The organism is Bombiscardovia coagulans (assembly GCF_002259585.1).
Lineage (GTDB): Bacteria > Actinomycetota > Actinomycetes > Actinomycetales > Bifidobacteriaceae > Bombiscardovia > Bombiscardovia coagulans.
On sequence record NZ_MWWS01000004.1, the window covers coordinates 57672 to 114204 of the forward strand.

The following is a 56533-nucleotide window of genomic DNA, read 5'->3' on the forward strand; positions in this document are numbered from 1 at the left end:
CTCACTGGGGGAGTAACCCCAGCTGATGCAAGACGCGCACAGCCCAGACTCAAATCTATGATGGGTGCTGATATCGCGTTATGGCAATGGCTTGATGCCAGTCACGTTATTCTATGGGCAGGCAACCAATGTCCCACACAAACTAACCAATGGCGCTATCCACAGTGCGCAAAACAAGCAGTGAAACTATTACTTGATGATGCTTGGGCTCAAGCCGGTGCTACTACTAAAGATGGGCGCAGCATCACCACCATCTCATATGCTCCAGCTAAAGGAACACTCAAAAAAGCTGTGTTCACGATACCAGCGGGATTACCTCCCGATAAAGTTGAATCATGTGTAGACGGTTTCTGCTCAAACGCAGGATTCTCTTATTCTAAAACCCTTCCATCCGCGCAAGCAGGACAATCCATCATGCTTGTTAGCGAGCGCATGCCGTTACCGGAGTATGTTGAAGCCAATTGGAATACTATTACTGGTGAAAGCTTACAATTACCGTTTGGAGTGTTAGATGACGGTAGTACAGCTGTTTGGAATCCTCATGATACTCCTCATCTGCTTGCTTCCGGTACTACTGGTTCTGGTAAAAGTTCTGTGTCTCTCACCTTGGTTCAAGCGGCTTTACGGCAAGGTATACAAGTAGCAGTAACAGACCCAAATAAAGGAGCTAACGATTTTAGGCCTATCCGCGATAAACTGATAGCGTTTGAAGATACATTAGAAGGTTGTTGTGCGCTCACCTCATGGGCTGTTTCACAGATGCGTTATCGCGTACAATTAATAACAGAACATGGTGGGGGAGACTATGATTCTCTGCCAGAAGCTATTAAGCCACCTAGATTGTTAATTCAAATAGACGAGTTTAATTCGCTGCTAGTTAAAGATAAGTCTAAAACCGCCAACCCTTTGGGAGATCCGGAAATTGATAATCAAAATACGTTGACAGACTGGTCTAATGGGATTCGTACCAAAATTGGTTTCAACGTATCAACTTTACTAACCCAAGCTCGTTCAGCAGGAATCATGCTCTTATTAGGCGCTCAACAATTAAATGCTGGAGATTTAGATCTGCTACCACAAGCATCTACAGCGAAAAGTATGTTAGGACGCATTTTCTTAGGTAATGGGAATACGGCTGGTAACGTGAGTCAAAACAATGTTAGAGAAGCAAACCGTCTTTTACGTCAAAGCGCAAGAAATGGTGGTATGCCTAAGGGACGCGGCCTATATGAACGTATGGGCAGATCAGTAGATATGGTGCAATGCTGGTATTCTGGGCAAGGAGAAGCGTTAGCTCACTCATGCAGCCAGCTGCCGGACGCGAAACCGGTTGATCTGAGCTCATATATGCCCGCTAAACCAGAATTAGTAGGAGTTGTTACACCTGCCGATAATGATCGCGTGCAAGTCAGTTTAACTTCCACTACTGATGATTGGATTCTAGATGATTAACACTCTTACCTAGCATCCAATAAACAATCAGATTAGCGTTGCGAAAACAAGCGAGTCAAACGATTACCCCACACTCGCATAATCCACCAAGGACCAATAAACAGGGCACCAGTAAAGAACAAGCTTGACCATAAACGAGATGAACTGCCAATAGCTAAAACAATCAACCCACTGGCAACCACCCCTAAGAGAAGAGTAAACCAACGCGAACAACCTTGTTGTTTTTCATTAATTTTGTGCATACTTTATATATGCGTCCAATTTGCATGCCCAACTATCGAAAGGTGAAACACTATCACTTTCACGCATAGTTTCCAGCATGACAGCTATAGAAACAGCAGGCACATTTGCTAGACATCAAGGACAAGGATTCGTACGTACCATCGACGGGTCCGCATGGCTCTATTGGACACTACCTTCACAACCCAGCGTCAGAGACGCAGGATCATGGTCCGATAAACTCAAAGCTGCCCGCCCAATCCAAGTAATCCTCCCTGCACTAGCAGCATTAGCACCACGAGTTCCACTCATGGGACGTAAAGTCGCCAAAAGTTTCTACCGGCACATCCACATCCTAGCTATAGCCACACCACAACCATACAAACCCAGCGACAATCTAGACACCGAAAGCCGAATACGACTACAACGAATATACGCAAACACCCCAGAACACGACCGCTTCACACTCGTCGGCGTTCGACTAAACAGCGGCGGTGAAAAACACCAAGGATTTTGGAGCAAAGTAGCATCCTGGATCAACCAAGCCGAAACAGACGAAGACGGAACAGGCATACCAGACGAAGCCTTCAACACCGACCGAACACGTATCCAACACATATTCCAAGACGCAGGATGCAGACCACCAACTGAACACGAAATGCGCCGCGCACTAGCCTGGTGGCAAACCAACCGAATGCCAGAAACCGTACCAATCATGGTAGAACACGAACACATGCACACCTTCCCCAACATCCAATCATGCCGACTAGGAGAAGACCTAAGAAATACCCGCATCGACTGCACCACCTGGAGCAAACGAATACAAGGCTCATACCCAATGACCATCGTATCCTTAGGATCCCTACCATTCCAAGGCCAAGATGAACGCAACGAACCAGACGCAGACTGGGCAGCCACACTACTCGCAAGCGCTCGCGGTTCTGGGCAGGGTGCTTTAGCATTATCTATTAGGGGTTTAGTTGAACCCGGTGAAGCTAGTAGAGAGCAAATTGATAAAGATAAGCAGAATGTGCTTGATAAAACATTGAAGCAGCTAGAAGATAATCATAAAACTAATGTTAGTGTTGCTAATGATTTATCTGAAGTTGATGACATTTACCAAGTGAATGGTCGCCCGTGGCCAACATTGATTGATGCTCATGTGCATGTAGCTATTCCTGATGTGATAGATCAGCCTAATAAAGTCATGTATCCGGGAGAGGTTCGTTTAAATCCAGATCGGCAGGAAGCTGCGTTTCAAGATATGATGATAGGAAGTAGCATTTCATATAATCCTTCTCCTGTTTATTGGCCAACCCCGATTTTAGCGTTTGCTGGCCTGTCTGGAAGGTCTGTTGCAGGCGAGGATATGGGACGGGTGCGTAAAAAGGTTAAAGGTCGTTCGATACCTCTTCCAGGTGCTCTTCCTGGCGCTCTGCTAGGTTTTTCCGAGTCTGATCGCCTTCCTGTGTACTGTTCGCCGTTCGCATCTAGGTTTTTGCATTGTCCACCAGGGTTACTTGTGTTATCACGAACCGGTGGTGGTAAAACACGTGTTATGCTTCATTTAGCTTCTCAATGGTCACTATTACGCAATCCTGATAATCCATCACAAGGTATTCCTGGAGTGTTTTTTGATCCGAAACCGAATTCTGATGATTTTGAACCATTCGTACATAGTCAAAACGGTAATATTTACAGGCTTGACGATCCTAAATCTGAAGCGTTACTCGACCCGCTACGTTGCATGCCTGCCACCATGGGAGAAGAACGGGTACAAACAGCAGTGGAACTGTTGGGACAAATTCTAGGTGGCGAATACGGTGACAGACAGCTTGAACTCGCGTTAACCTCTATTATTGGGTATGGAATACGACATGGGGCAGACTGCACAGGTATAGCCGTACAACTAGCCTATGAAGCGTACGAAAATAAAGCGACAGATTACGAAACAATTAGTCCGAAAGTCGCTACCATTTATCCTGAGCTCAAACGTTTTGCTTTAAACCAGCCGATGTTTCGACTCATATACGGCACAAAACCCGGTGGAATGCAGTTAAGTATTTCTAATGGTTTGACACTCATTTCTGCTGGCACTATGAACATTATTGGAGAGGGAACACAATCAGTTCCAAACGCAGTACAACGATGGGTAGTGCGTATGGCAGCTTTAGGTGGTGCCGCATCCATTATCGGACGGAATGGATATATTGCCATGGATGAAGCTTGGTCACTACTCGGGGACCCGTATGGAGTTTCTGTAGCCAACCGCATGGGACGACTTGCCCGCGCTCAACATTACATGTTCATGATGGCATCCCAAAAGGTTGACGAATTCGCAGATGCAGGATTAGAAGATTTCGTCGGACGTTTCATTGTTCTCGGTATGGGGTCAAAAAATGAGTTAGCAGGGCGTAAATCTCAAGCTGAATCAGTGCTGATGCTTACCAACCAACAACATAATGATCGCATGAGAGAACGTATCACTCATGATCAAGTTACAGATACAGATTCTAATACTCCTGATTGGGATAGCTTGTTTGCCTTGTTTGACCCAGACACTGGTCAACTCTTACGAGGCTCTATCGGATACTATATAGGCGTTGACCGGTCAGCTATTCCTGTAGAAATTAACGTGTCTAACACTCTGGTATGACGCATATATAATGGTATGGCAAATATTACGACATTAACAACAGCACAAGCTGTCAGTTTAGAGCACATCATCCAAATTATGCGTTCATATGGTTTTGACCATGAAGGACAGGGAATACGTTCTTCGAACGTTCATATCGAAAATCATGAGTCATATATTGTTTTTTGGCTGGAAAGTGAACAATCAATAGCCAATGGAACATTAAATAGGAACGGCAAAGGCTTGTGGTGGCTTCGAGAAGAAGCACAACAAACTATTCACGTCCAGTAATAATATGGTACAAGCCTATAATGATACCGAGGATGTAACCAATAACATTGATTATAAAATTGAATGCCCACTTGAAAACAACCAAAAAAATCAATCCAATAATGGCACCGATAATGAACGCTATAGTGAAAACCATAATGAACACCTTCCTTTCACTATTTATTATGCGTCCGAATTTTGCATCATCCATTCATTATGCCACTGTTCAACCATTTTCGGATTCAAATGAAGGCTTTTTGCAACTTTCTTCCTATCAAGATCCTTCGCGAATACTTCATTAAACAAAGCCTGTAAATCCAGTTTTGCTTCAGCACTAGGTTCAACACCGATAGACGGTATATCCTCTTGTACCTCTACTTTTTGTTCAACACCAGCAGATAAGAGATCATTAACTCTCTCTCCACGAAGAACTTGCTGCCCCCTTTTAAACATGACTTCAAAATCTTTACGACCGTTATATACTCTTCCATCAGGAAGCCGTTTTACACTGTCAGGACGCTTTGTATGAGGATTAGCGTTACGCCCATCTGATAGTCTCATACCTCCACCAAAAGAAACTCCTCGAACAATTTTATCGTTGATAAATTCCATCATATTCTCATCCCATAGTTGATCACGTATATGCGATGGAGGCAAACCTCGTGTATGATGATCAATTTGCCATTGTTGAACACGTTGTTGGTATCGTAAACCAACTCTCATTTTATGCTCAGTCAGATTCCATGGTGGTAGTCGTAACACTCGTTGTATTTTCACTGGTGCTTTAACTGCGCTTGCAACGAGCTGAGGACTATAACAACGAGTCGGATCTATCGCTATCGCCTGACGTAACCCAGCTAATCTTTCAAATAAATATCGTTCAGCTTCGCGTTGAGCATCAGAAACATTCAGCAAAAACTTGTTTAATTCACGAACCAATGGGCCAGGTTGATCATTACTCCCTAATGCTTGTTCAACTAGCGCCATTTCTTGCTCTGGAGTACAAACCGGCTGATCGCGATAATCTGCGCTCAACCCAGGTTGAGTAGCCCGCAAATTAGATGCTAGCCACCGCCATTGTTTGTCATGACTGTCTAACTCGTTATACAAGCTGATTCTATTGCGTTTTGACTTCGGATTGTTTAAAACAGGCAAATCGCTTATATCATGCGACTTATAGTCATACTGTCCACCAGTGCCACCAGGGCTATGTTTTGGTTTTCGTGATGTGTTGCTCATGACAAGCAACTATGCGCTCATTCATCTTGAATGATGATCGCTCGTATAGTCGCTACTAGTTGATTCGCCTGATCCCGATACTTTTGATAACCTTTCGATCCTACTTGTGCTCCTCGAGGGCGAGTTTTCAGGTTCAACCGTTGGCATTCCTGATCCCAGACACTTTGCGATTCCACTCCGGGATATTGAAAAAGCTTTTGCTCGTATGCAAGTCCTGTACGAGCGTTTCTGAGAGTCATTCCTTCGCGGTTGAGAATGGCGTCAGCACGTAGATTCGGATGTTTTGCTACCAGATAGTCAGCAACCTGATGATCTAGAACTACAAGTTCTATGCTTTGTCTTAGATTTGGTTTAGGCCGTACTGATGCAAACAATGTTTTCAACTCTTGAGGATCGACCCCTGGTTGTATGATCTCTCCGTCAATTATACGTTTCAACATAGCTTGAGCTTGTTTGTATGTTACATCATGCTCATATAGCCATTGCATATTTGGTTTAAATTCTGTTAAACATGCTACTTCCGGGTTAGCGTTTTTATATGAACCTGTATATCTATCCATAATTTCTCTCTCTTTTCTATTTAAATATTTTAATGATTTACCAGAAAGCGCAGCCTTGGTTTCTTTCCACGCTTTTAGACCTCCGCAAGTACTATGTATGCCACTTTCATAGATTCCATTATGAAGGGGGAGGTATCGTGTTGTTTTTCTTTTTCCTTCTTTATAATCTATCCGTTGCTTATTATTAATTGTTTTTACTGCTTCGTCCCAAATCTCTGCTTCCGTATCATCTGTGACCACGTGTCCGAGACTTCTTATTTCAGCTTTATGCCGCTCAAAAGCATAGCCAGCACGTAAAAGGGTAATCGGCACATGGAATTCACGCTGGAAAATATGTTCCAATTTAATATTTCGAGCTATGTGAACAGTATATTTTAAAGTGAGTGTACGTTCAGGATGAAGTCTCATCACGTCGCATATTGCATTAATGATAGCTTCATGAACAAGGTCTTCACTACGAGAGGGATTACAGATAAACGTGTTGAGCTTATATGCTGCACTATACTCATAGGAAGGATCTGAGTACTTTTGTATTACTCTTTCGAATTCGGCAGAAGTAATTGTTTTCATACTTCTTATATGCGTCCAAAATCGTTAAAAGGAGGTCAAGCACCAATTGATACAACGGACGCGCTCTGTTAGCACTTGGTAAACAACAGTGGATTGTCTCTATGGCATAGGTTCAGGTATGGCACTACATGCAAATAGGAACGATCGTCGTCCATGTATTGAACTGTCCGCAACTATGGTCACACTTATGCTGGTTCTGCTAGCCATCCAGCTTGGATGGCAGTATGTTGGCACTGGCCTTGATCAGGACACTGTTTCTCAGCAGCTAGAGACGAGAAGTAAACAGCCAGTAAGTAGTCAGGTAGCAGACCGTATTGCTCCTATTCGTCATGATCCTCCGCCTTTGGAATCAGCTCCCATCCCCGGTGAGCTTTTTGCATATTTACGTATACCAGTTTTTAGCACACAGTGGAGGCTACCTGTTCAAGAGGGAGTGTCTACGCAAGTTTTAGACAACCTAGGCGCAGGACATTATACAAACACAGCATTACCTGGGCAAAAAGGAAATTCAGCTTACGCTGGTCATGCTACCGTAACTGACTTAGGTACCATCAATCGACTACCAAGTCATGCGGAAATTATCGTAGAAACTAGCACTGCCTGGTATATCTATCAAGTGGTACAAGGTCAAGTGGTCCAGGACACCAATACTAGTGTTATTTCTCCTGAAGCCATTAAAACAGAACGTGGATTAACTCTTACGACCTGCTGGCCTATGCTATCTCTCACTCCTACTCATCAACGATACGTATTACACGCAGCTTATGAAGGATGGATAGCAAAAACAGATGGTATGCCAGAAAGTTTAGCAAACACTCATCTAACATCAACCGACCAAGTTGTTCGTACCGTTCATCAAATTTCTCGACAGATACAAGTGCCGTTTACTGGCATATTAGCGATTTGTTTCTTTATTATGTGGATGATTGCAGACACTATTGCTTGGATGCTGTGGCACCACCATAAATCTTTGCCCAAACAACACTACAATTTATTCTCCTGGATATGGTGGTTGCAAGCCGGCCCTCCTGCTTGCAATGGTTGGAAACTCGTATTCAGCAGAATTATCAGAATCGGCTTGTACATACTGTTATTTACGGCAATCACATTTGCTTGTTGGCATTGGTGGTGTCCTTATGTGGCGAGCAATATAAATATGTTTTCTAGCCCTCACCCTCTCATCAAATAATTAGGCTACAAATATACGTCCCGAATATTAAAAAATCTGTAACAATCAAACATCAATCAGGTTATCTTGTTGTCCTTTACCTGTTTATCTCTAATTGTTCAACAGATATAAGCAGTCAACAGCTAAGCATGCTCTATATAAAGAGCAGTGAATTCTATAAAACAATACTAGAAAACGGTACGTATTTTAATCCGATAAGCACATTTTAGGACGCGCTCCTCAAATTGGACGCATATATATAAGTGAAGCCATTAACCAACGCTTATAGAGGAGGTCAGCATAATGGCTAGTAAAACAATGAAAGATATCAGCGATGAACTCGCTGATGGGGAAATTACCCTGTATGAGGCTGCTGAGCAGATTACCTTAGTGACGTCTATGCAAAAGCTGTTAAAACAGCGGCTTGATGCATTAAAAGAATTTGTTACGGCATCGCTCGACCCGAAAGAGCATTTGACTACACATACGGGAGTGGTCACATATAAGCGTGGTGCTGAGCCGAAATGGAGAGTGAAAGACCCGCAGGCTTTCGCCATATGGCTTGAAGAGCATGGTGAAAGTGAAAGCGTGGAGCAAGTGCTGGTACCTGCCGAGCATGTAACACAGCCAGCTGCGATCGAGCATCTTGTACATCAATATAAGGGTGAACAGCCTGACGGAGTGGAGTTCGCTGGCGGAACAAGCGACACCATAGCTATAAGCAAAGTAAAAGCTTGGTCTGACATTTTTGAGGATCAGCAAATGGTAGATGCCGCAGCACAAATGCTTGGTATTGAATCAAGTGCAGCAAACAAGGAGGAAGACGAATGGGACAAGATTTAACATCTACTACTGAATCGATTTTACATGCTCAAATGCAGTGGGCGAAGCTTGCGCAAAGCAGCAATATTATCCCGGATGCTTACAAGGGGAAACCTGACAATATCCTGGTGGCACTCGGATTCGGGCAGTCTATGGGGTTAAGTCCAGCGGAGAGCTTGTATCGGATTAATGTTATTAAAGGTAAGCCGACGATGAGTGCCGAGCTGATAGCAGCTCAAGTACGTAAAGCAGGTCATAAGCTGCGCATCACCAAAGATGAGAAGAATGTGAGTGTGACAGCAACCATCATCCGCTGTGATGACACGGACTATCCAATTAGTGTGACACGAGATAAAAACTGGGTAGCAAGTATGGGGCTGACAGACAATCTCAATTACAAGAAGCAGCCGATGACTATGCTGACATGGCGTGCAATTAGTGCTGTAGCACGGGAAGCCTGCTCTGAAGCTTTATATGGTGTGGCGTACACGCCTGATGAAATGCAAGATTTCGAATTCGATAGTGACATTGATATGAAATTGGAAACTACTAATCCTGAATCTTCCACACCTACCGCTGATGATACAGAAGCCCCTGTGTCAGCTGAAGTGATGGCTTCTAATGAGCAGAGGACTAAGGTCACGCAGCTTATGAAAGAGGGTGGTGTCACTAATGGCGAGCAAGCCCAGACTGCTTTTCAAGCGCTTACAGGTAAGCCACTAACCTCAAGTAAACAGCTAAGCGCTGAAGACGCTGAAACCTTACTAAGTGCCCCTGATCTTGTGGTGTCTCGCACCAAGGAAGCACTATGTATGAAGTTTCGCAGTTTACATAACATCGTGTCCTGATCTTGTGGTGTCTCGCACGAAGGAAGCACTAGCAAGGAAGGTGACAGTATGAGTATACAGAGTGATATCTGTCGTATTACATATGAGGAGCATACCGATTGGGCATACTGGAATGTGAAATGCGATGCGGTGGGATGCAATACAACTGTCGCAGTATCAAAGTACCCACTACCAGATAATGCGTATGACCACGACTTAATTGATGTGGATAAGGCTTGTTCTGCCGAGGAGGCTAAAGACTACGCAATCAGGGAAGCCGGTTGGCAGTTAGGGACCAGAGGCATTCAGTGGGGACACGTCTATTGTCCCAAGCACCGCAGTCCTACAGAAAATGAGTGATTATAATGATGGAATTAGGCTTTATGCAGGATTATTACACGAAATCTGACATAAGTAAAGCATATTTTTACTGCGATACATGTCATATGGTCCGGTATCGATCTGACTTGTGCAAGGATACGAGTAGACCGTGTCCCCTGTGCGAGGATACATCAAATCTGTATGAGCGGTATATGACCGCATTAGATACTGTAGATGCTCGCTGTAAGTCGCGGAACGATCATTATACGGGCGATAGCCAAGGTTTTCCCAGCCTAGGACCGATATTCGCTGGTAATCCTCTCGGAACAACCACGCACATACGTTTTTCCCTACAGGATGATCCCACTACCTATCCATTACTTGCTACTCGCAAGACAATCTCAACTATGTGGAAGGCCGACTATCAGGATTTGCTCTACTCCATACTCACAGGACAGGATTTAGCGCCGGTTCGCACTCGAGCTGAGCGGCTCGTCGATTTGGTGGTCAGAGACATGGCAAGTAGGAGCGAATCATGATCAACGGCGGTAAGCGAATGCTTGTGACAAAATCGCAGGCTCGACAGCTAGTTAAATGGGCGAAATCAGATACGAATCCTGCGCGGCAGAGAATTACCAAGTACGGAAGATACGCATACTATACCAACTCTTTTCTTGCGATCCGGTGGGATTTGGAAGATTTGAATGTGCCTGATGGGTCATGGATCGGGCTAGCGGTAAATTGCGATGTGCTCGATGATGAAAACACGAAGTTTGACTTAGACACTGATCACAATATGGCTGACTGGTGCAAATTAGCACCGCGTCGTGCTCACTGGGATTTGATGGATACAGACCGGTGGAATCAGCAGGACAGATCGAGTAGGTATGCTGCACGTTTAGAGGAGCTGTTTGTGTACCCGGATGTGACATACAAAGTCAAGTCGGTATCTTTCGACCCACAGTTTCTTACAGAATTTTTATCCTTTTTCGCAGCTTCTTCCGGTCCTCTCCCGGTAGAAATGAGGCCTTCTTCGAGCGAAAAGCCGGAGACAGAGGCTTGGATTTTCCGAGCGTCAATCGAGGACAGGGTGACAGGACTGCTCATGCCAATGAAAAAACACTATGTCGACGATATTAAAAATTAGACATATCGATAAACGGAGGACTAAATCAAATGAATCATGCTCGTATCGCGGGATGTAAATGCAAGTCGTGCACGAAGGGTGACGGCTGGTGTCCTGACTGTCGGAAAACCGCTATTTATTGTCCTAAAGCTGACAGGCATTGGATAGCATGCAATGACCCGGTTGTACGCGACCGAAAATACGCAAAACGAAGAGGTCACTGGTGGAACATTTGAACCGCCAGAAAATCAAGAGGTCAGTATGAGTCTTACGACGGACATCCCAATGTTGGCAATAAAGTATAAGACTTTTCGAAGAAAGAAATACACAATGACTAACGAAAATCTCATTAGAGAATGGTACGAAGAACTCGATATTAATGATTTTCGATATCTACATATTCGTGTAGTCATGGAAAACGGGGACATTTTTTGTAACAAATTGTCCCCAATGTCCGACGATGACTATGCTGTAGGTGTCAGCGTAGATAATGAAAAGCTCCCTCTTGAAATTCCGATTCTCATGCGATCTTGCGCTGAAAAGTTTGTACGATATTCCTTTACCGGAATCCCCAAACCTGTACAACGTTTAACTAACTGGGAGCCTTGCCTGGGTGTTCAAGAGGTATCTCTTGTCTATGATGAGCGCGAATGGACTGTAATAAACCTTGAAGATGCATGTCCAGGTGATGCGGTCGTCATCAATAACTGTCGATACAGCGTGCAAAGTGCACCAGATCAAGGTCATATAACAATACGCACATATCCTCAATGTGTGGTGGAAGTTTCGTGTGATGCTGTGACTGTTGCTTTACGACCTATATCAACACCACTAATACCAGCCAATCCTGGATTTTATATGAATAAAGACCAATCCATCTGGATGTACACACGATATCGTAAATGGTGGTGTCTTGCAGGCGAAAATGATTCGACTGAACAGGTGGCACCCGATGACATCACACCTATATGTTTTAAGCAAACAGCTACTCCACCATTTGAAACCACTGATGCAATACCAGATAGCGCACAAGTGGAATTTTATAAGTGTAAAAAAGGCAAAATTTGGATGCGCACACAATATAAAAATTGGTACGTACTCAATGCTTGGAATCGTCCTGTCAAAGTAAAGCCAGATAAGCCCACAAACTATATGCCGCTTAGGCGTGTGACTCCTGTGCAGGTCGAAAAACAGAGAGAGCAGAAAATTGGACGCATATAGATAAGTGAAGCCATCGTTTAAACCGGTGTCTTCTAAAAAGCATAGTTAATAGTTGTTTTATGCGAAAGAACAGGAAAATGATGAAATTAATTAAAAAAGTAAACTATATAGACGATAAATATTGCAGCGTATATGAGTGTGATAAATGTCATGCGTATCTCTTTGATAAGATTCTGCTTTCACGCGGTGACTTGAATGAAGAGGTATGCGAGCCAGAGTGCGCGTTTTGTAACGCTAATGCTTTGCTGTCCCAACAATATTGGATGGCTCTCTGTACGGTAGCTTGGACTTGTCAGCCGAACGAAAAATTTGTTGAAACTGCTCCAGCTTTCCCGTCTTTTGATAATGTGCTCGCCTATGACGGCAATATCGTAGGTGTATTGCTGAAATTAGACTTCCGAGGACGCACTGTCTTCGCAGAAGCATCATCAGTGCGGACTCTCACTATAAACACCACGGAATTTAAATCGATATTAGATGACAATGGCACTGATTATAATCAGCGGACTTTGGCTCAAGCGGTGGTTGACTTGTGCCGTCATGATTTACGGGAAAGAAATAATCGCAATGATGCTGAGTAAATGGATGGAATGCTTAGACGGGAAAGAAATAGAACAATGAGGCTAATTAAAAAAGTATATTATAAAGACGATGATTATTGTGGCGTATATAAGTGCGATAAATGTCATGCTTATATCTTTGATAAGATTCTGATTTCATACGATATCAATGATCCAGAGGTATGCGAGCCGAAGTGCGCATTTTGTGACCCTGACGCTTTGCTGTCGCAACAATATTGGATGGCTTTGTGCACAGTAGTTTGGACCTGTCAGCCGGACGGAGATTGCGTTGACGCTGCTCCAGCTTTCCCATCTTTTAAGTATGTAACCGCCGATCAAGGATCTGTCACAGATTCATCTCTGTGTTTTACCTTCCGAGGAATCTACATTGATGCACACGTGAATTCTGTGCGTCCTTGCACTCACAGCAAGCAGTTTAGATCGATATTAGACGACAATTGCAATGATTTTGATCCGCGCTTTTTGGCTCAGGCCGTAGTTGATTTGTGTCGTCATGATTTACGAGCCAGAAATAATCGCAAGGAGGCTGAGTAATGGCTGGAGAAACACTAATCACCATGGTGGGTAACCTCACCGCAGATCCTGAAGTACGTACCACCGGTAATGGCGGTACTGTAGCTAATTTCACGATAGCTTCCACCCCGAGACTGTTCAACCGCAATACAGGGCAGTGGGAAGACGGCGATGCTCTCTTCATACGATGCTCTGCTTGGGATTCGCAATACAATCCAACCGCATCAAACATTCAAGCCAGCTTAGCGAAAGGCATGCGAGTTATCGCTCAAGGTACGCTCTCTCAGCGCTCCTACCAAGACAAGCAGGGTGCAAAACATACGGTGATGGAAATGCATGTGCTTGAGATTGGTCCTGCTCTTACTCGCAATAACGCTCAAGTGGTACGCAACCCGTCGCAAGGACAAGGTGGCTTCCAAGGCGGACAGGCTCAGCCTCAATCTACCCAGTGGTCGCAATCTGCACCAGCTGGATCTACGCAGAATAGTGATCCGTGGGGGACACCTGACGATGGTGGGTTTGGAGGTAATAGTGATGAGCCAGCATTCTAACCCTTTCTTCGAGGCTGAGCAGCCACCAGAGTACGAGTACTGCGAGTACTGCGGTAGTCCCCTTAATGTCAGCCACCAGTGTATGAGCCACTGCCACGGATACGAGGAGAGCTTCCTATGACACGGAATCGTAAGAGCGCGAAGCAAGCTGGAGCACGCTTTGAGAAAGCCGTGGCTGACTACTTGGCATGGGCTTTAAACGACCAGCGGATCGAACGCAGACACTTATCAGGCAGCGAAGACCGGGGTGATATTACCGGTGTCATGCACGACCAGCAGCGCGTCGTCATCGAATGCAAAAACACGACCCGCATGGACGTAGCTCAACACTTAGCAGAAGCTAAGCAGGAAGCCGGGAATGACGACGCACCCTACTGGGCTTTGATACAGAAAAGGCGTGGTATCGGCATGAGCGATATAGAAAGCACCGGACAGCAGCTAGTACTCATGACCTTAGAACAATACGCGCTGCTCTTGAACCACGGACAACAACTCGGACCAGAAGCAGAACAGGAATTCAAGAGGTATTAGACATGACTCAAGAAACGATAAAAATTAAGCGATTTGCTGATAGACCTGTAATTGACTCCGGCATCAAAGAAGGCGTGGAATGGTGTATTTACGAGTCTCCACTAGGGTGGTGGACATGGTATGGATACGCGAGATTATCCGATGATCACCCATGGCGCAATCAAGATTTAGTCTCGGTCATGCCCGATGAGGATCTACCACATCCTGAAGTACATGGTGATATCAGTTACGGGCCAGATGATGAGGGATGGATCGGCTTTGACACGATACATGCAGGAGACTACATGCGATTTGATTATGGAGCCGGGGTCGAAGAGATCGAGGGACATCGCTGGACCATAGACGAAGTGAGAGAAGAAATCTTCCGCTTGATTAAGCAAATAATACAGGTTAGGGGGTGAGATGGTGACTGACTATCGGATTATTGTCACGGGCGGTAGACATAGGCATCGTAAGGAAGACGGGCGGAAACTACTAGCCGTACTTGAGACCATTAAAGCTCAAAGGTCTGATCCTTGTCGGCTGGTGATTGTGCAAGGAGGATGCCCCACTGGTGTAGATGCCATGGCTCGAAGCATTGCAAGAGAGTATAAGCTACCAGTCGAAACCTACACAGCTGACTGGGATAAGCATGGGCGTGCTGCTGGTCCTATCCGCAATCAGATAATGGCAGACGCTGGCGCTAATTTGTGTCTCGCTTTCCCGGATACAGACAAATCACCGGGCACGTGGGATATGATCCGGCGTGCTTGCGCTACAGGAATCGAAACCCGCATTTATCCAAAGGTAATGTCATGACGAGCATGTGTCCTACAGTGTTAGACCCTGCATCTGGTGGCAGGATGATGTATTTCGACAAGCACGATCCACGTGTACTCTTCGGCGATATTCGAGACGAGTCTTGGGAGCTGTGTGATGGTAGGCGCTTTGATGTGCACCCTGACCAACTTATGGATTATCGCAAATTACCGTTTAAAGATAACTCCTACCGGTTAGTTGTTTTTGACCCACCTCATCTAGAGCATGCCGGAAGTAATAGCTACATGGTGAAAAAGTATGGGAAATTACCGGCAGACTGGAAGCAAAATCTGACAGACGGTTTCACGGAATGTTTCCGAGTTTTAGCTGGGGGGGGGTACTCATTTTTAAGTGGAATGAGACTCAGATTGCTTTACGTGAAGTGCTTGCTTGCACGCCGCAGCGGCCACTTTTCGGGAATCGCCAGCCCAAGCAGACAGGCACGCATTGGATTGTATGGATCAAGGAGGCGGACTCTTGAAATCATGGCTTGACGAGTACACGCTTAGCATCGCTCGAGAGCTACGCAAACCCGCAACACGAAAACAGTACTTACAAAGGTTACGCAATCTTGACCCAGAATACAAGGAACAAAAAGATAATGCCGAAAAAACTATCACTCGCATATTTTCCTGACGCTAAAAGGAAAATTGAAGACTTACGAGGATAACAATATGGACTCCTAACCGTCATAAACTATGCCGGTATGAATAGTGGGCGTCAACCGCTATGGCTGTGCAAGTGTGAATGCGGAAAACAGACGAATGTAACAGAGCCCATCTCAAAAAAGGGAACACAAAATCCTGCGGGTGCCTTAAATCGAACCGTAAGAAACTACGAACACACAAAATACATGATTTATAGGAAGTGATGACGTTGGCTAGACGTGGTTATGCAAAATTCAAAAACGATTTTTACATCAACGGTAAAGCTCGTGAGCTGCGAGCTGTCTGCCCATCAGCGTTAGGAGCTTTCGTATTTATAGTCACGTATTGTTCCGATAATCTCACAGATGGCAGAATCAGTGACAGAGATTTGCGTTACACGTTAGGTGTTACGAGTGAGGAAATAAAAGCCTTATGTTCGGTAGAAATGCTTGAACCTGATAGCGCTGAAGGTTATATGGTTCATGATTACACTGACCATAATTCAACACGTAGTCAAGTAGAAAAAAAGAGTATTGAAAATACTCAATATTATCAAAAAAAGAAAAAACACTCCTATTCAAGTTCTAGTGAGGGTCACTTCAGTAACGATTCAGATACCATTCAGCAATCTGAAAGTGATCTTAATCGGACTAAACACAAGAACACAAGAACACAAGAACATTCATCTAAAGATGAATCCCCCTATAGTCCCCCACAAGGGACAGATTGTAACGGTGTTTCCAGATGGGAACCATCTGAGGAACCGAACTTGCAGTTCAAACAATTCTGGTCATTGTATCCCAATCATGATTATCCAGACGCTGCTGTACGCGAGTTTCGACGGGTGCGCCGTAAAGGAGTAAAACTCGAGGCTCTTATGCAAGGAGCACAGATTCTTGCTAACGAGCATCGTGACCCTAAGTATATTCCTACGGCCAGCAGGTGGCTTCATGATGGAGGATGGAACAACAAGCCTAAACCTCCAGGACAAGCTCAACAAACGGCACCAAATCGTAGTCAGCAAAACCAGGATGCAAATGCAGCCTTGATAGTCCGGTATGCGCAAGAGGAAGCTGAACAAGCAGGAAGGGAGATTACTGATGAGCCTTAATCTTGCTGAAAGCACGCTCGTACTAGCGAAGATACGAGCTCACCACGGTAATGCTCCCATAACTGATTTAGAGGCTCGTACCTTCCAGGAAGAGCTTCGTGCTGATGCTACCTTGTCGGATGCTTTGGAAGCGGTGAAAAACTTTTACGCGGCTAATACAACAGGCCGCTGGATGCTTAGCGGTGACGTGAATGCTGGTATACGAGCCATCCGAAAGAAACGACTACCTGAGGAAGCACAGATCGATAAACTCATGGCTCAAGCAAGCATTGACTCGGATCATGCTCTCACCTATCGTCGCCAGCTCATTAAAGCAATGAGTATGGGACAGGATATTACACAGGCGCACGCTCTCGCGGTCGAAGCATCACACAGACTGGCTATCGAAGCACCTAAGCCGGACCACAAGCCCAAACCGGAGAAGCAGCTCACCGGGACGGTTAGAGCCGCAGACATGAACCTTGAAAACATGATTGGAGGAACACTATGAGCAGAATGTATCGACCGAACATGAATCGGATTTTATGGAACATTAGTGAACTAATAATGGATTCTTTATTGGCTGATTTTTTATTTTGGAAGCACGAGTGGGCATGGATGGCGTTGGAATTGTTTTTCTGTGCGTTAAGTATTTACTTGATTGTTTTTGAGCTCAGAAATTCATACGTACTTGTCGAATCAGGACATATTGAAGTTGGATACAACATGGAAATCATTAATTCCCACAAGGAGCGGTATAAGCATAAAGCAAAGGAGATAGCATGAGTACCAAAAAACCAGACAGATTACTGTGGATTGATATTGAGACAGGCGGACTAGACCCGAACGAATCCCCATTATTGGAGGTAGAGCTGAGAGTCACTGATCGCATGGCTGCCACAGAATTTGAGCGCATCCACCGTCTAGTGTCAATTACTGAGGACAGTCATATCACACTGGACCAGGAAGCTGAAAAAATGCACCGCGAAAACGGGTTAATATGTGACCTGAAAGAACAAGGCATTGATTATACACGCCTATACTCCGACCTGTCAGCATTCACTATCCAAGCCAGTAAGCATGCTCACCTCATACCAGCCGGTTCCAGTCCTCATTTTGATCTCGAGTGGATGGATAAGCAGTATCCCGGTGCTTTATTCGGTATAAGCCACCAGCATGTGGACGTGAGCAGTATCCATATTTTCCTCGACACCATCAACCCCAAACTGATGAACAGTATTCGCAAACATGTCCCGTCTACGAATCATCGCACCTCACAATGTTTGGACCGTGATATAGCACAGTACAAGCTGATGCTTGGAACCCTAACCAACATGATAAGTGACACTACTGCGAGCGCACATACTTGCGTGAGCATCTACTCAATGACAGGTGAAGCATTTTCTGATAATCAGCGTACGCTGCTCTCAATGCCCATGAAACCGTGGGAGGTAAAAAGTAATGCGTGACATGTTTTGGATAAGCTGTATTAGTTTCTTCATCCTGTTAGACATGGTTTGCGCGGGAATGGAATACCAACAAGCTGCTTGGGGACATATATTGGTCACAATGTCTTGTGCTTTAGTGTTCGCTTGCACGCTTTATTTGAAGCACTCCTCAAGGAAGCTGCTTACCAGGATTGTTTCTGAAGACAGGATTAGCTCGATAACAGAGGAACCATTATGAGCCAACCGAGTGCAAAGACATGTCGTCTAGTAGATCGGAGAGATAACTGCCGATGTATCCGATGCGGCAAAAACTTGGAAATGGTAGCTGGTAGTCGTCATCACAGAAGACTGCGCTCGCATCCTTGGCCGGGCCTACATTTGCCGTCGAATCTCGTACTGCTGTGTGGGTCTGGGGATACGGGCTGCCATGGTTGGGTGCACGCTCACCCGTCAGAAGCCCGTTTAGAAGGTTATATGGTGCATGCTTGGGAATATCCGCAATCGAAGCCTATTTATACCATGCGCCACGGGTGGGTGCTTTTAGATGATGAGGGTGAATATCACCCAGTAAACATGAATAACTAACAGAGAGGAGTAAATAATGGATAATGAGGGAAAGAATCTTGGGAAAGTTTTCGCTATTTATAATAGCGAGTATCCGGTTTTCGGAATTGAGTTTATTCGTGTAGAGGATGAAGATCAGATTTATGAGGTTGCTCAGCAATCAAGTGAGCTTTTTAATGATGAGGAAATTGATGTAATTCGTGAAAGACTTATAGCGATTCGGGTCGAGTATTTAGATGATTATGAGGATTTAGACTCTCCTGATGCGATTAAAGCTTATTCGCAATACGGATGGCAAACGTCTGAATCTGAGCTTGTGCCCGATGGGAGTTTATCGGATGGCGACTCGATTAGCAACTCTGATTTATCTACGTATCAAGAAGACCAATACGACCGGTGCGAGACAACGTACCCGGATAAATATAACCCCGGGGCGGTGGAAGCATGACACAACAAATGAATATCAGCGACAAAGTGTTTGTGGTTATGGCAGGAGATGACCCTGAGGATACGCAGCTTGTTCGGGCTGAGAGTGCTAATAAGGCAAGGTCTATGTGTGACGGCATGTCGATGGTGGAGTACAGGTATTTGCGTGCTAAGAGGGTGCCGTGGCTTGATGATTTTGTTGATTTGGGTAGTCCTGACGTGATTATGGCTTGTTTGCGGCATGAGTGGTTTGTGGATAATCATGGTTTTATCCCAGAGTATAGCGATAACGAGCTTATAGATGCAGACGTTATAGCTGCTGAAGGTGAATCAGGCTATCGACGGTACGCACAGCTTATTGGAGCTACTTACCCGGACCGGTATAAGCCCGAGGAGGCGGCATGAGTGAGACAGAGTATGAGGTTGATCGTGCGACTGGCGAAACATGGCATTCTCACGGTGAGGGGGCTGCGATCTCGCACGAAATCTGGGCTGATGATCCTGCTTTACCGTCCCTTAACGTGACCAAAACAGGCGGGATGCTGTGCGTAGAGCTATACACGGAGCACGGGAGCATGAATACCAGCATCAGCGTCACGAATACAAGAAGACTGGCTCAATGGATACTCGAGCACACGAGTGAGGAGGAAGCATGACACGACAGATAGATCATATGGATACAGAGAATATGGTATGCCCTTATTGCGGGTATGAGGAGGACGAAACGTTGGAGTATCCCGACTATGGTGTTGAGGAGTGCCCAGAATGCGGGCGTGAGTTCGTTTTTTCATCGGATACGATACGATACTTCTCTTCATCCAGGTACTCGGGAAGGACTAGTGAAGGGTACGCTTTCGGGCCAAAGATGGGGGCCTCGCACCTAGTCAAGAAGTGTGGATTGTGCGGCAAGGTGCTCGATAGTGATCACGACTATCCAGCATTGTATCAACGGTGTCCCGTTTGTCAGAAGATCGTATGCCATGAGTGTGAGGCGGACCGCAGACCGTGCTGCGAAGAATACAAGCGCTGGAGCGAGGAGGAAGCATGAAGATCACAGGCGATACGCCACTTAAAGAGTATTTCGTCGATCAGAACGGTGAAGTATGGCAATATTGCAGATGGCGCACTCTCAATGAAAGAGCTGTGAAATTCAACGAGACCTGGTCTGATGCTCCTACTCCGTCTCTTAGTGTTATCAATCTTGACCAAGAGCTGTGTATAGAGATATACACAGAGCAAGGAGGAATAAGTCACAGTCTCAGCGTCACGAATGCGCGAAGAATGGCTCAATGGATTCTCGAACACACGAGCGAGGAGGAAGCATGATAGGCCCAATTATATTACTGATAGCAGCCGTACTTGGCTTCATAGCATCGATGATTGCGATGAAGCGGGACGAAAGCGATTCTTATGTTGCACCACGCTTGTGGGGTACCGCAGCGTTTTCTTGTCTCGTAGCCGCATGTGCTGTTTTCTTTATGATAATGATTAAGGTTTTCGGATGGGCGTAAAAACGTTCGAAATAGTGGCAGTTAAAGTGATCATCGACGAAGACCGTTGTACGGGGGAGAAGGCATGATAGGCAAGATCATTTTGCTGATAGTAGCACTGATTTTCTTCATACTGTACATGATGGCATTGCTACAAATAGTTTGCTACATAGTAAGCATGATGGCACTGGCGGCAATGACAGTCCTGTTGCCGCTTGATAGCGAATCGAACAAATTTCTCTTTGTTTGTTCGTCGAGTGCTGCGCTTGGGATTGTCTTGTTGATTATGGTTTTTGGCTTGATGTCGAGGTTCGTATGAGTGAACAAAGTAAGCAGTCTCACACTTTGCAAAAATATCAAAGTGCAAGACAACCTACCCGAATAAAAATAACCCAAGAAAAATGAAAAGCATGGCAGTCAAGATTCGGTTTTTGCTGATATTAGCGATGATTTGTTACACAGCATGGATGGCAACAATGATACTGCATGAGTTCTTTGATAAGAAATCAACCAAATTACTCTTGGTTGAGCGGTGGAGTCGCTCGATTGGGATTGTCATATTGATTGACCTAATCACGGTAGCGTGGATTCTTGCATGAGTATCGAGTATAGGATGTCTTGCTAGCGCTTCATCGGAAATTCGTTAGAAGGTGTACCTAATAATGAGGATGCGTGATATAGACGTACGACAGGCGATGCGTTCTACGTTGCAACACCGCAAGGAAAATGAGTCGGCACTCATACTGGACGAGTTTGATTTGTGTGGTGAGGTACGAGTCGATATCGCGGTTCTCAATGGTCATTTATGTGGGTATGAGCTTAAAAGCGCAAGCGACAATCTCAAAAGATTGCCGAAACAGGTGCGATATTATTCAGCGGTGCTGGACTATTGCAATCTTGTTGTAGCTGAAAACCATCTTGATGAGGCTTTAAACATGATCCACGACTTCTGGGGAGTATACATCGCAAGACAAACCAGTAATGGACGGACCTTCATCAGGAAGCTGCGGAATCCAAAATCAAACAAATCTAATATAGATCCACACGCATTGGTCCAGCTCTTATGGAGAGACGAAACCATTGATATTCTGACTCATTACGGTTTCGACCGGGGTGTTCGCTCTAAAACTAGAACTACATGTTGGGACAGGATGGTGGACAGCTTTTCTCTTCCTCAACTACGAAAATTGGTACACACCCAGTTAAAGACGCGCACCAATTGGAGGTGTGACAATCTTTCTCTTTCAAACCCAGACACTACGCCAGAAATAGAAGGTCACACGCTGACCTGTGATTAGCCTGGATGCGAAGAGCAAGCCAGCGTGGTGAATACTGCTGCTTCGAAAGGCATTCAAGTGCTGTAGAAGTGTGGACTGATAAGTACGGAACAAACTGGTTTCAAACATCAAATGGTAAAGAATAGTGTCCCGAACATCATTATGAAGTAACCCCAGCGCTCGCAAGCACGGGAAGAAAAGCATGCAAGTCATTACAACTTGAAAACATAGATTTAGCATTAGCATATCAATAATAACTGTATGCACTCAAAATCGCTGGGTTTTCGCTATTGATTCCAGCATATAGCTGTCAATATATACCTACCAGATACAGATAGCAACCAGAAAGGACACTAGCATGTTATGTTTGCTTTTATGGACACTATCGTGATATAATAATAACATTAGTTCATTATTAGACATTGCTTTGGCTATATTGAGTTAAGGGTTCTAAGCATGCACTTGGAGCCCTTAACTCTTTTTAATAAGAGTCGTGACTCGACATTTCAGTTTATAAACATTTGGCTGCCAAACTATCCTAATGAGTATAATTTGAATACATACGTACATCAGATATATTGTTTTACAGACATACTAAGGAGCATGATTATGACAATACAATCGCAACAGCTTCCATGGTCTGTACAAATGAACGAGAAATCACGACAACTTTTAGAGAATCCTGAAGAATATTTTCGTAGGGCTGATGAAAACAATTCCAAGTCTATCAACGAAGAGAAAATTTCTTTCAAGAAACTGTTTTCTCATTTAACTCAGGTCTTCCATTCTTGAGCACAGGCGATGATTAAATCATCCTGAGAACAATAAGCTCAACAAGCAGGTTCCATCTAATTTGTTCAGATAAAACCTTTGCATAATGTATTGAATTTACCGTAACACTCTCAGCAGGTGATATACACAACAACCGCATTAAACAGCATTGAAAAAACAACTACAGCATAATGTCTTTGCTAATCACGTCAGCAACTTCGTTAGTACGTTGTGGCCACAGATCAGCATACGTGTCAAGAGTCTCCGTAGCTGAAGCATGCCCCAAAACTGCCTGTAATGTTTTCACATCTGCACCAGCTTTAATAGCCAATGACGCGTATGTATGACGCAAGGAATGAACAACCAGACCATCTATGACATCCATACCTGTTTTCTGCAACGCTGGAACCCAAACACGCATCCTCCAATTATTTGTTGTTTGCCGTCCGCCACGAGGACCACGAAACAGGTAATCCGAATCAGCATGACCAGACAATAACAATCGCAAACAGGGGAGAAGCGGCTCAGGAATAGGTACAATCCTCGTCCTATTCCCCTTCGGCAAGGTTTCCACTAAACGCGATTGTGCGTCAATAGACTGCGTCCTTAAAATACGTATACTTCGTGATTTCAAATCAACATCAGCACACCGAAGCGCGAGCGCTTCACCTATTCGTATACCCGTGTATGCAAGCACATACACTAAGCTAGCGTTCGGCGCGTCCATTGCATCTGCCAGTGTTTTTACTTCTGTTGGAGTTAGATATATACGTTGTATTGCTTGTTTAACACGAGGTATCTTGACCGGGTTAACTGGATTATCGTTAATCCAGTGCAACCGTACTGCTGTATCAAGTATTGATTTCAAAACAATTTTTACAATGGACCGTATAGAAGCTGCTGCTAACGGGCGAGCCTGGCCTGTTTTCCCAGCATACGGGGCAGTACCTTGGCCTAATTGAGCTACCCATTGTTGAATACCATCGACTGTGATTTGTCCTACTGGTACCTGTCCCCATCTAGGTAGTATCCATGTTCTTACTTCTCTGCGGTACCTGGCTTCAGTAGAACCTTTAATGGTCCCAGGTAAGCCTTCTAACCAGATGTCAGCAACCTTGCTCAATGGATTCTTTTTGTCCTTGTTGTTCACATATTTACCGGACAGAATAGTGTCTTCGCATTCTACTTGAAATAATTCTGCTTCAGAACGGGACGCGAAATTCTTTTTTTGACGTTTACCGTCCGACCACCAGTACACGCTCCACCGTAAACCCTTCCCATAATCAGTTGTCCTGAACTCTGTAGGTACAGCGGCTTTCATAGGGTCAGAAGCCCTAGTTAAAGCGCGTTTTACCTGGCTTGACGGTGCGACCTTTACCTTATTACCGTCGGGTAATGTTGTATAAACACTTTTTAACCAACGGTCGTATATCCATGCTTTAGCCATACATAGAATATGCGTCACGTGTTATTGCGTGAATACCATGACGCATATATATAGTTATGGATACTAAAAACACAAACAATACTAATGGAATTGAAACATCAGAGCTTCTTACTCCACAGGAAGTCGCTTCTCTCTTAGCTATACCGATATCCACATTAGCTCGGTGGCGGCAGGAACAGCGCGAAATAGCATATATACGTTTCGGCAAGTATGTCAGGTATCGACGTGAAGATGTGAACTCGTATATAACCGACCATACGGTAGAACCTAGGGAATGATCTTCAAAAACTTCTCCAATGTCCCCTGAATGTCCCCTAGGAGATTTTAAGAACAGAAGATAGGGTTTAAAATCGTTGGTATTCCAACCCTTTCGTCGGGCCGGCGGGATTTGAACCCGCGACCCCTTGACCCCCAGTCAAGTGCGCTACCAAGCTGCGCTACGGCCCGATGGTGCAATCGCACCAAGCATGTATAGTAGCACAAAATAAGACATCTTCCAACAACATGACGCGTCAGGCAAGTAGAGGTCTAAAATAACGATTATCTGAGGTTTTTTCGCTAATTCATCGTTCTAGGGTTAAACTAGTTTTCTGTCTTTACGGAAGGAGACCGATGAATTCCAAAGCTTTCGCACAATGCCAAGCAAAGATGCAGGCACAGGGGATGAGCGAGATAGCTATAGCTCAGTTTAAACGACTGTATGAAACATGGTCATCAGACCAGGTAAGCGGTTCAATACGCGAACAAGATGTGGACCCCTTGCATCATGTGCCAACATTTCAAGATATCCGGAAATCTATGGACATGGATTATGCTTTACAAGCATTTTCAAAGACTGCCTTTCTCAAATTAAATGGCGGTCTTGGTACTTCGATGGGACTTGAACAAGCAAAGTCACTTCTGCCTGTCCGCCGGCACAAGGCGCGCAAAATGCGATTTCTCGATATCATCCTCGGACAAGTCATCACGGCGCGTAAACGTCTAGATATTCAGTTACCACTGACTTTAATGAATTCCTTTCGGACTTCTGCTGACTCAATGCGCGTTCTTAACCGGAATAAAAACTTCACTCAGACAGACGTACCCACCGAAATTCTTCAACACTATGAACCCAAAATCGTAGCTGAAACCGGCGAACCTGTTGTCTATCCTGAAAATACAGAACTCGAATGGTGCCCGCCTGGGCATGGCGACTTGTTTGCCGCTCTCTGGGAATCTGATTTGTTGACTACTCTGCAGGCGCAGGGTATCGAATATTTGTTCATTTCAAACTCTGATAATTTAGGAGCTAGACCTTCACGTACCTTGGCTGGCCATTTTGCTCAGTCAGGCTCACCATTCATGATTGAAGTGGCACTACGAACAGAGGCAGACCGTAAAGGTGGGCATTTAGTAGTAGATAAACAAACAGGATGCCTGTTATTACGAGAGATGAGCCAGGTAGCTCCTTGTGATACAGCTAGCGCAATGAGTATTGACAAGCATCCATATTTCAATACCAATAGCATTTGGGTGAGAGTGGACGCACTTAAAGAAAAACTTGAAGAATACCAGGGAATCTTGCCCCTGCCAGTCATTGCAAACAAAAAAACGGTGAATCCTGCCGACCCAAATAGTCAGGCAGTAATTCAACTTGAAACTGCTATGGGTGCAGCAGCATCACTGTTCCCGAACGCAACGTGCGTTCAAGTCGACCGCATGCGTTTCTTGCCCGTAAAGACTACTGACGACTTGTTTATCGCACGTTCTGATCGGTTCCACCTTACCGATTGCTACGAAATGGAGGATGGCAATTACATCTTCCCAACTGTTGACCTAGACCAACGGTATTACAAGAATATTGCAGATTTCGACGAGCGTTTCCCATATGGTGTACCAAAATTAGCAGCAGCGAACTCTGTTTCTATACAAGGAGATTGGACCTTCGGTCGAGATGTCACCTTCTTTGCAGATGCACGGTTAGAAGACCAACATGTGCCCTCTTATGTGCCCAATGGTCAATTCGTGGGACCACAGGGGATTGAACCTGATGATTGGATATAGCACATTACTCGAAATCAGCTTTTCAAGAAAAGAATAGATTGATTTAAACATTCCGGTACCAATAAGATAGAAAACAACCTATTATAGAAGATATGCGTTCACCAACGCATAGCATATAAACATGTTAATGATACGCGAGGACTGATGGCAGAGGGAACAAACGGTAGGCGACGTTTTTCGGATAAGTGGGGCAAGCACGAGCTTGATGTCCTAGCTGTTTTGTCGTCAGCTTTCCCCCAGTGGCTTACTTCCCGACAGATAGCCCAAAGGGTTAAGGCATATGCCGATTCATACGGTGAACTAGCAGATCAAGCTGCAAAAGCGGCTTTTGCTAAGCAGTTCCAGAGAGATCGAGCTAAGTTGGCTGCCATGGGCATTGCCATTGAGTCTCGCCAGCCTGAATATTCTTCTAAGTCAGAAGGACAAGACTTTGCGTCTTACCGACTGCAACTTGGTGACGAACCGCGCATTCGTATGCACTTTGAGCAAGAAGATTTGCCAATTCTGGCTGCTGCAAACTACTTAGCTCGCTCCATTGCTATGTCGCAGGAAGCTTCACAGCCGGCTCGTCCTGTATCCAGAACCACACCGAGAGTACCTCAAGTACCGATACCAGGATTAGGATTGGATTCTATCGCCCCTGGACTGGGAACTCAACATTTACCAGATTCTTTGGTCAAAGTTATCGATTCTAGACGCTTTGCAGCAACTGTAGATGTTGATGGTGAGCATATCAACGTAGCATATACGGATTCCGACGATTTAGCGATGTTTGTTCTAGAACATCCTGGAGCTTCAATTGTCAGCCCTCAAGAGGCGGTCGATGCCTTCCACCGTCGTCTGCATGCTGCGGAACAGTTCTCACTAGCAGAGGAGTCGATCAGTTCCTCAGCAGCTACTGGTAATTCGTCTGAGATCAGCAGAAATCAGAAAAATGGACTCGCCGTACTACCAGTTGAGCCTGAAGAGGATGCCCAGTCTATACAGGATGAGCCTCAGCCACGAAAGAGTTCAAATGCTTTCCAAACTGGATCAGAGGTAGACCGCCGTTTACGACTGATGCTCTTCTTGTCTGCCCACTTAGGTGAGGAATTCTCCTTAGCTGAATTAGCTGAGCGTTTTATAGGGAAAACACACACAGAAGACGAACTCAAAAAATACGTCAATATTATTCATAAAGATATCAACACGTTAACTACCGTTTCTGACGACGGAGAAATGGCGGGAAGTCAGTTCTTCGATATTGACTGGACACTCTTAGATGAGTCAGGTATCGTTTCAGCCACAAATTCCTTAGGCTTGGAACGCTTAGCAGGCATTTCACCTCAGTATTTGAGTATGCTCACAGCATCACTTAACTACTTGGCTCACTCACCCCTTATGTCTGAACAATCACGCCAGCAAGCTGAGACTCTGTATCAAAGATTACGATCACATGTGGGGCCGGGGGAGACACCTTGGCTATCTTTGACAGGTTACGAGACAGAACCTCCCAGTTTTTCCCTGGTCAAGAGAGCAATTAGCACTGGTTCTTTGCTTGACATGGAGTACACAGATGGAGCTGGTCGAACCAGGCGTAAAATAGTGGCCCCAGCTAAAATATTAGTGGATGAAGGCCGTTACTATGCTGTGGTGTGGACTGATATAGGTGACGCAGCAGAGGGCACGACAACAGAAGCTGATGCTAGTAATCAGTCCGAAAAACAACACACACCTTCGAAGCAGGGGGCAGGGCGAGATCGACAGTGGCAGGTCTTACGCTTGTCTCGAATTGAGCACGGAGAGCTCATTGCTCCTAAGCACAAACTCGATATTCCAGATGTTCCTGCTAATGAATTGCGTAAGTGGAGCTTTGACAATGGCACCGCAGCAATCTTTATCACAGATACGCCAGACGCACCTTTTATTACGTCTTTACCAGGTGCTTCAGTGGAACCCTACGGCAAGGGTCAGAAGGTGCAGCTTGTTGTGTCATCTGATTCATGGTTTGTAGCATTCTGTATTGCACATGCTCGCCACATCAGCGCCGTTGCGCCAGAAACACTGCGTAAAATGATCTTAGCGCGTGCACAACGCGAACTTAGTGTCAGTGAGGATGGACAAGACGAAGCATAACTCAGCTCCGTATACAACGAATATAGTGAGCAAGAGGAGGTAGTGATGCCCGGTTGGGTGTGGCCATTCTTGGTGCTTTTCATGATTATCATCTTTGTAGTAGGCGTTGTTTATGCTGTTCGGAAAGCTCTTCATGCTTCTCGAATCGTAGGTTCACTTGCCCAAACAGTACAAAACAGCCTGAGTACGGCCCAGCAGAATGAAGATGCTGTTACCCAGCAAGCACCTGCTTTTACTCAACCCTTGTCCTCTTCCTCTGAGCGTTATGCTCAAGCACATGCTCATGTACTGGAACGTAAAGCTTCAGCACATAGTAGACATCTGCAACGATGGCAGGTTTGGAAACATTTCAACGAATAAACTGCTTTTTGAATGATATAGAGAACAAGTGATATCGGCTGCCACAAGCAACAAATACATGTATGGGGAGAGAGCCCAAGTGTCACGTCATGCACGCGGATTATCAAAGAAGGCAAACGTTAAAAGGATTGATACTGCCTTGACTACCAACAGTGAAGCGGAACCCAGTCCTTCGCAACGATACGCCCGTTTCCAAAACATGCGACAGCATGCCAAAACTGCTGCTAATGCTTTCAGTAAACAACTCGCCTTCGAACTTGATGACTTTCAAATACAAGCTATCGATGCTTTGGAAGCAGGAAATAATGTAGTTGTAGCTGCTCCAACGGGTGCTGGGAAAACTATCGTGGCAGATTTTGCAGTGTTCCTTGCTCAAAAGCAGAATGTAAAAGCTATTTATACTACCCCGGTAAAAGCGTTAAGCAACCAGAAATACCATGATTTAGCTACCGTTTATGGTGAGGATCGAGTCGGATTACTCACTGGAGATAACTCCATAAATCCTGATGCAGATATTGTCGTCATGACTACTGAAGTTTTACGCAACATGATATACGAACGTTCCACTCAATTGAGTGCACTTCGTTATGTTATTTTGGATGAAATACACTACTTGGCAGATCGTTTCCGAGGTCCCGTTTGGGAAGAGGTTATCATTCATCTGCCAGATGCTGTAAAGGTAGTTGGACTTTCAGCCACAGTCTCAAATGTAGAAGACTTTTCAAACTGGATTGCATCTGTGAGAGGTGATACCCAGCTAGTCGTCAGTGAACAAAGGCCAGTACCTCTCGAACAGCACGTTATTGTTCAAAATGACGATGAGACAGAGCCCGAGGTCTTTGACCTGTACCAGAACAAGATTAAGAACTCACAGACAGACACTCTCAATCGACAGCTTATTTCCAGGTTAGATCAATTAGACTCCCTCGCAACACGTCACCGCAATAAACAACGCCCCAAAGCTTTCAACGGATCACGCAAAGCGCACAGAGGACGTCAAATACTTAAGAGCAGTAACCGCTATACTCCAAAACGTTGGGCTGTTATTGATGAGCTTGACTACTTGAAAATGCTCCCTGGTATTTATTTTATATTCTCTAGAGCTGGTTGCGACCAGGCAGTTAAACAGTGCATCGACGCTGATTTACAACTAACGACAGACGATGAAGCAAAACAAATAAGAACCATCGTAGATAGAATGGTAGAAGGGGAGCTTAGTCGTAGTGATCTACAAGCTCTTGGCTATTCACAATTCAGATTTGCTCTTGAACGTGGTATAGCTGCACATCACGCAGGCGTCATCACGCTTTTCAGACAGGTAATTGAGCACTTATTTGAGTTAGGACTAGTAAAAGCAGTATTTGCAACAGAGACATTAGCTTTAGGTATCAATATGCCTGCTAAATGCGTGATTATAGAGCAGTTAGATAAGTTTGATGGTGTATCACGTGCGCCGCTTACAGCAGGAGAGTTTACCCAACTCACAGGCCGAGCAGGGCGCAGAGGCATAGATACTCTTGGGCATGCTATTGTGGTGGACCATAAAGGCTTCAAACCAGAAACCATGGCAGCTCTTTCAAGTAAGAGGGTCTATCCTCTGCATTCAAGTTTCAAACCAACCTTTAACATGGCAGTAAATTTGCTCAATAGCAGCGACTATGAAACTGCAAGAGACACACTGGCTCATTCTTTCGCGCAATGGGAAGCAAATGGATCAGCTTCAGAACTGGAAAGCCAAATCAATAAGATCGAACAAGCCATGAGCGACTACGAGCATGCCGCCCGGTGTAGCATGGGCGATATTACAGAGCTAGCTCTCATTCGTTCGGGTTTGTCATGCATACAGAAACAAGGCTACCGTTCTCTAAAACGGCAAGTCTTTGACACGGAGTCTGAAAGACGAGAAGCTACAGCGGTTTTAACTCGCAAGGTAGCAGACCTCAACGAACAGGACCGTAATCATCCCTGCCGAAGCTGCCCACACTTGCAAGACCACTTAAAGTGGATGCGTCGTTGGATTCGTGAACGTCGAAAACTTGAACTTTTACAAGAGCGGTATACCTCTCGAACAGGTTCAGTTGCTCGTCAGTTTGATAAGATTTGCAGTATATTGCAAAGACTGGGATATCTGAGACAGGTCGAAAATCGTTGTAATGACAACGGAGAGATACGTTGGCGTAAAAATTACAAATTGACCGAGAGTGGACAGTTACTGAGACGAATCTACAGTGAACAGGATTTGGTGATTGCTCAAACTTTGAGGTCAGGAGTATTAGACAAACTCGATCCTAAAGAACTGGCAGGTGTCTTAGCCGGTTTAGTTTATGTTGCACGTAGGGGAGGAGTTAGTACTCAAGCAAAGTCTTTCCCTCAGACAACCAGTCAAAACATGGCCAAGGCTTCGCTGGATATGCAAGGTATTTGGGAAAGTGTGGCCAAAGCTTGCGAAGAAGCTGGTTTATCAATGGAATTACCGGAATTAGATTTTGGCCTAGCACAAGTAATGTACGCTTGGGCAGGGGGAGAGAGTCTGACGCAGATTCTTACTGAGAATGGCTTGACGGCAGGAGATTTCGTCAGAAGCACCAAACGACTTATCGATGTGTTACAACAGATTTCGCAGGTCGAACCATACTTAGAACTTGAATCAAAACCACTCATTGTGCATGCGAGACAGGCTGTTTCACTCATCAATCGTGGCATAGTGGCTTATACTGGATTAGATTAACCAAGAGCGCAAGGAATAATTATATGGTCCGAGCTGTTCTGTAGCTTGGTAATTAGAGTAAACAAAAGTTGTAGTTGTCTGGCATGGAGGAAGAATGGCTGAACGTAGTCTTCGTGGTATGAGTATTGGTGCAAAATCACTTGAGTCGGATGAGAATGTTGATTTTGCACCTCGCCGAGAGGTTGCATACGTCTGCCCAAATGGACACCGCACAATTCTTCCCCTTGCAGAAGGCGCGGATGCTCCGGATGAGTGGGAATGCCGTTGTGGGCAAGTAGCCCGCTTAGAAGGCCAGGATGACAACGATCAAGGTGATGCAAACAGCAAAGCCATCCGGACCCACTGGGATATGCTCATCGAAAGACGGAGTGAGGATGAGCTGAAGACCGTTTTAGACAAGCGTCTGAAGATGCACCGTGAAGGTTGGTTCCCTGACTACGAGTAAGAAAGAAGATATGAATTCTCCAGGCCGTAAGATCGTTTTACTAGACTTGGACGGCACATTAACTGCTTCAGATCCAGGGATTATCGGTTGTGTACGGTACATTTTTACAGAACTCAATGAACCTATGCCTTCTGAGGCAGCTCTAAGAGGGTTTATAGGACCTTCTATAGCTCATTCTTTACGAGTGAATGGCGTAAAGGAAGAGTTGATAGATCAAGGCATCGCTATTTATCGAAAGTACTATAACGACCTTCCTGTATTCGATGATCCTAATCATCCAGGTAGGAAGGTAGTCGGCCGTCTGTGTTCAAAGATTTATCCTGGTATTCCTCAACAGCTGACAAAGCTACGGTCATTAGGGTATCATTTATCAGTTGCCTCTTGTAAACCAGAATACCAAGCGAAGCCGGTATGTGAGTATTTCGGTTTACAAGAGTACCTGGATGATATTTTCGGGGCAAGCCAAGATGGTAGCAGAACTAATAAAGACCAAGTTATTCAGTACGGATTTGATCAGCTAGCTTTTAATCCAAACCAAGGCGATAGAGCCCTAATGGTTGGTGACCGATGGACTGATGTAGATGGCGCACGAGCTGAAGGTATTGATTGCTTAGGATGTGGCTGGGGTTACGCTGAACCAGATGAATTGCTTTCTCACGGTGCTTATCGTGTTATAGACGAGGTTTCCCAGTTAGCAGATGCGATTAAAGAGTACTTTGCATCTCATGAGTAATGTATGTATGTAAGTAAGTAATCGTAAAGCCGATAATGTACGTTATGTCAGATTACATTAAATGATGTCCTAATTCTGTTATGGCATACCCCCTACATATAGCTGTGCACACAGTCCTACGGCTGTGTGCACGTTCACATTGATTTGTATGTTGTTTATACAAAATGCATAGAAGCATATTCTCTGTGTTCACTTTGCTGTCGAGCAATTTTCTGGCGCAGTCGTTCAATAGCCATTTCTTCGAGTGGTCTGCGCATTTTCCCGCACAGCTCCGAATGCTCATCAAGATCGATATAATCTTCTGTTGACAAATCATCTTGGACTTGTTGCCAAATAACATTAACCGACATTGCGAATACTGCTTTTCCGGAAGTCATGATTTCGAACAGCTGTTCTGAGCTTTTACAATCAACAACCTGATCCCCATCGCAAACAATGGTTACCGCTCCCAACTCGTTCGTAGACTTTTGACTAAGGAACGATACCGCAGAAGTTGCATTCGGAAGATTTACCCCTATATCGAGTAGATGCTTTAATACAGCCAATACCACTATGTCTTTGACTGAATATAACCGACGCGAACCGGAACCATGCGACTGTGTTATGGATGGTTCCATGATCTGCTTACGAGCCCAGTAGTCTAACTGCCGGTACGTGATTCCCGCAACCTTCGAAGCCACACTCCCCCTGTAGCCCCTAGTAACCTGTTCGTCGCCACTCATCGAAAACAGTTGTCCCTGAACAGCATCCGGACTGTCGCCGTGTTCCTGCATGTGATTTGCACCTTCAGATGAAGTGCTCGCACTTTGAGAGCTTGTCATAGGCATTGACAACTTCCCTTCTATGCTCTACATGTTCTCAATATCTTTCTATGCTCACTTTACGATAACGAATGGAAGTAGGAGATGCAATTGAACAATTCTCTTGAAACACGCACAAATGACAATCAAGAAATTACAAGTTTGTCACAAATTGTCATCCATTGCCTTGTATGATTGCGGAATCAGAGAAATACACCAAGCGGAACTTCCCTATCATAATTTCATCACCGTTGTGTAAAACGGCCTGATCCACCCGCTCTCTGTTCACATAGGTGCCGTTCAAACTACCAGCATCCTCCACACTATAAGTTCTGTCGTCACGGCGAAAAATGGCATGCATGCGGGAGACTGTTGAATCATCGAGCAATATGTCGGCATGTGGATCTCTACCGACACTAACTGTATCTTCATCCAGTAAGTATCGTGAACCTGACACTGCTCCCCTGGTTGAGATTAGCAGGGCAGTACCACGTTCTAAACCTGAGATAGTTTCCAAATCTTCCTGAGTTAGTGGTCTATCTCCCGTTGCGGTTACTGGAATATGTAGGGCAGGCATACCTATGATAGTTGTCTCGCCTGCTGCTGGAATCGGTTCTGTCATGTTTCTATTCTACCGTCTGTGCGTACTGATAGTGCTGAGGTTTGCGAATTTGGTCAATTCTTACATCATTTGCCTGCTCTACAGACACAGTTGCATGGAATTGAACTTTGATGCGGGAACCCACACCACCAGCTATCTGTACTGCATTTTGTAGGGCTTCAGGATCTCCAATAGCACGAATTTCGTATGGAGAACTTAGCTTCTGTCCATCGCACTCTAAACCTTGCTTAAGATCTTTCACATAAGTAGACGTTACAACACGCACCTCATTCAAACTGATAACTTCCGAACCAGCATTTCGCAGTTCTTCAATGAGAGTGAACATAGTTGCGGCATCTATACGGTCATCATCCTCGTCTATATGAACTATTATTCCCTTACCTACTGCGGGTATATGCCCAGCTAAGATATCAGAACTTTCAGAGTTCTGCTTAGCGATTCTTGCCGCCTCCTGCTGCTTGTCAGCAGAAGACTTTATTGAACTCAATTGCTGGTTAAGCTGGCTTTTTCGCTCTTCTAACTTATCCACTTGAGTGCTCGTTTCGTCCAGGATTCGAACTAGTTCCTCTTCACTAAGTCCCTCATACGAAGACTTGGTATTGCGTACCTGAACAACATAACCGAAACCCAACAGAGCGCATAGTAGACCTACTAGTAGTGCAGTTAGGGCCTTCACTTTTAGCTGGTGTGAGGTCTTATGGGGAGGCTTACGCCTTACTACCGGAAAGGTTCCTGTACTAGTGTCATCGTTTGCACGTTCGCCCTGGTTAGCTTTCAACGATTCTTGCTGTTGTGAATCAAGAGAACCCGGCGCTGTCTTCCGTTCTTCCATTCAGTTAACCCTTAAAAATAAAGCGACGCAGAGCAGAAACATTCGAGAAGATTCTGATGCCTAAAACGACTATGACTGCGGTAGATAGCTGCGAACCAACCCCTAATTGATTACCTAAGAACACAAGCAGAGTAGCAGTTATGACATTTGAAAAGAATGAAACTACGAAGACTCTATCTGAAAAAGATCGCTCAAAATATGAACGCGCAGCTCCCAAAAGTGCATCTAAAGCCGCAACAACCATAATAGGTAGGTAAGGCTGTAGCGCCACAGGTATATCAGGCTGCAGGAAAAGACCAGCGATTACACCTATGATTAACCCGAGTATAGCTGCCATACCTATTCGCTCCTCTTCGCATAAGTCACGTCAGGATCTCCCGTAGCTTTTAGTGTAATATCCTTGGAGGATGAAATTTGTAAAGTTATATTTGCAGAGCGTAAATTCTTCAAATAATTTTTTTGCTCAGATTGCGCGAAGTGCTCTGTCAGCTCTTTTCTATTCCCAATTGCTTCTATTACATAGGGGCTCTGTACCGAGTCAGTTCCGACAAGAACTGTCTGTCCAGCTAAACGAATTGATGTCTGTGTTCCGATACGTTTACCATTAATTGCGATCGCTTCCGAACCAGCTGACCAGAGTTGACTAGTAAACCACTGCAGATCAGCATCCGTTATAAGGTTGATTTTATCGGTTTTATCCTTATTCTCTTTATTAACGATGGGATTGGTCAACGTTAGCTTGACACCTTGCCCGTGGACTGGTACGGAACCATTTAAAATATCACTCTCAGACGCTTTGTTAGCATCTGTAGCAGCACCAACCTCCCCGGTTAACCTGTCAATATCCACACGAAGTTGAGTAATTTGCGAGCTAAGAGTATCCGTTCGATGGTTAGTAGTTTGAATCTGAGAGATGAGCTTTTCTCGAACTTTTTGTCTGGGGTCCTTATGAAGAGCCTGAACAATGGATGTAACTCCCACACCGACTACAACACAGATAATAAAAACAACAATTCTATTTGCCCAAATTGAAAACTGTGAGCGTTGAACCCTAGGCATAAGCCTAGCATCTTCAAATAAGGGATCTACTGGTCTATTCGTAAGATTATCGATGAGTCTCAATGACTCGTCATTAAGCCTTCGACGGTTTGAAGAAGGAGAATCTTCAGTTTCTTCCTTGACAAGATGATTTGTTAAATCGACTGTGCCTTTCGAAAAAACCGCCCTTCTATGGATCAGTGCACGTTCTGGTGGTACAGGAAAGGAGCTCGTTTGAGGGCTGTTATCAGTCATGATCGTGATCCTGCTGCAATAAACTTATACCTTGATGTGCGTAGACAAGTCCAGCCAACCAGTACAGAGCAACCCCCCAAATGACGGCTGCGAGAGCCACAAGGTGAAGGATCTTGAAGAATGGAGAATGCCATGCATCAGCAAGAATGAGTGCCGGAATGGCAAGCATCAAAACAGCAGTTCCAGTTTTACCTGCAAAATGAACCGGTAAAGGCCCGTAGTCATGCTGGGCTAACAGTAGAACCAGTATACCCATCAACACATCTCGTAAACCTACAAGAATCAAAAGCCACCATGGCAGTATATTGGCAATGGTTAGTGCCAATATACTGCACAAAATCAAGAGGCGATCAGCTATGGGATCTAATATCTGGCCTAACTTTGAAACTTGGTTGAATCGACGCGCAATGATACCGTCTGCGCCATCAGAGACTGCTGATATCAGCAGCACAGCCAATGCAAGGATGAGGTGTCGGTGAGCTACGAGATAGGCAATGACAGGTATGGAAAGAATACGCAACATGGAAATAATGTTGGGTATAGTCCAAATCACATCACGTGCATCAGGACTATACTTTCCACGAGAAAAATGCTCCATAATCGGACGGCTCATCTTGAACTCAGCATCCCTGTCTAGTTACCATTGGCGCGCCAATCATCAAGCTTGAAAAGCTTTTTGCGCTGCTTGACGTATATCGCTAATTGCCTGAGCTCGATCAGCAGCTCCATACACTGCCGAACCAGCAACAAGTACATCAGCTCCAGCTTGTGCCACTATAGGTGCTGTCTGAGAGCTGACTCCCCCATCGACTTGAATATGCGTCGCCATGCCATGGGCAGTAATATAATCACGGAGGCGACGTACCTTATTCATCTGGTTGTCCAAGAATTTCTGTCCACCAAATCCTGGTTCCACAGTCATGACGAGAACCATATCAAACTCATCGATGATGTCAAAGAGCGGTTCCACAGGCTCAGCAGGACGCACCGCGAAACATGCTTTAACCCCCATCTTCCTCAACTGACGAGCTAGACGTACTGGTGCATGGGTTGCACCAGCATGGAAGGTAATAGAACTAGCACCCAGCTGTGCAAATTCTGGTGCCCACCGATCCGGATCTTCAATCATAAGGTGTACATCTACGGGCAAGTCAGTTACTTGGCAAATGCGCTCAACAATTGGTTCTCCCAAGGTCAAGTTGGGCACAAAATGATGGTCCATCACATCAACATGAACCATGTCAGCGCTAGAAATGGCTTGTAAATCTCGTTCGAGGTTAACGAAGTCTGCCGAAAGAATGCTCGGTGCTATCTGAATATCCATAATAGACATTCTATGCAGCCTTCAAGACGGATTCGCGGTGTTCCATCTCAGTAATAGTTCTGAGCTTCTCAGAGAGAAGAGAAGTACTCTTACCTCGACGATTTACTTGTATAAAAGCCACAATACCTAACATACAAACAATAATCGATACCCAAACATTAATGCGTATTCCCAAATACTGATGCGCGTAGTCAATACGTAAAGCTTCTATCCACGTTCGACCAACCGTATACCAGATGATGTAAAGGGTAAATAAGGAGCCAGCTTTCAACTGAGTAAGAGTCTTACGCCCAATCCAAATCAACAGAGCTGCTCCTATGAGATTCCAAATCATCTCATAGAGAAAGGTAGGATGGAACAATGTACCAGTTGGACAACTTGCTCCGTCGTAGCACAGTTCATGAGAACCTATAGCGGTCCCAGAGTGATTGAGTTTCAGCCCCCAAGGAAGGGTTGTGGGAGCCCCGTATAGTTCCTGATTAAACCAATTTCCCAGCCTACCGACGGCTTGAGCCACAAGCAGTGCAGGAGCTACCGCATCACACAGAAGAGCTGCTGGATAGTGTTTGTGCCTGCACCAAGCCCAAGCTGCTAAGCTTCCCAATAAAACAGCACCCCAAATTCCCAGACCTCCCTGACGAAGGTTGAAAATATCCCAAAAGTTGCCATCAGAGCCAAAGAAACGCTCAGGCGTTGTCACGACGTGGTAAAGTCGTGCCCCAATAATTCCTGCAGGTACAGCACAAAGAGCAATGTCGATGATTTGTTCAAAACTACCCCCCACACGTTTCCATCGCACACCTGTTATCCAGACCGCAATACCTATAGCAGCCAGCATTGTTAGAGCATAGAAATGAATGGGGAAAGACCCTATACTGAACGTTGAGATCGGCGGAGAAGGTATATAAGCGAAGGTCATCATGCTCCTATACTACGATAGCGAACCAATATTCTACAGTTTCAGTCTTGAGGCTGTTGCTTTGTAGTCGTTTTGGCGGCTAACTGTCCGCATGCTCCATCAATATCTGAACCGCGAGTATCTCTCAGCGTAGCAGCAATTCCTGCTTTATGGAGAATGTTCAAGAATTGTCTTTCGTCCTCAGGTTCAGAAGCAGTCCAAGGTGACCCTTCAATAGGGTTGAGCGGGATAGGATTAACGTGTACCCAGTTGTCTCCATAGTGGTTCAGTCGTTTAGCTAAAAGATGAGCATGTTCCGCTTGATCATTAATCCCTCGCATAAGCGCGTATTCAATGCTGACCCTTCGCTTACTTGCTACATAGTAATCATGAGCAGCATCTAAGACTTGCTCAGTGTTAAACCGTCGGTTCATAGGCACAAGCTCGTCACGTAATGTATCACTAGGTGCATGCAATGAAACGGCAAGACGTACTGGAATTTTCTCAGCTATGAGTTTGCGGATACCTGGCACAACTCCAACAGTAGAAACCGTGATATTCCGAGCTGAGATACCGAAGCCTTCTGGTGGTTGTGCACTCATCTGTCTTATGGCAGACAAGACCGATTTATAGTTTCCCATAGGCTCGCCCATACCCATAAATACAACATTAGACAACCGCCCCGGTCCACCAGCCATTTGCCCATCGCGTACCATTGCTGCAGCAATACGCACTTGTTCAAGAATCTCACCTGTCGACATGTTCCTCGTCAATCCCAGCTGACCTGTTGCACAGAACGGACAGCCCATTCCGCAGCCCACCTGGCTGGAAATACACAGGGTGGTACGTTTTGGATATCGCATGAGTACAGACTCTATTCGAGCCCCGTCAAACAGTTTCCAGAGTGTTTTTATGGTCATGCCATTATCGGCGACTTGTTGTGTTACTGCTTCGATTAACCTAGGGAAGAAAACCTCAGCTGCCTGCTGACGCATTGTCAGGGGAAAATCACTGAAAGTATCTGTATCAGTTGACAAGCGATTAAAGTAATGATTAGCTAACTGACTAACACGAAATTTAGGTAGTCCTAAACGTTGTGCTATTTCTGTCCGCTCCTGCATGCTCATGTCAACTAAGTGAAGCGGTGGTTTCCCTCGACGCGCATGGTTGGCAGCGAGAACATCACGAAAACCTCCCTGTTCAGCACCTGGAGTAATGCCGGTTTCTACTCGGTCATCATTCATGATAGTTGGCATTTGCCCTCTTCCTTCACGTCTGTTTCTTCACTCACTCGTGTTCTATTAGCGACTAGACTAGGGCTCTTACAAGCCTGTTACCCAGAGAATTAATGCAATGAATGGAGCTGACATCAATATTGAATCTACCCGATCCAACACTCCCCCATGTCCTTTGAGCAAATGACCCATATCTTTAATACCTAGATCGCGTTTAATGAGAGATGCACTTAAATCGCCGAAGGTGCCAGTAATTCCTACAACAGCTCCCAGTAAGAGGGCAACCCACCAAATTCGGCCCCAATCTTGCCGAGCATATGTACATGCGAACATAACAAATGTTGCAACGATACACATGATCATCGATCCAGCCAAACCTTCTAAAGATTTTTTAGGAGAAATACGAGGTGATAATTTATGCTTTCCTAGCCATGCGCCAAAAGCAAGGCCACTAACATCGCCCACTGCTGGAAGAAAAACGGACATAATAGCATGTGCAGTAGGATGGTCGCCGAAAGTAGTAGGTAATACAATGAAACAAGCCAAAAATGTTATATAGATGACTGTTAGCAGTGAAACACCTACATTGGCGTAAAGCCCCTTATTCTGTTGTTTGCTCTTATTGCAGGGAGCAGTGTGCCCACTATGATCAGATATAGCAGTCGAAGACGTAATTTGCAGCTTGTTTGCTACTGCTCGTTTCAATCTGGTACTACTACGGCTTTGGAAGCTAGCACAGATAGTCACTATTAGAAAAGTGAGGAATATAGAGACTGTCAGCCACACCACATGATCTGAACTGTAAAACATCGCTAGCATGGTGGCTGCCGAACAAATCCATAACGGCACTATAGGAATTGATAAACCAGCGGTTGCAAAGTCGACCCTGAGCTCCCATAATCCCAAAGACATAAAAAAGACGATAAGGATCATGAAAGCATCAGAACCCAGGTAAAGGCACACTAAGATAAGAGCTACTAGCAAGACAGCAGTAAGGATAGCCTGGGGCATATTGCGTCCGGTACGAGAATTAATCGCATCCAAAGTTTGGTTGGACTGTATTTTTTGCGGCTCTTCCTTAGTTCTTTCCGCGTGGCACATATTCCTTCCCAATTCTTACTAGTAAGCCGATACTCGCAGGGATCAGACTTCGAGGATTTCTTTTTGCTTGCTTTCCAGAAGTTGATCGATTTCAGTACTCATTTGCTTGGTTACAGCATCGAGATCTTTTTGAAAGCGCTCTCCTTCGTCTTCACCTAAATCACCATTTTTAACAGCTTCCTCAAGTGCTTCTTTGGTCTTACGCCTAATATTACGTAAAGCCACTTTGCCTTCCTCTGCTTTAGTTTTAGCGATTTTCACATAGTCTTTACGTCGTTCTTCAGTTAGCTCAGGCATGCTGATACGAATAACGTTTCCGTCACGGTTAGGATTGACACCTAAATCTGAATCTCTAATGGCTTTTTCTACAGCTGAAACCTGTGAATTATCAAAAGGAGTAACAGCCAAAGCACGTGGCTCTGGAACAGATATAGATGCTAGAGATTTTATTGGCGTAGGTGCACCGTAGTAATCGACCACTATTCCATTGAGCAATGATGGGTTTGCTCTCCCCGTGCGAATACCTGAGAAATTCTCCTTGGTAGACTCCAAGGTTTTTTCCATTTGTGCCTGTGCCTGTTCGACAGCGTTTACCATGAGCACTCCTTTTTACCTTAATAAATAAATCTAGTATTTGACCTTAACGGGTAGCAGAATCTTCTGAACACACTAATGTACCCAACTTTTCTCCCATTAATGTGCGTGTAACATTACCATCTTCTTCCAAACCGAAAACACGGATTGGCATTTCATTGTCCCTGGCCATTGACAAAGCTGACGCATCCATAACTGCAAGATTATCAACCAGGGCACGGTTATAACTCAATTGAGTAAACATCTGTGCGTGCTGGTCTTTCCTGGGATCTGCTGTATAAACGCCATCCACGCCATTCTTTCCCATCAAGACCTCAGTACAGTGTATCTCTAGGGCCCGTTGAATAGAAACTGTATCTGTCGAAAAGTAAGGTAACCCAGCTCCTGCTCCGAAAATAACAACGCGATTCTTTTCCAAATGCCTGATGGCTTTGAGAGGAATATAAGGCTCAGCTACTTGTCCCATGGTGATCGCTGTTTGAACTCTGGTTGCTTGGCCAGCTTGCTCCAGGAAATCTTGCAAGGCTAAGCAATTCATAACAGTACCCAGCATTCCCATATAATCACCACGCGAGCGTTCTATTCCTGCTTGGCTAAGTTCCGCTCCCCTGAAGAAGTTACCGCCACCGACGACGATAGCTACTTGTACACCCTGTTGAACGGCTACGTGTATTTCCTTAGCTATGCGACGCACAACAGCAACATCAACGCCGACAGATCCGCCTCCAAATGCTTCTCCGGACAATTTAAGCAGTACTCTACGAACTGAATCGGGTTGATTATCGCTTGTCTTGGAACAGGTCATAGGAAGCCTTTCTAAGCTTTCAGGAGGTGGTATCAGGCGCATGAAAGCCTTAGTTAACAGTAGTCGTGAACTGAGACAAGCTACAGTACAGCAAAAGGGCTGTCTCCTCTGCAATAAGGAAACAGCCCTCAGAAGTAAACGAATACTGATATGAGTTACTCTTCTTCGCCTTTACCGACTTCAAGGCGTGCGAAAGACAAAGCTTGCCCGCCTACTTCTTTGAAAATATCGCCGACTGTCTTGGAAGGATCCTTGACATACTGTTGGTCAAGCAGCACAGTCTCTTTGTAGAAGGCATTCAACCTACCTTCAACGATCTTGGGAATGATCTGCTCTGGCTTGCCCTCAGCCTGGGATTTTTCAGTTGCAACGCGTCGTTCTGACTCGATTACCTCAGCAGGAACATCTTCACGTCGTAGCCACTTAGGATTCATAGCAGATATCTGCAAAGCTGCTTCATGTGCTACAGCAGAACCAGCTTCATCCGTCGCCACAATAGCAACAATAGACGGGGGCATTTCGACTGACTTGCGGTGTGAGTAAATCTCAACACGTGGTCCTTGAATCTTAGCGAACTGTCCAACCTTGACATGCTCGTGGAAGAGAGCTGCTGCCTCTTCCACAGTATCGTGCACAGTACCGGCTTGAGATGGAGCCTTCTCAACTTCCTCTACAGAAGAAGCATCGGCTTTTGCAACATCTGCAATAACCTCATCGCCCAGTTGAACAAACTGTGGTGTCTTGGAAACAAAATCTGTCTCAGAGTTCAGCTCTACAGCGTAAGCAACTTGACCTTCTGCAACGTCAACAACAGCAGAAGCGATAAGTCCTTCTTGAGCCTTGCGCCCTTCACGGGCTCCAGCAGCTTGGATACCTTTAGCACGAATGATTTCCTTGGCCCGATCCATGTCGCCTTCGGCCTCAGTGAGCGCCTTTTTGACGTCCATCATACCAGCACCGGTCTGGTCACGCAGTTCCTTAATAAGTGCAGCAGTGATTGTTGCCATCTTATCTCCTCTTATTAGCAACTGGGGGCGGGAAGTTCCCGTCCCCAGAAACATCTGTCAATAGCTTACTTTGCTTCGGCTGACTGAGACTGATCCTTTTCGGTTGTTTCATCAGCAGCTTTTACTGATTTGTCACCATTCTCGGAGTCGTCGTCTTTCTTCTCGAGCAAGTCCTTTTCCCATTCAGCCATTGGCTGGTCACTGGTCTCATCAGCCTTGACAGCCTTGTTTGACCGCTCTAGGAGACCTTCAGCTACTGCATCAGCCATAAGGCTGGTCAGCAGGTCAACGCCACGGATGGCATCGTCGTTAGCTGGAATTGGATAAGTAACTTTTTCTGGATCGGTATTGGTGTCCACCAGAGCCACCACTGGAATCTGCAGCTTACGTGCCTCTTCCACAGCCAAAGCTTCTTTATTGATATCAACAACAAAAAGAACAGAAGGTGTACGGTTCATGTTGCGGATACCACCAAGCTGACGCTCCAACTTGTCCTTCTCACGACTGAGCAAAAGGAGTTCCTTCTTGGTGTAACCGGAACCACGCACGTCGTTGAAGTCCATTTCCTCGAGTTCCTTGAGGCGATCAACTCGTTTGGTTACGGTCTGGAAGTTTGTTAGCATACCACCAAGCCAACGTTCGCAAACGTATGGCATATTTACTCTTGTAGCCTGAGTTTTGATAGCTTCCTGAGCCTGCTTCTTTGTTCCTACGAAAAGTACGGTGCCGTTGTGAGCAACTGTCTGCCTAATGAAGTCGTAGGCTTGATCAATCATTCCTAGGCTCTTAAACAGATCAATAATATGGATGCCGTTACGCTCCATCAAGATGTACTGCTTCATCTTAGGATTCCAACGACGGGTCTGATGACCGAAGTGGACTCCAGCTTTGAGCATCTCGCTCATCGTAATCTGTGCCATAGTATTACCTTTCTTGTCGGTTCTTGCCTGGTCATGTGCTCCTGCATGCAACTTCCAGTGGAAGCCGACCGACACAGGGCGCCGCGAGCATGACGCGAATTTGTATGCTGTTTGTCGAACTTGTAGTAATCCTCTCGCCCGCGACAGCTAGAGGGGTACATCTTGCATACATCAAAGAGAATAGCATAAAGTCCGCTCATTCTCAGCTCAATGGTGAATTGTGTTGGCTGTGAAGTGAACGGACTCTAGTTCAACATTCTTCGTAGTTACCTAGATCGTAGCTGTCTCATGGCTTGTCTACGCGCATCCTTTTCCAATCGATCAAGATAAACATGCCCGTCTAAATGATCACATTCATGCTGAAGCATACGTCCCATGAGGCCTTTACCTTCCAAAGTAATCTCTTTTCCTTGGAGGTTTATACCTTTTACTTTGGCGTAGTCAGCACGTCGGGTGGGGTACCAAAGATTGGGAACTGATAGGCACCCTTCTTCACCATACTGTTCTCCACTCGTTTCTACAATAATGGGATTAATCACATAACCTAATTTTCCCCCAATATTGTAGGAAAACACCCGCAAACTGACCCCTATTTGATTCGCTGACAACCCTGCTCTTCCTGGATCGTTCACGGTATCAAGCAAGTCAGTCACTAACTGATGAACAGCTGGGGTAATCGTTTCAACTGGCTCACAGGCTGTTCGTAATACAGGATCTGGGACAACACGAATTTGACGGATAGCCACTCTACGATTACTCCTTTTCGTCAGGCTCGGTAGTTTGACGATTGTGCTCTTCGTCAGTATCGTCAATATCTTTATCGTTTAAAGTTGCTTCCCTAAGTCGCTCTGAAACAGAGGCCAAGGAATCACTAACACTGTTTTTTGCTTTGTCAAAGATAGGAGCAACTGCTTCGGTTGTCTTCGCCTTCAACTTGGTCGATGTTGCGGGCTGGTGTAAGGTACTAGCCTTGGGTGCATACAGGACACGATCGATCAAATCTGCATTTTGTTCGATGACTTTCGGGCGTATAACCTTCAAGCTCGGAGTCATCGTTCCCTGTTCTTCACTAAAGTCCTCAGGGAGAATGAGGAATTTACGAACCGATTCGGCACGAGAAACATCACTGTTAGCTTGGTCAACGTACTGCTGCACGAAAGCACGCACAGCATCATTATTAGCCGCTTGTTCCATGCTCATGTTTTCATCAAGATGCTGAGATTTGAGCCAAGTGCTCAACAGACCCTTATCTAAGGTGATCAATGCACCAATAAATGGGCGTCCTTCACCGACAACCACAGCTTGAGAAACTATAGGACAGGTACAAATTGTTTCTTCCATAGGTGCTGGAGACACATTCTTACCACCTGCGGTGATAATGATATCTTTTTTCCGTCCAGTAATAAAGACAAATCCCTGGTTATCTATTTGCGCCAAATCTCCAGTATGCAGCCAACCATCTTTATCTATAACGGTTGAGTTCAAGGTTTCATTCTTGTAATAGCCCAAGAAAACACTCGGGCTTTTTACTAAGAGTTCGTTATCATCGCTGAGGCGAACAGTAATACCGGGGCCTGGACGGCCTACTGATCCTACCTCATTAGCATCTTCAAAGTTCACACAGCATGGTGCTGCAGTTTCTGTCATACCGTATCCCTGTATGAAGGTAATACCGTCAATGCCGTTAAAGAAATGCGCTAGTTCAGGATTCATTGGTGCACCACCACAGGCAAGGAAGCTGAGGTTTGAGCCCAAGGCTGACTGAATCGTATTGCCAACTGCCTGCATATAGAACGTGTGCTTCATACGTTCTGTAAGTGAATGACCCCTGCCCTCTTGTTCGTCTTGGGACCACTGAGCAAAATGCTTGTATGCTCCTGCAAATATCTTACCAGAGAGTCCAGTTCCTGCTTTTTGAGACGCGGCATTATAAACTTTTTCAAATACTCGAGGTACTGCCAACAGATAGGTGGGACGGAAAGAGCGCAAATCAGACAACAAGTGTTTTGAGGACGAAACGTAGCCGACCACACCCTGGGCTCCAATAGCCACATACTGAATGTATCGAGCAAAACAATGCGCAAGAGGCAAGAACAACATGAGCCTGGAGGGGGCAGCCAGCATATGATACAGGGCTTCCCAGCCTGCAAACACAATATGAGTGAAGTTACGACTCGACAGCATAACCCCTTTTGGTTTACCTGTTGAACCAGACGTGTAAACAATAGTGGCTAGATCATCTGCGTCTACTTGTGCAATTGCTTTATCAAGTTCCTCATCGCTGATGGACTGTCCAAAATCACAAACCGCATTCAACCCTTCAGCTTCGAAGTTGAAGACATATTTGATATTTGGCCTTGTTTGTCTCAGCTGCTCAAGCACCTGTGCATGCTGCGAATCCCCAGCAAAAGCTATAACGCAGTCGACATCATCTACAATCGTCTCAGCTTGTTTGCTTGAGTCTGTCTCATAAATAGGAACCGAAACGGCACCCAAAGCTGCGCAAGCAAAATCCGTAACCCCCCAGTCATAGCAGGTTGCTGCATAAATGACTACCATGCTGCCCTTACGAACACCAAGTGCTAAAAGGCCCTTAGCGACTTGTCGCACCCTATCATGCATCTGTCCGGCGGTTACGTCGTGCCAGGATCTAGTATCAGGATCCTGCCACTGTGCAATCAAATCCTGCGGATCTCTCTCCACTCGATGAGCCAAGAGTGAGTAAATGGTGTCTTTGTCAGTAGTCGGATGCATATTTTCGACTGTGTATTCACGCAACATACTCTAACTATATGAGTGGGGCCAGTCAAACAGTAAATCATCCCATATCAAGAAGAGAACAAACCCAGTTACTGCCTTGAACTTCGATCCGAAGATTGACTTGATAGCGCTGCCCAATAACCATAATCGAAACGATAGCTTCAGCTGCAGTTTCAGACAGGGCAAATATTTCGATGTGAGTAGGCACAATAGGCGGATATGATAACGATGAATCTGAGTGTACCAAAACACCAATAGGTGAACCATGAGGTCCTGTGTGCAGAATTCGCACAAACAAGGCAAACTTTTGTATACAGATCGGGGTTAACAAGCCTTGTAAATAATCAATTGAAAGATGACCTCTAGCTATATCAACAGCCTTGCAAGCAAGTGTCGAAACATATTCCGCCAAATCCTTCACCCATGTTTCATCTACCGACCCCTGTGTGAGACCAGGATCAATATAGCGAACTGGCGCTGACCAATTACTCATACCTAATGTGATTCTCGTCTTTATCGAAGTAGTTGAAGTCCCCAAGTAGGTGCTTGGTGATGTATGCACTAATCCGGATCCGTTCGATGTTGGATCAGAAAGATCGAAAAGGGTTGGTTGCTTATTGCTGCTTTGTTCTGTAGCCATAGTTACCTCTTATAGTCTTCCGACCGTAAATGCAGACAGGTAAATAATCTTTTCGAAATCAGTATGCTACTAGGCTATAAACGTAAGCAATTGCTTAAACAGGTAGATGTGTACATGTGCATGCAAAGACATACAATAATCATTTGTACAACTGCAAAGCAGTCCATAGTGAACCAAGCAAGAGGAGCAATAGTGAGGTTGAGGAACTTAAGAACTACCAAAGGTTTTACAGTTCTTACAGCAGTATGTTTGGTGTTGAGTCTATCCGCTTGCTCGAATGATCGTTCATCACATGCAACCCCTGCTGCAAGCAACACAGCTCAACATGCCAGCGCTGGTCAAGTGGCGATATTCACACCTTCTGACGGAATTACTCTCTCACAGCACACGCCGATCAACAAATGGGCTGCATTGATACCATATCTTGAACAATCTTTAGCGAAAGAAGGGTTCAAAAAAAACGACATCACCAGTAGAACCAATAAAAGTTTAGACCAACAAAGTCAAGAGGTTCAAGACTATGTGGTATCGCAAGTCACTCATCGGAGCAACAAAGATTCCAGTCAAGACCAAGTACCCACTACTATCGTTGTTGCTCCTGCCCTCCAATCCTCCTCTGTAACGCGTCAGTATGGCGACTACACGAGTCACATTACCAATGCCCGAAGAGAAGGCCAATTATCTGATTCGAGCGCAGACGGAATGGGCAAGAAAGCAGACACGACTCACGATCACTCAGATTCACTTGCTAACAAAGATGCCTATCAACGCTTAGTATCAGCTCTTCAGCTTGCACAGAAAAATGGCATGCACGTAGTACTTCTAGCCAATGATATCCACGAAATAGTTCCCGATCTCTTTGTTAGCATGTCCACAGCTGAAGAGATTGGACGCCTTCAAGCTCAACAACTTGTCAGCAAGTTAGAACTTGACAAAGCTAGTGCCAACAACCCTCGATACATTGAAGTCTTATTACCAAAAGAAGATAGCCTCGCTCAAGCCGAAGAATTACCAACAAACAAGAACAGCGATGAATTCGCACAAGCAGCATTCAAGGGTATTTGGCATGTTCTTTCACCTTACTTTCAGGATGGTCGAGTAGTTTGTCCATCAGGACTACTGACCAAAAAGAGCACAGAGAGTGACTGGAGTTTCATCAGCTACGACCCTGGTAACAATACTGAAGCGACCGTCGAAGAACTCACCCGTAGGTTACGTAAAGACAAGACAGCTACGAATAAAGACCAACTTGTTGAAATTGACGGCGTTCTTGCCATGAACGATTTCGTAGCCTCAGGATCTATAACGGCTCTTAGTGATATGGGGTACGTAGGAACGTCAGCAGACATCAATCCTGAAATATCTATAGGTGGAATTGTAGGCAGTATAACCGGCAAAAAGGATGTACAACGCCAACCCGTTCCTCAACCGCAATCTAAAGTAACGACAGAAGAACCAGGAGATGCACGCAACCAGCAAGATCATGCTCCACAGGCAAACCGTGATAGAACACCGCGTTGGCCTATTGTCACAGGTTATGGAGCCTACCTCGATAACATGCAACAAATAGTAGACGGAAGACAATGGATGACTGGTTTAGAGGACCGCTCAGGCTTAGCTCAAGATATAGCCTCAGCTTGTCGTTCACTCAACAAATCTCAACCGATTAAGCAAGGCAGAGTCTCAAAAATCGAAACCGCAGGCAGGTCTGTTCTTACTCTATCCAGACCCTTACTTGCTATTTCTGCAAGCAATTTGAAAAACGGCTTGATAGATCCTGGATATATTAAACCAGCAGATGCCGGTTTATAAAAACTATTCAGGTTTGAGAATAATTTTACGAGACTTAACCTTACTCAAAGGGTTCATATATGTCTGCTGGGCTGTTTTCACTCCCCAATGCAGACAGCGTCCATCACAATGGTCTGAGTGTCCTTCGACTCGAGCGAATTCTTGTCCTGATTCGACTACAGTGCCAGCCTTCAAACCTGTAACAGCGGGTTCAAACGTAACCGTAAAATTATCAATTCGTAAGCTCACTACTTGTTTTCCTGCGACTACCCCCGCAAAAGATAGCTGACCCTGACTAGGAGCAACGATTGGTGCTCCTAAATCAGCTGCTAGGTCCACTCCCCTATGCCCAGGTAGCCATGGCTCTACTGGATTATCGAATTCAGCAATCACTATCTGGTCCGATTTACTTCTTGCTTTCAATGGCCATTTCCAAGCGGCTACACAACCTCTAGCTTTGCCTAATTTCGTAGTGGCGGTTTCTTGTGCGTGTACCAGCTTGGAATGCATACCAATCGCAACACAGTTTTCAAAACCAACAAGACTTGTAGCCAGTATCAGGCAGCAGCCAACTGACAACCATCGTAGAATTTGTGCTTTCTGAATTTTCCTGATCATCAGGAGAAATACAAACATTCGCCTGTTGTCTGTAAATCTCATTACTGGCCTCCTTGTTCTACAACTGTTCTTACAATCCACCTTGTACTCTCATCTTCTCGTAAGAGCAGCAGAACAAGCAGATTGTTCTAACATGTGGTCAAGTGAACGAAATCGGTCTTATACGTTTGCAACTAGCATGACAAAAGGGCCACTCACTGGTATAGCCAGTGGATGACCCTTTTCTAAAACTGATGTTCCAAGAATTACTGGAATACTACTGACAACGACATCTTATTTACTTTCTTGTGCAATCCAGTAATCTAGAGACTTAAGTGACCCGGCTTGCCAGCGATCAACAAAGCCTTTAATTTGTTCGGGATCCTTGCACGTTTCTGGGAACCGCATACATCTTGTATCAAATGGGCAATCACGTGATAGTTTGACGTCGATGACAGTGGATCGATCAGCATTCTTGGCTTCGGCAAATGCACGCCGAGCATCATCTATAGTTCGAACAGTGTAGCCAATAGCACCATAACCTTGAGCAACAGTGGCCCAATCAGTATCCGGCAAATCCACCCCTGAAAGCGGCTGATGAGTATCATCACGCTGTTCAGCCTCAATAAAGCCCAACGATTCGTTAGAAAATACAACATTGACGACAGGAGCATTGTACTTTAACTGTGCCAGAATCTCTTCACTCAGCATGGCAAAACCACCGTCTCCTGAAAGCGAGTACACCGTAGAATCTGGATATTCAAGCTTAGCTGCCAGTGCAGCTGGCACAGCAAAGCCCATAGTTGCATGCTTCCCAGAAACGCACCATTTGTTAGAAGGCTTTATCTTAGCAAGCCGCAAGAAGTTAATATCCACATTACCTACATCAGGAATCAAGATATCGTGTTCTTCCAATTGCTCGTTCAGAATGTTAAAAATGGGTTCAGGCCGCAGCGGAGTGATTGAGTCATTTGCAAAAGAGTCGATCCATTCTTGCCAGTTTTGCTTGCTTCGTATGCAAGCCCGATAATACGGCTGAGATGCTTGCTCATGACCACAATCAAGCATTGCGCGCAAAGCTAACTTAGCGTCAGCCTGAATGGCAACAGATACTTCTGGCTGGAAGCGCTTGCCAAGTTTAGAACCATCGTTATCAACTTGAATTACCTTCGTGTATGGTGCAACAAACATTGATCCAAATGGGTTATCTGATCCTACCCAAACCATCACATCGCACTTATACTGAGCCTCCGTGGCAGTCTTAGTTGCCACCCTACCAGCAGATTGCAGGTAGGCTGGATACTCGTCTTCTACGATACCCTTAGCTGGGAAAGAAGAGATCAATGGCATCTTAAATTGCTCAGACATTTCCACAAGCTCGTCATGCGCCTCTCGAGCACCCATACCAAAATACAGCATAGGAGCTTTTGCTGACTCGATGAGACGGACCGCCTCTTCAATTAAATCTTGATGTGGAGGAATAGGCATAGGCTTCCGGAAATTTTTAGCGGTAGCAACTGGGAGGTTGTCTATGTCCTGCCAAGCTAAATCCTTTGGAATAGTAATAACAGATACCCCGTTATACTTGTATGCACGACGGATAGCTTCATCTACCAGGCCGGGTAACCCTTGAGCGTTAGTAGCAGTGCGGTTGAAGACTGCAACATCAGCAAACATAGGTTCTTCATCCATAGCCTGGAAGAAGTCTATGTTCATGAATTGTTGAGGAACCTCACCAACGAGCGCTAAAACAGGTACACCATCTTCACGGGCGTCATAAAGACCATTCAACAGATGGACAGCACCAGGACCGGATGAGCCGAAACAAACACCTATCCTACCAGTCAGTTTTGCCTCAGCGCTCGCAGCCAGTGCACCGCCCTCTTCATGGCGGACCTGTATAAAATCAATGCGCTCACGTTCATTGTGAATGGCATTCATCATGGAGTCAAATGAGCCACCAGGCATACCGTAAATCCGTGGAACCCCCCATGCTTCAAGTACACGAAGAACCGCATCTCCAGCATTGATCTTGTTTGGAGCAACAGTTGCATTTGACATTATGTATAACCCTCCTCAGCGAAGGCAGACTATCGATTTATAGCCCGCTGTACAACTCGGATTGCTGTCCTCATCAACAACAACCAAGCCATATCTCGAGACTATTACAAAAACCGAAAAAAGAACACTCGCTGCCAGAATTCGTGATATACATCACACACGCAAAAAGTAATTACTACTTGAACTACCCCGTAATTTACGTGATCTTCAGCATGGAATCACCTAATCATGTTCATCAAGTGCGGCAATGCTGAGGACGTAAGACCAACTAGTATGAATGAACCTTTGCTGGAAGATCGTTCAATAGGTCAGTACAACAGTGATGACCGTCGGTATCGGCCCACTCCAGAGTAGCTAACGAGGGATCAGTATCATCATGATGCTGACCTGGCTTGAACTGCAAAGAAGCCCAACTACTATTACCTTGCCAGAACAACGTTAGTGTCGATTGAGCCTCGTCTACCTCATATGAGAAATCTCCGTCGAAGGCATCGAGCGTATTGCGGAGCCGGCACAGAGCATTCAACGATTGAACAACTGGTCGTTGGAGATTATAGTCGATGTCAGCGCACGAATAGAAACGACGGTTGATATCGCGCCCATTATGCGTTCTCTCCAAAAGATCCATATCATTCGTTCCCGCTAGAGCACCTACGTAGTACACCTGAGGTATACCAGGTGTGAAGAACTGTAGTGCTCTTGCAGCCAAGTAGGCTCTATCCTTGCATGCTAATGCTGAATAATAGGTAGAGTTTATCTGATAGAGATCCAAGTTACTTGCTGCTGCGCCAGTTGCCGCTAAGGATTGCCCGCCAGTATTGTGGTGAATTTGTGTGACCAAATGATCAACATCTTCATCAGAAACTAATCCTGCTAGTGATCGGTTCATTTGGTCAGAACCAATATCTATCACACCAATACCATCATGAGTGTCCAAGACTGTCACTGCATTATCTGGTCGCACATCAATCCAATGAGCCAACGCCTCAATATCACCGGTAAAAATGGAATGGAGTATAAGAGGAGGCAAAGCAAAGTCATATACTCTATCGACTTTTGTGGCTATCTCGATTTGTTTTTGATAATAGGAATGAACTTCAATAAGCGTTTCAAGACCCCGAGTAGATGCCTCTGTTTTTATACGTTCGATAAGTTTAAAAGTCTTAGGAATCATAAAACAGCTGGTACCTGCTTCCTTGGCACCATAACCAACAGCATCTAAGCGTATATAACTGACATGACTGTCAGCCAAGCGATCTAAGACAGAGAGCAAGTATGCCCAGCCCTCTTGCGAGTCAGTGTCGATATCAACTTGCTCAGGCGTAAATGTTGTCCATATGAGTCGAGCCTTTCCTGCCACGTTATAATGCGTAAAAGGGAGCCCAGGACGAGGTCTATATATTCCAGCCAAATCTTTTTCATCTACGCCGTTCGGGAAAACCGAAGACAGCGTGAGAAACATCGGAAAGTAAGGACTTCTGTCCCCTCGAGATAGAACGTCCTGGAACTGATATGATTTCCAAGACATGTGATTAACGATCGTGTCTACCATGATCTTATGGGTTTTACTCAGCTCAGTTACTTCGTTCCACGAACCAAGTCGAGGGTCAACTTTGCGATGATCTATCGGATCAAAACCTGCATCTGCGCCATCGTATGGAGAGAAAAAAGGTAGCAGGTGAACACCTTCGTATACTCCAGAAAACCGGGACCGTAGAATTTGTGTCAGCGATGCTAGATTGCCATCACCTAGTCTGTCAACATATGTTATTAACTGAACTTTGTTGTCCATCCGACCTCCTATGCCCGGCTACCGACGCTATTAGAAACAGTTAGCAAAACAGTACCTAATCGCTTATCATGCCTTAATATATTATATGGTAAGTACTTCTTATTAAAGTGTTGAGGAGCAGAGAATAACCATCGTACTATTTACATGGTAGCGACCTTCGATGCAGCATTGAGAAATAGGAGAAACTTATGGGCAGGCAGGCTACCATAACGGATGTGGCTAGAGCTGCAGGTGTTTCAACCTTCACGGTCTCCAAAGCCCTGCGAAATCAACCTCATGTGGCACCAGCAACACGACAACGCGTCTTAGAGGCTGCATCGAAGTTGAATTATGCAGCCTCAAAATCAGCTGCTGCTTTAGTAAGCGGCAAAACCAAACGTGTTGCTTTGCTAATCGGCGAACAGATTACCGGCTGGTTTAACGGCTGCATCCAAGAAGGCATTTACGATGTCCTCAGCACCCGTGGATATGACCTTCTTATTTACCGGGCAGGGAGCAGTAAGGAAAGACAGTCATTTTTTGAACATTTACCGGCGAAACGAAATGCAGATGCCATTATCGTGGTTTCCTTTACGCTAACCGATGCGGAGACTCAGGCATTACAGGCTCTAGATATGCCAATTATTGCTATCCATTCAGATACCACAGACTTTAGTCAAGGATCAGTGCGTATAGACGATAGACAGGCAGAGATAGAAGCAGTCCACTATTTATCGACACTGGGACACAAGCGTTTTTCTTTTCTTGATCGTTATAACCCTTTGCCCGAGTACTCATGGGGAGCAAACCAACGCATTAACGGATACAAGGAAGCCATCAAACGATTCAACCTCGTCGACTGCGGCGTGCTTAGTATGGACAATAGTGGAGAACATCCTGCTAAGAAAGCTGCTGCTGCGATACTGTCAATGCCTAAGAGACCAACCGCAATTTGTGCTTGGTCAGATAATTGTGCACTTTCTTTGATATCAGAACTACGCCAGTCAGGTATCCTCATACCCGAACAACTCTCTGTCATGGGTTTTGATTCTTCGGATGTAGCCGAGCTAGGAGGACTATCTTCAGTCTCCCAGCCAGCCCGTGCCATCGGTGCGAATGCAGCCAAAAAGGCTTTGGATCTTATCAATGGTGTATCACTCGCCGATGCACACACACTCATAAAGACCCAAATCATTCCTAGGGACTCTACAGGTCCGGCCCCAGTCGTTCCGTAGCCGTAACCACTCCTGTCCTCGCTGCTTTACCTAGCCAGGCGAGAGAAGGCTTAGGAAGGCGCTCGAAAGTGGTGCGATCCACAGCAACCAAACCAAAGGTTGGGGAGAAAGAACCCCACTCATAATTATCCAATAACGACCAGTGAAGATAACCTAAGACTGTAACACCGCCTTCCATCTCTTGTAGGAGTGAGGCGAGAGCCCCATATGTATAGTCTATGCGCCTACTGTCGTTATCAGTTGCAATACCGTTTTCAGTGACAAAAACAGGCTTACCTCCAGTTAGCTTCCAAGCTGTTTTCACACCTATACCCAAAGCCGGGGGAAAATACTCCCACCCATTTTTTGTTTTCTCAACATCATCTGGGACAGGCAAGGGCCCATGTTTACCAATGAAGGTCCGCAGATACGCCTGAACACCGATCCAATCATCGTCAACGGCTTGCTCAAAGAAAAATGTTTCTCGCCAATACGCATAGTCTTGGGTCTCATTCTCACAACCCGGCATAGCATGAAATGCTTGAGCCGCCACAGACCATCCTACTTTTTTAGCCGGATCCTGTTTCAGCAACGCTCTTGCTTTGTGGTGAGCTTCAGATATGGTATGAGCAATATCCACATTGGGCTCTGGGAGCGATGAAGCGACCATATCTTCCCCGGTCTCACCACCCTGAGTCATTGCTACCATATTGGGTTCGTTAATAGTACAAATCCAAGTAACCCCGTCAAGCAAGGGTTGAAGAAAACCAACGTATCTGGAGAACAAATTGGGAGCATTAGGATTACGCCAACCCCCTTGTGCTGCAAACCAGTTTGGTACCGTGAAATGGTGGAGGGTGATCATTGGTTCGACACCCTGCTCCCAGCAGAACTCAACGATTCTCCTGTAGTGCAGAAGTTCTGCCCGAGAAAAATATCCTTCTTCAGGCTCAATCCGAGCCCACTCCACAGAAAAACGGTACATAGTAAGACCCGAATCTGCGAGTAAGGAGATATCTTCCTTATAACGATGGTAACTATCGCAGGCATCGCCAGATGGCTCCTTGATGTCCGTGGCTACAGCATGCTCTCTAGCCCACCAGTTGTTATTGACATTGTTTCCTTCTATCTGATGGGCTGCTGTTGAAGCACCCCATATAAAACCTTCCGGAAAATGCAAATTTTCTAACATACTCTACCTTTTCTACCGCTGACATTTGCTTTTCGCTGTTTTTACTTGATGCCACTCATAGTCACACCCTGGATGAAGTACTTTTGTA

67 protein-coding genes and 1 tRNA gene (2 of these 68 only partly in view) are annotated in these 56533 nt (G+C 45.3%); 40 read left to right on the forward strand and 28 right to left on the reverse strand.

Translation table 11 applies throughout. The features are described from left to right. Positions 1–1452, forward strand: partial view of a type IV secretory system conjugative DNA transfer family protein gene (locus BOCO_RS01910; protein WP_094722428.1) — the 3' portion only. 1860 nt of this gene lie to the left of the window's left edge; only the last 1452 of its 3312 coding nucleotides appear in the window; its start codon lies off the left edge, out of view; the stop codon is at positions 1450–1452. A 32-nt stretch (positions 1453–1484) separates the two neighbouring features. Here BOCO_RS01910 and BOCO_RS01915 read toward each other — a convergent pair whose 3' ends face one another. Then, positions 1485–1694 (reverse strand): hypothetical protein, encoded by a 210-nt coding sequence (locus BOCO_RS01915; protein ID WP_094722429.1) that lies wholly within the window; start codon positions 1692–1694, stop codon positions 1485–1487. 77 nt (positions 1695–1771) lie between these two features. On the opposite strand from BOCO_RS01915, the gene BOCO_RS01920 reads away from it, so the two are divergent. Both BOCO_RS01920 and BOCO_RS01925 read left to right on the forward strand, forming a co-directional pair. Further along, positions 1772–4327, forward strand: a complete 2556-nt coding sequence (locus BOCO_RS01920; RefSeq protein WP_094722430.1) for a hypothetical protein — start codon at positions 1772–1774, stop codon at positions 4325–4327. 15 nt (positions 4328–4342) lie between these two features. Further along, the gene (locus BOCO_RS01925; protein WP_094722431.1) at positions 4343–4597 is read left to right on the forward strand and encodes a hypothetical protein; all 255 of its coding nucleotides are present in this window, start codon (positions 4343–4345) and stop codon (positions 4595–4597) included. Here the strand turns inward: BOCO_RS01925 and BOCO_RS07450 are convergent. The 3 genes from BOCO_RS07450 to BOCO_RS01935 are packed head-to-tail and all read right to left on the reverse strand — an operon-like array spanning position 4581 to position 6945. Further along, positions 4581–4733 (reverse strand): hypothetical protein, encoded by a 153-nt coding sequence (locus BOCO_RS07450; protein ID WP_158520389.1) that lies wholly within the window; start codon positions 4731–4733, stop codon positions 4581–4583. The two genes, BOCO_RS01925 and BOCO_RS07450, sit on opposite strands and share 17 nt — an antisense overlap. A gap of 26 nt (positions 4734–4759) precedes the next feature. After that, positions 4760–5815, reverse strand: a complete 1056-nt coding sequence (locus BOCO_RS01930) for a hypothetical protein (RefSeq protein ID WP_094722432.1) — start codon at positions 5813–5815, stop codon at positions 4760–4762. A gap of 17 nt (positions 5816–5832) precedes the next feature. Continuing rightward, entirely contained in the window at positions 5833–6945 is a 1113-nt protein-coding gene (locus BOCO_RS01935) for a hypothetical protein (protein ID WP_094722433.1), read from the reverse strand. Positions 6946–7063: 118 nt separating this feature from the next. On the opposite strand from BOCO_RS01935, the gene BOCO_RS01940 reads away from it, so the two are divergent. The 28 genes from BOCO_RS01940 (at position 7064) to BOCO_RS02085 (ending at position 23138) form a co-directional block, all read left to right on the forward strand. Continuing rightward, entirely contained in the window at positions 7064–8134 is a 1071-nt protein-coding gene (locus tag BOCO_RS01940) for a sortase domain-containing protein (protein ID WP_094722434.1), read from the forward strand. Positions 8135–8416: 282 nt separating this feature from the next. Next, entirely contained in the window at positions 8417–8956 is a 540-nt protein-coding gene (locus BOCO_RS01945; protein WP_094722435.1) for a hypothetical protein, read from the forward strand. Next, positions 8941–9783 (forward strand): hypothetical protein, encoded by an 843-nt coding sequence (locus BOCO_RS01950; protein WP_094722436.1) that lies wholly within the window; start codon positions 8941–8943, stop codon positions 9781–9783. Before BOCO_RS01945 ends, BOCO_RS01950 begins: the two co-directional genes overlap by 16 nt. A 48-nt stretch (positions 9784–9831) precedes the next feature. Beyond that, a complete protein-coding gene (locus tag BOCO_RS01955; RefSeq protein ID WP_094722437.1) occupies positions 9832–10122 on the forward strand; it encodes a hypothetical protein in 291 nt (96 codons plus the stop codon). A 173-nt stretch (positions 10123–10295) separates the two neighbouring features. Then, the gene (locus BOCO_RS01960; RefSeq protein WP_094722438.1) at positions 10296–10622 is read left to right on the forward strand and encodes a hypothetical protein; all 327 of its coding nucleotides are present in this window, start codon (positions 10296–10298) and stop codon (positions 10620–10622) included. Then, on the forward strand, positions 10619–11230 hold the full coding sequence (locus BOCO_RS01965) for a hypothetical protein (RefSeq protein ID WP_094722439.1): 612 nt from the start codon (positions 10619–10621) through the stop codon (positions 11228–11230). Before BOCO_RS01960 ends, BOCO_RS01965 begins: the two co-directional genes overlap by 4 nt. 309 nt (positions 11231–11539) lie before the next feature. Beyond that, entirely contained in the window at positions 11540–12430 is an 891-nt protein-coding gene (locus tag BOCO_RS01970; RefSeq protein ID WP_094722440.1) for a hypothetical protein, read from the forward strand. Positions 12431–12507: 77 nt separating this feature from the next. Next, the gene (locus BOCO_RS07455; RefSeq protein WP_158520390.1) at positions 12508–13011 is read left to right on the forward strand and encodes a hypothetical protein; all 504 of its coding nucleotides are present in this window, start codon (positions 12508–12510) and stop codon (positions 13009–13011) included. 36 nt (positions 13012–13047) lie between these two features. Beyond that, a complete protein-coding gene (locus tag BOCO_RS01980; RefSeq protein ID WP_094722442.1) occupies positions 13048–13545 on the forward strand; it encodes a hypothetical protein in 498 nt (165 codons plus the stop codon). Then, the gene (locus BOCO_RS01985) at positions 13545–14075 is read left to right on the forward strand and encodes a single-stranded DNA-binding protein (RefSeq protein ID WP_094722443.1); all 531 of its coding nucleotides are present in this window, start codon (positions 13545–13547) and stop codon (positions 14073–14075) included. The genes BOCO_RS01980 and BOCO_RS01985 overlap by 1 nt, the downstream gene beginning before the upstream one ends. Before the next feature lie 117 nt (positions 14076–14192). Next, entirely contained in the window at positions 14193–14606 is a 414-nt protein-coding gene (locus BOCO_RS01990; RefSeq protein WP_094722444.1) for a hypothetical protein, read from the forward strand. Between the two features lie 2 nt (positions 14607–14608). After that, positions 14609–15007: a hypothetical protein gene (locus tag BOCO_RS01995; RefSeq protein ID WP_094722445.1), complete on the forward strand. Its 399-nt coding sequence runs from the start codon at positions 14609–14611 to the stop codon at positions 15005–15007. Between the two features lies 1 nt (position 15008). Next, positions 15009–15404, forward strand: a complete 396-nt coding sequence (locus tag BOCO_RS02000) for an SLOG family protein (protein ID WP_094722446.1) — start codon at positions 15009–15011, stop codon at positions 15402–15404. Then, complete coding sequence (locus BOCO_RS02005; protein ID WP_244568711.1) at positions 15401–15898, forward strand: hypothetical protein; 498 nt, start codon at positions 15401–15403, stop codon at positions 15896–15898. The genes BOCO_RS02000 and BOCO_RS02005 overlap by 4 nt, the downstream gene beginning before the upstream one ends. 376 nt (positions 15899–16274) lie before the next feature. Continuing rightward, complete coding sequence (locus tag BOCO_RS02010; protein ID WP_094722447.1) at positions 16275–17162, forward strand: hypothetical protein; 888 nt, start codon at positions 16275–16277, stop codon at positions 17160–17162. After that, positions 17152–17652, forward strand: a complete 501-nt coding sequence (locus BOCO_RS02015; RefSeq protein ID WP_094722448.1) for a hypothetical protein — start codon at positions 17152–17154, stop codon at positions 17650–17652. The genes BOCO_RS02010 and BOCO_RS02015 overlap by 11 nt, the downstream gene beginning before the upstream one ends. A 56-nt stretch (positions 17653–17708) precedes the next feature. Continuing rightward, complete coding sequence (locus BOCO_RS02020) at positions 17709–17927, forward strand: hypothetical protein (protein WP_148140042.1); 219 nt, start codon at positions 17709–17711, stop codon at positions 17925–17927. Beyond that, on the forward strand, positions 17924–18610 hold the full coding sequence (locus BOCO_RS02025) for a 3'-5' exonuclease family protein (protein WP_094722450.1): 687 nt from the start codon (positions 17924–17926) through the stop codon (positions 18608–18610). The genes BOCO_RS02020 and BOCO_RS02025 overlap by 4 nt, the downstream gene beginning before the upstream one ends. A gap of 213 nt (positions 18611–18823) precedes the next feature. Next, positions 18824–19174, forward strand: coding sequence for a hypothetical protein (locus BOCO_RS02035; protein ID WP_094722452.1), 351 nt, complete (start codon positions 18824–18826; stop codon positions 19172–19174). A 16-nt stretch (positions 19175–19190) separates the two neighbouring features. Then, complete coding sequence (locus BOCO_RS02040; protein WP_094722453.1) at positions 19191–19601, forward strand: hypothetical protein; 411 nt, start codon at positions 19191–19193, stop codon at positions 19599–19601. Continuing rightward, entirely contained in the window at positions 19598–19984 is a 387-nt protein-coding gene (locus BOCO_RS02045; RefSeq protein ID WP_094722454.1) for a hypothetical protein, read from the forward strand. Before BOCO_RS02040 ends, BOCO_RS02045 begins: the two co-directional genes overlap by 4 nt. Then, positions 19981–20235 carry a hypothetical protein gene (locus BOCO_RS02050; RefSeq protein ID WP_094722455.1) on the forward strand — a complete coding sequence of 85 codons (255 nt, stop codon included), beginning with the start codon at positions 19981–19983 and terminating at the stop codon, positions 20233–20235. Before BOCO_RS02045 ends, BOCO_RS02050 begins: the two co-directional genes overlap by 4 nt. 388 nt (positions 20236–20623) lie before the next feature. Continuing rightward, positions 20624–20905: a hypothetical protein gene (locus BOCO_RS02060; protein WP_094722457.1), complete on the forward strand. Its 282-nt coding sequence runs from the start codon at positions 20624–20626 to the stop codon at positions 20903–20905. Then, positions 20902–21090 (forward strand): hypothetical protein, encoded by a 189-nt coding sequence (locus tag BOCO_RS02065; RefSeq protein ID WP_094722458.1) that lies wholly within the window; start codon positions 20902–20904, stop codon positions 21088–21090. Before BOCO_RS02060 ends, BOCO_RS02065 begins: the two co-directional genes overlap by 4 nt. Positions 21091–21154: 64 nt before the next feature. Next, the gene (locus BOCO_RS02070) at positions 21155–21388 is read left to right on the forward strand and encodes a hypothetical protein (protein ID WP_094722459.1); all 234 of its coding nucleotides are present in this window, start codon (positions 21155–21157) and stop codon (positions 21386–21388) included. A 91-nt stretch (positions 21389–21479) separates the two neighbouring features. Further along, positions 21480–21668, forward strand: coding sequence for a hypothetical protein (locus tag BOCO_RS02075; protein ID WP_094722460.1), 189 nt, complete (start codon positions 21480–21482; stop codon positions 21666–21668). Between the two features lie 63 nt (positions 21669–21731). Then, on the forward strand, positions 21732–22367 hold the full coding sequence (locus BOCO_RS02080; protein WP_148140043.1) for a sce7726 family protein: 636 nt from the start codon (positions 21732–21734) through the stop codon (positions 22365–22367). Positions 22368–22955: 588 nt separating this feature from the next. Beyond that, the gene (locus tag BOCO_RS02085; RefSeq protein ID WP_094722461.1) at positions 22956–23138 is read left to right on the forward strand and encodes a hypothetical protein; all 183 of its coding nucleotides are present in this window, start codon (positions 22956–22958) and stop codon (positions 23136–23138) included. A 160-nt stretch (positions 23139–23298) separates the two neighbouring features. Here the strand turns inward: BOCO_RS02085 and BOCO_RS02090 are convergent, their stop codons facing one another. Beyond that, on the reverse strand, positions 23299–24564 hold the full coding sequence (locus BOCO_RS02090; protein ID WP_094722462.1) for a tyrosine-type recombinase/integrase: 1266 nt from the start codon (positions 24562–24564) through the stop codon (positions 23299–23301). Between the two features lie 56 nt (positions 24565–24620). Between BOCO_RS02090 and BOCO_RS02095 the strand changes: the two genes are divergently transcribed. Next, positions 24621–24842, forward strand: a complete 222-nt coding sequence (locus BOCO_RS02095; protein WP_094722463.1) for a helix-turn-helix domain-containing protein — start codon at positions 24621–24623, stop codon at positions 24840–24842. Positions 24843–24937: 95 nt separating this feature from the next. On the opposite strand, the gene BOCO_RS02100 is transcribed toward BOCO_RS02095, so the two are convergent. Further along, a tRNA-Pro gene (locus BOCO_RS02100) sits at positions 24938–25011 on the reverse strand. A gap of 165 nt (positions 25012–25176) precedes the next feature. Here BOCO_RS02100 and BOCO_RS02105 point away from each other — a divergent pair. The 6 genes from BOCO_RS02105 to BOCO_RS02130 all read left to right on the forward strand — a co-directional run bounded on the left by BOCO_RS02105 (position 25177) and on the right by BOCO_RS02130 (position 32988). After that, complete coding sequence (locus tag BOCO_RS02105) at positions 25177–26607, forward strand: UTP--glucose-1-phosphate uridylyltransferase (protein ID WP_094722464.1); 1431 nt, start codon at positions 25177–25179, stop codon at positions 26605–26607. A gap of 144 nt (positions 26608–26751) precedes the next feature. Beyond that, complete coding sequence (locus BOCO_RS02110; RefSeq protein ID WP_094722465.1) at positions 26752–28722, forward strand: helix-turn-helix transcriptional regulator; 1971 nt, start codon at positions 26752–26754, stop codon at positions 28720–28722. A gap of 45 nt (positions 28723–28767) precedes the next feature. Continuing rightward, entirely contained in the window at positions 28768–29082 is a 315-nt protein-coding gene (locus BOCO_RS02115; protein ID WP_094722466.1) for a hypothetical protein, read from the forward strand. A 199-nt stretch (positions 29083–29281) separates the two neighbouring features. Next, a complete protein-coding gene (locus BOCO_RS02120) occupies positions 29282–31810 on the forward strand; it encodes a DEAD/DEAH box helicase (protein ID WP_244568742.1) in 2529 nt (842 codons plus the stop codon). 94 nt (positions 31811–31904) lie between these two features. After that, positions 31905–32255, forward strand: a complete 351-nt coding sequence (locus BOCO_RS02125) for an RNA polymerase-binding protein RbpA (protein ID WP_094722468.1) — start codon at positions 31905–31907, stop codon at positions 32253–32255. Between the two features lie 10 nt (positions 32256–32265). Then, positions 32266–32988 (forward strand): HAD hydrolase-like protein, encoded by a 723-nt coding sequence (locus tag BOCO_RS02130; protein ID WP_094722469.1) that lies wholly within the window; start codon positions 32266–32268, stop codon positions 32986–32988. Between the two features lie 155 nt (positions 32989–33143). Here BOCO_RS02130 and BOCO_RS02135 read toward each other — a convergent pair whose 3' ends face one another. The 17 genes from BOCO_RS02135 to BOCO_RS02215 form a co-directional block, all read right to left on the reverse strand. Then, on the reverse strand, positions 33144–33761 hold the full coding sequence (locus tag BOCO_RS02135) for a MerR family transcriptional regulator (protein ID WP_094722910.1): 618 nt from the start codon (positions 33759–33761) through the stop codon (positions 33144–33146). Between the two features lie 202 nt (positions 33762–33963). Continuing rightward, positions 33964–34410, reverse strand: a complete 447-nt coding sequence (locus BOCO_RS02140) for an FHA domain-containing protein (RefSeq protein WP_094722470.1) — start codon at positions 34408–34410, stop codon at positions 33964–33966. Between the two features lie 4 nt (positions 34411–34414). Then, positions 34415–35242, reverse strand: a complete 828-nt coding sequence (locus tag BOCO_RS02145) for a DUF881 domain-containing protein (protein WP_094722471.1) — start codon at positions 35240–35242, stop codon at positions 34415–34417. Between the two features lie 4 nt (positions 35243–35246). Beyond that, positions 35247–35579, reverse strand: coding sequence for a small basic family protein (locus BOCO_RS02150; protein WP_094722472.1), 333 nt, complete (start codon positions 35577–35579; stop codon positions 35247–35249). A 2-nt stretch (positions 35580–35581) separates the two neighbouring features. Next, positions 35582–36535 carry a DUF881 domain-containing protein gene (locus tag BOCO_RS02155; protein ID WP_094722473.1) on the reverse strand — a complete coding sequence of 318 codons (954 nt, stop codon included), beginning with the start codon at positions 36533–36535 and terminating at the stop codon, positions 35582–35584. Then, entirely contained in the window at positions 36528–37148 is a 621-nt protein-coding gene (locus BOCO_RS02160) for a CDP-alcohol phosphatidyltransferase family protein (RefSeq protein ID WP_094722474.1), read from the reverse strand. The genes BOCO_RS02155 and BOCO_RS02160 overlap by 8 nt, the downstream gene beginning before the upstream one ends. 45 nt (positions 37149–37193) lie before the next feature. Further along, positions 37194–37859: a ribulose-phosphate 3-epimerase gene (rpe, locus tag BOCO_RS02165; RefSeq protein ID WP_094722911.1), complete on the reverse strand. Its 666-nt coding sequence runs from the start codon at positions 37857–37859 to the stop codon at positions 37194–37196. A 10-nt stretch (positions 37860–37869) separates the two neighbouring features. Further along, complete coding sequence (gene lgt / locus BOCO_RS02170) at positions 37870–38778, reverse strand: prolipoprotein diacylglyceryl transferase (RefSeq protein ID WP_094722475.1); 909 nt, start codon at positions 38776–38778, stop codon at positions 37870–37872. Between the two features lie 41 nt (positions 38779–38819). Then, positions 38820–40013, reverse strand: coding sequence for a dual-specificity RNA methyltransferase RlmN (gene rlmN / locus BOCO_RS02175; RefSeq protein ID WP_420835388.1), 1194 nt, complete (start codon positions 40011–40013; stop codon positions 38820–38822). Between the two features lie 66 nt (positions 40014–40079). After that, positions 40080–41093, reverse strand: a complete 1014-nt coding sequence (locus tag BOCO_RS02180; RefSeq protein WP_094722476.1) for a phosphatidate cytidylyltransferase — start codon at positions 41091–41093, stop codon at positions 40080–40082. A 42-nt stretch (positions 41094–41135) separates the two neighbouring features. Continuing rightward, positions 41136–41690 carry a ribosome recycling factor gene (gene frr / locus BOCO_RS02185; RefSeq protein ID WP_094722477.1) on the reverse strand — a complete coding sequence of 185 codons (555 nt, stop codon included), beginning with the start codon at positions 41688–41690 and terminating at the stop codon, positions 41136–41138. 43 nt (positions 41691–41733) lie between these two features. After that, positions 41734–42492, reverse strand: coding sequence for a UMP kinase (pyrH, locus tag BOCO_RS02190; RefSeq protein WP_094722478.1), 759 nt, complete (start codon positions 42490–42492; stop codon positions 41734–41736). Positions 42493–42647: 155 nt separating this feature from the next. Then, positions 42648–43499 (reverse strand): translation elongation factor Ts, encoded by an 852-nt coding sequence (tsf, locus tag BOCO_RS02195; protein WP_094722479.1) that lies wholly within the window; start codon positions 43497–43499, stop codon positions 42648–42650. 65 nt (positions 43500–43564) lie between these two features. Further along, positions 43565–44419 carry a 30S ribosomal protein S2 gene (gene rpsB / locus BOCO_RS02200; RefSeq protein ID WP_094722480.1) on the reverse strand — a complete coding sequence of 285 codons (855 nt, stop codon included), beginning with the start codon at positions 44417–44419 and terminating at the stop codon, positions 43565–43567. Positions 44420–44685: 266 nt separating this feature from the next. Further along, positions 44686–45165, reverse strand: coding sequence for a peptide deformylase (gene def / locus BOCO_RS02205; protein ID WP_094722481.1), 480 nt, complete (start codon positions 45163–45165; stop codon positions 44686–44688). Between the two features lie 7 nt (positions 45166–45172). Continuing rightward, positions 45173–47200, reverse strand: a complete 2028-nt coding sequence (locus tag BOCO_RS02210; RefSeq protein WP_094722482.1) for an AMP-dependent synthetase/ligase — start codon at positions 47198–47200, stop codon at positions 45173–45175. Between the two features lie 37 nt (positions 47201–47237). Next, a complete protein-coding gene (locus tag BOCO_RS02215; RefSeq protein WP_094722483.1) occupies positions 47238–47819 on the reverse strand; it encodes a hypothetical protein in 582 nt (193 codons plus the stop codon). Between the two features lie 192 nt (positions 47820–48011). Between BOCO_RS02215 and BOCO_RS02220 the strand changes: the two genes are divergently transcribed. Then, a complete protein-coding gene (locus BOCO_RS02220; RefSeq protein ID WP_158520391.1) occupies positions 48012–49631 on the forward strand; it encodes a substrate-binding domain-containing protein in 1620 nt (539 codons plus the stop codon). Positions 49632–49634: 3 nt separating this feature from the next. Here BOCO_RS02220 and BOCO_RS02225 read toward each other — a convergent pair whose 3' ends face one another. From BOCO_RS02225 to gtfA, 3 genes are all read right to left on the reverse strand, one after another. After that, positions 49635–50270, reverse strand: a complete 636-nt coding sequence (locus tag BOCO_RS02225; protein WP_094722485.1) for a M23 family metallopeptidase — start codon at positions 50268–50270, stop codon at positions 49635–49637. Between the two features lie 231 nt (positions 50271–50501). Further along, entirely contained in the window at positions 50502–52268 is a 1767-nt protein-coding gene (gene spxB, locus BOCO_RS02230; protein ID WP_094722486.1) for a pyruvate oxidase, read from the reverse strand. 268 nt (positions 52269–52536) lie between these two features. Beyond that, on the reverse strand, positions 52537–54060 hold the full coding sequence (gene gtfA / locus BOCO_RS02235; protein ID WP_094722487.1) for a sucrose phosphorylase: 1524 nt from the start codon (positions 54058–54060) through the stop codon (positions 52537–52539). Positions 54061–54248: 188 nt separating this feature from the next. Here gtfA and BOCO_RS02240 point away from each other — a divergent pair, with 188 nt between their 5' ends. After that, positions 54249–55274: a LacI family DNA-binding transcriptional regulator gene (locus BOCO_RS02240; RefSeq protein ID WP_094722488.1), complete on the forward strand. Its 1026-nt coding sequence runs from the start codon at positions 54249–54251 to the stop codon at positions 55272–55274. On the opposite strand, the gene BOCO_RS02245 is transcribed toward BOCO_RS02240, so the two are convergent. Together BOCO_RS02245 and BOCO_RS02250 are read right to left on the reverse strand one after the other, a co-directional pair. Further along, complete coding sequence (locus BOCO_RS02245) at positions 55246–56445, reverse strand: family 1 glycosylhydrolase (protein ID WP_094722489.1); 1200 nt, start codon at positions 56443–56445, stop codon at positions 55246–55248. The two genes, BOCO_RS02240 and BOCO_RS02245, sit on opposite strands and share 29 nt — an antisense overlap. Before the next feature lie 41 nt (positions 56446–56486). Next, positions 56487–56533: the 3' portion of a carbohydrate ABC transporter permease gene (locus tag BOCO_RS02250; protein WP_244568712.1), read on the reverse strand. Its footprint extends 658 nt past the window's final position; only the last 47 of its 705 coding nucleotides appear in the window; its start codon lies off the right edge, out of view; it ends in the stop codon at positions 56487–56489.

Bases quoted from the DNA above. Each gene is read 5' to 3' on its own strand.
- BOCO_RS01915 (WP_094722429.1), bottom strand. From the start codon at position 1,694: ATGCACAAAATTAATGAAAAACAACAAGGTTGTTCGCGTTGGTTTACT.
- BOCO_RS01920 (WP_094722430.1), top strand. From the start codon at position 1,772: ATGACAGCTATAGAAACAGCAGGCACATTTGCTAGACATCAAGGACAA.
- BOCO_RS01925 (WP_094722431.1), top strand. From the start codon at position 4,343: ATGGCAAATATTACGACATTAACAACAGCACAAGCTGTCAGTTTAGAG.
- BOCO_RS07450 (WP_158520389.1), bottom strand. From the start codon at position 4,733: ATGGTTTTCACTATAGCGTTCATTATCGGTGCCATTATTGGATTGATT.
- BOCO_RS01930 (WP_094722432.1), bottom strand. From the start codon at position 5,815: ATGAGCAACACATCACGAAAACCAAAACATAGCCCTGGTGGCACTGGT.
- BOCO_RS01935 (WP_094722433.1), bottom strand. From the start codon at position 6,945: ATGAAAACAATTACTTCTGCCGAATTCGAAAGAGTAATACAAAAGTAC.
- BOCO_RS01940 (WP_094722434.1), top strand. From the start codon at position 7,064: ATGGCACTACATGCAAATAGGAACGATCGTCGTCCATGTATTGAACTG.
- BOCO_RS01945 (WP_094722435.1), top strand. From the start codon at position 8,417: ATGGCTAGTAAAACAATGAAAGATATCAGCGATGAACTCGCTGATGGG.
- BOCO_RS01950 (WP_094722436.1), top strand. From the start codon at position 8,941: ATGGGACAAGATTTAACATCTACTACTGAATCGATTTTACATGCTCAA.
- BOCO_RS01955 (WP_094722437.1), top strand. From the start codon at position 9,832: ATGAGTATACAGAGTGATATCTGTCGTATTACATATGAGGAGCATACC.
- BOCO_RS01960 (WP_094722438.1), top strand. From the start codon at position 10,296: ATGACCGCATTAGATACTGTAGATGCTCGCTGTAAGTCGCGGAACGAT.
- BOCO_RS01965 (WP_094722439.1), top strand. From the start codon at position 10,619: ATGATCAACGGCGGTAAGCGAATGCTTGTGACAAAATCGCAGGCTCGA.
- BOCO_RS01970 (WP_094722440.1), top strand. From the start codon at position 11,540: ATGACTAACGAAAATCTCATTAGAGAATGGTACGAAGAACTCGATATT.
- BOCO_RS07455 (WP_158520390.1), top strand. From the start codon at position 12,508: ATGATGAAATTAATTAAAAAAGTAAACTATATAGACGATAAATATTGC.
- BOCO_RS01980 (WP_094722442.1), top strand. From the start codon at position 13,048: ATGAGGCTAATTAAAAAAGTATATTATAAAGACGATGATTATTGTGGC.
- BOCO_RS01985 (WP_094722443.1), top strand. From the start codon at position 13,545: ATGGCTGGAGAAACACTAATCACCATGGTGGGTAACCTCACCGCAGAT.
- BOCO_RS01990 (WP_094722444.1), top strand. From the start codon at position 14,193: ATGACACGGAATCGTAAGAGCGCGAAGCAAGCTGGAGCACGCTTTGAG.
- BOCO_RS01995 (WP_094722445.1), top strand. From the start codon at position 14,609: ATGACTCAAGAAACGATAAAAATTAAGCGATTTGCTGATAGACCTGTA.
- BOCO_RS02000 (WP_094722446.1), top strand. From the start codon at position 15,009: ATGGTGACTGACTATCGGATTATTGTCACGGGCGGTAGACATAGGCAT.
- BOCO_RS02005 (WP_244568711.1), top strand. From the start codon at position 15,401: ATGACGAGCATGTGTCCTACAGTGTTAGACCCTGCATCTGGTGGCAGG.
- BOCO_RS02010 (WP_094722447.1), top strand. From the start codon at position 16,275: ATGACGTTGGCTAGACGTGGTTATGCAAAATTCAAAAACGATTTTTAC.
- BOCO_RS02015 (WP_094722448.1), top strand. From the start codon at position 17,152: ATGAGCCTTAATCTTGCTGAAAGCACGCTCGTACTAGCGAAGATACGA.
- BOCO_RS02020 (WP_148140042.1), top strand. From the start codon at position 17,709: ATGGATTCTTTATTGGCTGATTTTTTATTTTGGAAGCACGAGTGGGCA.
- BOCO_RS02025 (WP_094722450.1), top strand. From the start codon at position 17,924: ATGAGTACCAAAAAACCAGACAGATTACTGTGGATTGATATTGAGACA.
- BOCO_RS02035 (WP_094722452.1), top strand. From the start codon at position 18,824: ATGAGCCAACCGAGTGCAAAGACATGTCGTCTAGTAGATCGGAGAGAT.
- BOCO_RS02040 (WP_094722453.1), top strand. From the start codon at position 19,191: ATGGATAATGAGGGAAAGAATCTTGGGAAAGTTTTCGCTATTTATAAT.
- BOCO_RS02045 (WP_094722454.1), top strand. From the start codon at position 19,598: ATGACACAACAAATGAATATCAGCGACAAAGTGTTTGTGGTTATGGCA.
- BOCO_RS02050 (WP_094722455.1), top strand. From the start codon at position 19,981: ATGAGTGAGACAGAGTATGAGGTTGATCGTGCGACTGGCGAAACATGG.
- BOCO_RS02060 (WP_094722457.1), top strand. From the start codon at position 20,624: ATGAAGATCACAGGCGATACGCCACTTAAAGAGTATTTCGTCGATCAG.
- BOCO_RS02065 (WP_094722458.1), top strand. From the start codon at position 20,902: ATGATAGGCCCAATTATATTACTGATAGCAGCCGTACTTGGCTTCATA.
- BOCO_RS02070 (WP_094722459.1), top strand. From the start codon at position 21,155: ATGATAGGCAAGATCATTTTGCTGATAGTAGCACTGATTTTCTTCATA.
- BOCO_RS02075 (WP_094722460.1), top strand. From the start codon at position 21,480: ATGGCAGTCAAGATTCGGTTTTTGCTGATATTAGCGATGATTTGTTAC.
- BOCO_RS02080 (WP_148140043.1), top strand. From the start codon at position 21,732: ATGAGGATGCGTGATATAGACGTACGACAGGCGATGCGTTCTACGTTG.
- BOCO_RS02085 (WP_094722461.1), top strand. From the start codon at position 22,956: ATGACAATACAATCGCAACAGCTTCCATGGTCTGTACAAATGAACGAG.
- BOCO_RS02090 (WP_094722462.1), bottom strand. From the start codon at position 24,564: ATGGCTAAAGCATGGATATACGACCGTTGGTTAAAAAGTGTTTATACA.
- BOCO_RS02095 (WP_094722463.1), top strand. From the start codon at position 24,621: ATGGATACTAAAAACACAAACAATACTAATGGAATTGAAACATCAGAG.
- BOCO_RS02105 (WP_094722464.1), top strand. From the start codon at position 25,177: ATGAATTCCAAAGCTTTCGCACAATGCCAAGCAAAGATGCAGGCACAG.
- BOCO_RS02110 (WP_094722465.1), top strand. From the start codon at position 26,752: ATGGCAGAGGGAACAAACGGTAGGCGACGTTTTTCGGATAAGTGGGGC.
- BOCO_RS02115 (WP_094722466.1), top strand. From the start codon at position 28,768: ATGCCCGGTTGGGTGTGGCCATTCTTGGTGCTTTTCATGATTATCATC.
- BOCO_RS02120 (WP_244568742.1), top strand. From the start codon at position 29,282: ATGCGACAGCATGCCAAAACTGCTGCTAATGCTTTCAGTAAACAACTC.
- BOCO_RS02125 (WP_094722468.1), top strand. From the start codon at position 31,905: ATGGCTGAACGTAGTCTTCGTGGTATGAGTATTGGTGCAAAATCACTT.
- BOCO_RS02130 (WP_094722469.1), top strand. From the start codon at position 32,266: ATGAATTCTCCAGGCCGTAAGATCGTTTTACTAGACTTGGACGGCACA.
- BOCO_RS02135 (WP_094722910.1), bottom strand. From the start codon at position 33,761: ATGCAGGAACACGGCGACAGTCCGGATGCTGTTCAGGGACAACTGTTT.
- BOCO_RS02140 (WP_094722470.1), bottom strand. From the start codon at position 34,410: ATGACAGAACCGATTCCAGCAGCAGGCGAGACAACTATCATAGGTATG.
- BOCO_RS02145 (WP_094722471.1), bottom strand. From the start codon at position 35,242: ATGGAAGAACGGAAGACAGCGCCGGGTTCTCTTGATTCACAACAGCAA.
- BOCO_RS02150 (WP_094722472.1), bottom strand. From the start codon at position 35,579: ATGGCAGCTATACTCGGGTTAATCATAGGTGTAATCGCTGGTCTTTTC.
- BOCO_RS02155 (WP_094722473.1), bottom strand. From the start codon at position 36,535: ATGACTGATAACAGCCCTCAAACGAGCTCCTTTCCTGTACCACCAGAA.
- BOCO_RS02160 (WP_094722474.1), bottom strand. From the start codon at position 37,148: ATGAGCCGTCCGATTATGGAGCATTTTTCTCGTGGAAAGTATAGTCCT.
- rpe (WP_094722911.1), bottom strand. From the start codon at position 37,859: ATGGATATTCAGATAGCACCGAGCATTCTTTCGGCAGACTTCGTTAAC.
- lgt (WP_094722475.1), bottom strand. From the start codon at position 38,778: ATGACCTTCGCTTATATACCTTCTCCGCCGATCTCAACGTTCAGTATA.
- rlmN (WP_420835388.1), bottom strand. From the start codon at position 40,013: ATGCCAACTATCATGAATGATGACCGAGTAGAAACCGGCATTACTCCA.
- BOCO_RS02180 (WP_094722476.1), bottom strand. From the start codon at position 41,093: ATGTGCCACGCGGAAAGAACTAAGGAAGAGCCGCAAAAAATACAGTCC.
- frr (WP_094722477.1), bottom strand. From the start codon at position 41,690: ATGGTAAACGCTGTCGAACAGGCACAGGCACAAATGGAAAAAACCTTG.
- pyrH (WP_094722478.1), bottom strand. From the start codon at position 42,492: ATGACCTGTTCCAAGACAAGCGATAATCAACCCGATTCAGTTCGTAGA.
- tsf (WP_094722479.1), bottom strand. From the start codon at position 43,499: ATGGCAACAATCACTGCTGCACTTATTAAGGAACTGCGTGACCAGACC.
- rpsB (WP_094722480.1), bottom strand. From the start codon at position 44,419: ATGGCACAGATTACGATGAGCGAGATGCTCAAAGCTGGAGTCCACTTC.
- BOCO_RS02210 (WP_094722482.1), bottom strand. From the start codon at position 47,200: ATGTTGCGTGAATACACAGTCGAAAATATGCATCCGACTACTGACAAA.
- BOCO_RS02215 (WP_094722483.1), bottom strand. From the start codon at position 47,819: ATGGCTACAGAACAAAGCAGCAATAAGCAACCAACCCTTTTCGATCTT.
- BOCO_RS02225 (WP_094722485.1), bottom strand. From the start codon at position 50,270: ATGAGATTTACAGACAACAGGCGAATGTTTGTATTTCTCCTGATGATC.
- spxB (WP_094722486.1), bottom strand. From the start codon at position 52,268: ATGTCAAATGCAACTGTTGCTCCAAACAAGATCAATGCTGGAGATGCG.
- gtfA (WP_094722487.1), bottom strand. From the start codon at position 54,060: ATGGACAACAAAGTTCAGTTAATAACATATGTTGACAGACTAGGTGAT.
- BOCO_RS02240 (WP_094722488.1), top strand. From the start codon at position 54,249: ATGGGCAGGCAGGCTACCATAACGGATGTGGCTAGAGCTGCAGGTGTT.
- BOCO_RS02245 (WP_094722489.1), bottom strand. From the start codon at position 56,445: ATGTTAGAAAATTTGCATTTTCCGGAAGGTTTTATATGGGGTGCTTCA.